Below are 57,671 nucleotides of genomic sequence, written 5' to 3'. Positions count from 1 at the left end.
TAAAAAGTGTGTCGAGCTTTTGCTCATACTCGTGGTAGCCAAGCATTTCATATAGCTCATCGCGTGTTTGCATAGAATCTATGCTATTTTTCTGTGAGCCATTGTTGATAATATCTCTAAACACCGCTAAAGCCGCCTTATTCATCGCCCTTGCTGCTGATAGGGGGTAAAGCACCATAGAGATTCCTACATTTGCTAGCTCATCACGCGTGAAATAAGGCGTTTTGCCAAATTCTGTGATATTTGCTAGAACTGGCACTTTTATGACTTCAGTAAATTGCCTATACTCTTCTAGTGTGTGGATTGCTTCAGCAAAGATCATATCCGCCCCTGCTTCTACATAGGCTAATGCTCTTTCAATCGCTGCGTTTTGCCCCTCACTTGCGTGGGCATCAGTCCTTGCCATTACCACAAAGCTAGAATCTAGCTTTGCGTCCATTGCCGCTTTTATCCTATCACACATCTCTTCTTTGCTGACAAGCTCTTTGTTTGGGCGGTGTCCGCAGCGTTTTTGCGCGACTTGGTCTTCTATGTGGCAGCCTGCTGCTCCACTTCGCGTTAAGTCTTTAATCGTCCTAGCGATATTAAACGCCCCACCCCAGCCCGTGTCCGCATCTACAAGCAAGGGCAAATCACTCACTGCTGTAATGCGACGCACATCAATGCAGACATCTTCTAATGAGCTAATGCCAAGATCAGGCACACCTAAGCTCATCGCCGCTAATGCACCGCCACTTAGATACAAAGCCTTTGCACCGCTTTTTTGTGCTTGTATAGCAGAGTAGGCGTTAATCACGCCTATGATTTGCAGCGGATTGTTCGCTGCGACTGCCTCGCGAAATTTTTCACCTTGAGTTTTTACAACCATGTTTGCTCCTTTCTATATGTTGGGTTGTCATCTGGTCGCTTGTGGCGATCCTCTGTAAATGCTTTGCCTCCTTTACAAGTGATTTAGGATACTATCTTGAGCGCTTTAGCGGATTTTGTTGCTCGCGCGCCAGATTTTCATCTCTTGGGCTTTTTGGATAAGCTCTTCACGGAAATCCGGGTGAGCGATAGAGATAATCGCCTCACATTTCTCCCAGGTGGAGAGACCTTTGAGATTGACTTTGCCATATTCTGTAACAAGATAATGCACATTGGCTCGCGTGGCTGTTACAATACTGCCGGTATGGAGCGTGGGGAGAATTCGCGATTTTAGTGTGCCATCTTTAGCTTTCATAGTTGAGGAGCAGCAGATAAAGCTTTTGCCATTTTTGGCTAGATATGCACCTAGCACAAAATCTAGCTGACCGCCAGCGCCGCTGATATGCCTTGTGCCAGAAGACTCGGAATTCACCTGCCCGAAGAGATCGACATCTACGGCATTATTGATAGAGACGAAATTATCAAGCGCGGAGATTGTGCGTATATCATTTGTATAATCCACAGGCGCGCTCATGCACTCTGGATTATTGTCTAAAAAATCATAGAGCCTCTTACTCCCCATGGCAAACGAATATGTCTGGCGACCTTTATTAAGCTGCTTATATTTACCACTCACCTTGCCAGCAAGCGTCATCTCCACAAACGCATCGACATAGACCTCTGTATGCACGCCAAGATCTTTGAGATCAGATTTTGCTATGAAGCTTCCCACAGCATTTGGCATACCACCAATCCCAAGCTGCAAACACGCCCCATCACCAATCTCTTCTACAATAAGCTTCGCCACGGCTTCATCTTCTGGGCTAATCTGCGCAGATGGGATTTCCACAAGCGCTGGATTCTCGCCCTCGACAACCATATCCACCTGTGTAATATGCACATCTGCACCAAACCCACCAAGACAGCGCGGGATATTTTTATTTACCTCGACGATGACAATATCCGCCTGCTCGATACAAGCTGCCAAATGCGAAGCGCTTGGACCAAAGTTAAAATACCCATGTTTATCCATAGGGGTAACTTGCAGCATGACGACATTTGGCTTAGGCGCAGTCTCTCTGTAATGTCGAGGAAGCTCAGAGTAGCGCATAGGGATATAAAATCCCAGCCCTTGATCAATGAGCTTGCGCCCAATCCCGCTAGCATGCCAAGTGTGCCATGAAGCATGTTTGCCCTCTGTATCGACTTTAAAAACTTCTGGCATTTGCACTAGCACTCCGCCACGCAGCTTGATATCTTGTAGCTGTGTGATTCGCTCACTAAGCGCTTTATCCAATGCCACAGGCGTAGTTACCGCCCAGCCATAATCCACCCAATCGCCAGATTTTACGATACTCACTGCTTTTTGCGCGGTGGTTAGCTTTTGGCTATATAACGCATATACATTCATAGTCGCTCCTTTAGATTCTGGTGGATTTGGGTTGCCTATCCAAGCTAGTTTTGCTTGATTTATAGCAATCCCATTTGCTACTACGGAATCCATTCTACATAAGTTATGGCTATTTTCTTTGCACAATTTTTGCTCTTTTTTTGTAGAATCTGCACATATTTTGCGATCTTGTATAAAAATTGTGCAAAGGCGAGTTATGGCATTGAGTATTTTAGATCGCTTGCTCATCATTTATGAGCGCAGTGGGCTAAGCGTAAGTAAATTCGCCCAAATCATCGGCAAGGATAGACGCACGCTCACTTCGTGGATTGATAAAAGTGTCGCCAAAGCACCGCCCCTAGAAGTGTGCCAAGCTATTTCTACATTTTTCCGCTACCCTGGCAGGATTTGGGAGCAAGATTGTGAAAAAGATGAGTTTCTCTCCCTGCTAAACGCCCTGCCACAAAGCGAGATAACAATCATAGACAAAGGTTATGAAGGGAGCTTAGAATACATCTTGGAGCGAGAATCCAAACGCCGCTTCGTCATTCACCCGCGCTTCCCTTCCCCAGCCTATCGCGATAAAATTGTTACCTTTCCCTACAAGTTTGGCAACTCTATCCACGCGCAAGCTTTGCGCATAAAACGCTATGAGCTAATGCTAGAGCACGGCTTTGAAAGTGTGGAATGGTATAGCATAGAATCCTTACTGCGCTTTGCTTTTTCCCCTATTGGCAATTTTTACACAAAAGCCCAGCGCATAAGCGTGCTTGAGCTAATGCTGGAGAGCTTAGAAGACAACTACAACAAAAGCTTATATCTCTTTGATTCATATAGCACCAAAATCTTTGGCGTTGATAGCACATATATTTCGCTTCAGCCACAAGAAAATTTGATGTTTGTGAAAATGCCCATAGATTCTATGATTTTAGAAATCACAAACAAAACGCTTGTGCATAGAATCCACAAGCACTTCACCTCGCCAAGCCACGCTCCAAAACATATCCCAAAAGACCATGCCTCACAGATTCTAAAACTCTGCCTTGAGTGTATTGCACAGCAAAAAGATATGCTACACTTTTGCGCAGTAATAGCGGACAAAACACCATATAGCCCACTCTTTATGAGCGCACTCTCTAAAGATTTGCACCATCATTTTGATAATACTACACTTTAATCCAAAGGAGTTCGTATGCTAACACTACGCAAGGCAAATGAGCGAGGGCATTTTAATCACGGCTGGCTTGATACCTATCATAGCTTTTCGTTTGCAGGGTATTATGATGAGAGATTTATGGGATTTAGTGCGTTGCGCGTCATCAATGAAGACAGAGTAGAGCCAAGCCAAGGCTTTGGGACGCATTCGCATAAGGATATGGAGATTTTGACTTATGTGCTAAGTGGGAGCATCGCGCATAAAGATAGTATGGGCAATGAAGAGCGTGTGCCAAGCGGGGAGTTTCAAATAATGAGTGCAGGCAGTGGTATCACGCATTCAGAGTTTAATCTTTTAGATGAGCCGTTGCATTTTTATCAAATATGGATTCAGCCAAATGAGCTAGGTATTACCCCACGATATGAGCAAAAAGCGTTCGACAAAAGTCAAAATAAAACGCTTATTCTCTCCCCAAACGCCGAGCAAGATTCTCTAAAAGTCTATCAAGATATGCGGTTATGGCTGTATAGGGATATTGCGAGTGAGACTTTTAGCTTTGAAAGTGGCAAAGAAAATAGTAGGAGGGCGTATATCCAAGTGGTGCGTGGCAAACTAGAGATAGAATCTAGCCAAACCAAGCCCTTTGTCATAGAAACAAGCGATGGCGTGATGTGCTGCGCAGAATCTAGCTTCACTCTCAAAGGTTTAGATTCTAGCAATGAAGTGTTGATATTTGATCTGCCCTAAAACGCAAACCACCGCGCAAGCAAACATTCCATAACAATCCTATCTCTTACACTAAAGGATTCTCATGCAAGCTAGTCAAAAACAGATTCTAGTCCCTCTAGCCGATGGATTTGAAGAAATCGAGTGCATTAGCATTATTGATATCCTGTGTCGCTGTGGGGTGGAGGTGCTGCTAGCAGGAGTTGCTGGGAAACGCGCATATACAGGCGCACATGGGATAGAAATCATCGCGCCAAAAAGCCTAGCCGACTTACACGCCAAAGAGCTTGAAGCTTGCGATGGAATCGCGCTTCCAGGTGGTGCGCAAGGCATGGAAAATCTCCGCGCTTGCACACAGCTCAAAAAACTACTGCGTGAGTTTAGCGCGCAGGGCAAGCTGCTAGCTGCGATTTGTGCTTCACCTATTGTGCTAGATACTGCTGGGGTGCTTAGCGGAGAGTTCGCCTGCTACCCAAGCTGCCATAGCGCATGTAGCACTGCCAGCAACAATGGCGCGCACTACAATCAGCACGCAAGTGTGGTCGTGCAACATCGCCAAATCACTGGTGCTGGTCCCGCGAGTGCGCCATTTTTCGCGCTAGAGATTGCACGCTATTTGCTACAAGATTCTGCGCAAAAGGATTCTAAAGCGGTGGATTCCATGATAGCAGCCATGGAAAAAGAGCTGCTCATCGACAAGCTCCACGCCACACCGACGATCGTGCGCCACTAGAGCCATGAAGCACACTTGCGCGCAAGAGTCCTGCCCACCGCACATTTCGCCCCCAGCAAGCCATGTGCAAAGCCTACGCTCACTGCGGCGCTCACTTTGGCATGCGCGCTGGAGAGTATTCAAGGCAAATACACGCGCGAGAATCTCGCTCTATATTTTCTGCTTCCTACTCGCGCTATCGCTTGGAGCAAACCTCATCGCCAACCACAAACCCCTGCTTATCTATCATCAAGGCACGCTATTTTTCCCCATACTCAATTCCTACCCAGAGAGCGCATTTGGCGGGGATTTCTTCACCGAGCCAGACTACAACGACCCCTATATGAAATCCCTGCTAGCAGATTCATTTGTCCTGCGCGCACCTATCCCGTATAGCTATGACACAATCGTGCTTGATCTGCACTCGCCTGCGCCTACACCGCCAGATTCCGCGCACTGGCTAGGCACAGATGATCAAGCTCGCGATGTCGCTGCACGCCTACTCTATGGCATGCGCGTGAGCATTGTGTTTGGGATTGTGCTTAGTGTGTGTAGTGTGGTGCTTGGGATTCTCATCGGCGGAGTGCAAGGGTATTATGGTGGATTTATCGATCTGCTAGGTCAGCGGGGTGTGGAGATTTATGCGAGTATCCCGCTACTCTTTCTCCTTATCATTCTTTCAAGCTTTATCAACCCAAGCTTTTGGTGGATTCTAGGGATTGTGCTAGCATTTAGCTGGATCACACTTAGCACAATTGTGCGCGCAGAGTTTCTCAAGGTGCGCAATGCCACCTATGTCAAAGCCGCCAAAGCACTTGGCATGAGCGACTGGCGCGTGATGTTTGCACACATACTGCCAAATGCTTGTATCGCCACAATCGCGTATGTGCCATTTCTTATGGTAGGCTCGATTAGCACGCTTATCACGCTAGATTTCCTTGGGTTTGGCATGCCGGTGGGGAGTGCGAGTCTAGGCGAGCTACTTGAGCAGGGTAAAAACAATCTCGCCTCCCCGCACCTTGCTATAAGCGGCTTTATCTCCATAGCACTCCTACTCTCCGCACTCTGCTTCATCGGCGAGGGCGTGCGTGATGCCCTAGTGCCAAAGTCCTTGCCATGACGCACGATGTGGATTTGGCGCTGGATTCTAGTATGGCATACTTGCCAGAATCTAAGCCGCCACAACCTAGCCTGCCGAAGTCCCCAAACGCGCAGCTCCCACTGCTGCGCGCGCAAGGTATTTGCGCGCACTTTGGGGAGTTCGCCCTAGAGAATGTGGGCTTGGAGGTTTTTGCGCGCGATCGCGTGGCAATCATCGGCGAGAGCGGGAGCGGGAAAAGCCTGCTTGCCAAGCTGCTGCTAGGGCTCATTGCGCCAGAATCCACCACAGGCAAAATCACGCTCGCTGGCACACAAATCTGCCTAGAAAATATGAAAGTAGATTCTAGGATTTGGCGAAACCTTCGTGCTAAGACAATCGCCTATATCCCGCAGTCTCCCAAGCTCGCGCTTAACCCCCTACACCCTGTGCAAAAGCAGCTTGAAGAAATGCTTCTTCTCCACGCACCACATCTCAAACGCCAAGCACGCAGAGAGAAAGTCGATGAGGCGCTGCGTAGCGTGGGGCTAGAGCCAGCGATCAAATCTCGCCTGCCCCACAGGCTAAGCGGCGGAGAAGCACAGCGAGTGTGCATTGCGATGATGAGTATGCTACGCCCGCAGATTCTCATCTGCGATGAGCCTACTACTGCACTAGATGCGCATATCCAGCGCCAGATTTTAGAGCTTTTAGACTCTTTTGCCGATGTGGCGATTATCTTTATCAGCCATGATTTGGCACTTGTGGAACGATTTGCCAAGCGCGTGTATGTCATGAAAGATGGTCGCATAGTCGATACACAGACCAATGCGATTTTTAAGCAGTTTGGGCAACAATCTGTGGGTGAGCCCGACACACTCCACCCCTATACCAAAATGCTACTAAATGCCCTAGATCTCCCCAAAGCCCAGCTAGAATCAAACGCCCACACACCAGCTATGAGCGTGCGAGACTTTAGCGTCTATCACACGCATAATGGGCTTTTCACCAAGCGCACTGCCGCGATTAGTGGCGTAGATTTTGCGCTTTGTGCTAAAAGCTCGCTGGGGATTATCGGCGCAAGCGGTAGCGGGAAATCCAGCCTAGCGCTTGGTATCCTAGGGCTAGAATCTAGTAGCGGAGAGCTACGCATAGCTAGCACCAATAACGACAGCAAAATCTACACAAGCAGCAAGCGCGACAGAGAGTTTATCCGCTGCGTGCAAATTGTTTTCCAAGACCCCTTGCTCGCGCTCAATCCACGCATGTGCGTGCTAGAGATTTTGCAAGAGGCACTACATGCAGCACATAGGGCAAAAACATCTCGCCACAATCCTGCCCCAACAAGCCCAAGCACTCAAATCTCACAGAATCCCACATGCCCAAACCTCGCGCAAGATATTATCGCGCTGCTAGAGAGTGTGGGGCTTGGGGCGCGGTTTCTCTACCGCTATACGCAAGATCTTAGTGGTGGGGAGGCGCAGCGAGTGTGTATCGCCAGGGCGCTTGCAAGTGGCGCGAAAATCCTGCTTCTCGATGAGCCAACCAGCGCTCTAGATAAAACCACACAAAAGGAAATTATCACCCTTTTGCAGCAGCTCCAGCATAAACACTCTCTTAGCTATGTGATGATTAGCCATGATTTAGATGTGATTAGGGCGATGTGTGCGGAGGTGCTGGTGGTGGATTCTGGGCGGGTGATCGAGCAAGGCAGACTTGAAAAAGTGTTTAATACGCCAAAGCATGACTATACCAAGCGCTTACTTGCCACAAAAAGATAGATGAGAAAATAACAAGAGCTAGGCAAGAACATACACAAGAGAAGTGTGCGGGATTTTGCGATAAATCACGCCCCCCAGCTTTTCACAACAGCCAAATCCCCCTACGCCCAAAACAGCCTACAAGCTTTTATATAGCCTTAGTGCCTCTTCTATCGCCTTGTCCATATCGTAGTATTGGTAAGCCCCCAAACGCCCGATGAAAAAGACATTTTTAAGCTTTTTGGCTTCTTTAGCGTAGGCTTCATAGGCGGCTTTGGCGGCTTGGGTGGGCAGGGGGTAGTATCGCTCATCGCCGAGTCGCCACTTTTTGGGGTATTCATAGGTGATGATGGTGTGAGGGGCTTTGGTATCTAGGAAGTATTTATGCTCGATTATGCGCGTGAAGTCGTAGTTTTTAGGGTAGTTGATGACAGAGCTGCTGCCAAAATACTCTCTCTCTAAACGCAGTGTCTTTAGCTCTAGGCTGCGGTAGGACAGCTCGCCAAATTTATAGCCAAAATACTCATCAATCGCCCCGCTATAAAACACTCTATCAAAGCTATCTATATCCACTCCGCTAGATTCTAGCTCGGCAAACTCTATGCCAAGCCGCACTTCTATGCGCTTGCTTGTAATCATCTTGGCAAACGCCGCGCTATATCCCTCTAATGGTATGCCTTGATATGGGTCGGCTGGGAAGTAGCGATCATCTTTAGCGATGATGATTGGCACGCGCTCAAACACGCTAGGGTCTAGCTCTTCAGGGTTGCACTGCCACTGCTTCAAAGTGTAGTGATAAAAGATATTTTCATAGATAAACTCTGCGATTGTCTCTAAATCTTTATGCTTCCTTAGCTCTAAAATACTCACCCTAGAGCCAAAGCCAAAGGTGCGTAATAAAGTGGATTCTAGCTCTTGTGCTTGAGAGTGGGGGAAAATGGCGTTCAAGGCGTTGAGATTGAAAGGGATTGGGATTAGCTGCCCTTGCACTAGCCCAAAGACCTTGTGCATATAGGGGTAGAAAAGAGCAAAGCGCGTGATATACTCCCACACTTCAGGGCTTTTGGTATGGAAAATATGCGCCCCATAGCTATGCACCAAAATCCCACCCCAATCCTTATCCGCACAATTCCCGCCGATGTGATCGCGCCTATCGATGAGTAGAACTTCTTCGCCCCTATCATTTGCTAGCCGCTCTGCTAGCACAAGTCCGCTAAGCCCTGCGCCGATGATGAGATTTCTCACATTTGCTCCTTGTTATCTAGCGCAGGCTTAATGGGGGCTTTATACAAACGCAGCCCAAAAAAGTAAAATCGCTTGTATTTTTCGTTTATCTCCCAGCCGATTAGGGGCTTTTTGTGCATAAAAAGGATCATCGGTGCTTCTAGGATTCTAGGCTGCGTTGTTTGGCGTTGATACTCAAGCCAGATGTTAAAGATCCGCTCGGCTAGGAAGCCATAGATTCTGGCTTGGTAAGAATCATAGCTGCTTATATCAATTTCTGCTTCAAGCGCAAAAAGCAGTGGAAACAGCCACTCACAATACGCGAAATACAACTCTTTACGCATTATAAACATATTGGCGATATGCCACCTAGGAGGCTTGGTGAAAAGCACTTTTTCTAGCGCGGCTTGCATTTCTGGGTGGCGAGATTTGATAAGCTCGATGATCCTGTCTAAATCCTTTGCGTAGTGGTATTTGGCGTAAATGTCATAGAGTGTCATATCACTAAAGTCTAGGTTATCTGTGCGATCGATATATCTCTGGGGCAGGATAATGTCATAGTGAGCTAGTAGCTCATCTACGCGCTCTTTTGCATATCCAAACGCACTTGCCCTCCATTTTTTCTTGGCATTGACTTGGGTAGGCTCTAGGCTTGGCGGAGCTTTTAAGGCTTGCTCGCTTAAATCTAAAATCCTGCGGTAGTGAAACAGCCCATAATAGCTAGAATCCACATTTTTCCACGCCCAATACATCGCCGTAAGCTCGCAGAAGTGGGGGTTTAGGTGGGAGATATTATCGCCGCTAGAATCTAGCAAAATCTGCTTTCCCCCCTCTAATCGCAAATTTTTAGGCAGTTTAGATTCTAGCTTCTCTTGCAGGGCTTTTGCTCCCTCTCCCATATTTGCCGCGCCGACGATAATGGGGCGCAGGATCTCGCTAGCGATGATGGGTGTAGAGAATTTATGGTAGCACACAAGGATTAGGGGTGTGGATTCTTGGGGCTTGGCTGGGCTATGGGCGCTCTCTAGCATAATATGTCCTTAAAGTATCGCGTGTATGGGAATTTGGGGGGAATTATAGCGCGTTTTTTTTTTTTTTGATACTGCCGCGCCGCAATTGGCGCGAAATAGGCACTCTTAAGGTAGAGTATAGAGCTTGCAGAGCAAGCAGGGCTATTTAGGATAGAGATTTAGGGAGTTAAGCTTAGGGTTTGGTCTGTTTGGATAGCTGGGGGGATAGGCTTGGCTTGCTCCCATTTGTTTGGGCAGTAGTCGCAGGCTTTATAGTAGTCTTGCGCATAGAATCGCACAATGTCTTCTCTAAAATTTTTAGAATCCACACGGACAAAATCCCCTTCAAACTCATCGATATTATGGAGCTTTGTCAATGCAGAAGCGATAGGGCAGACGCTTATGGTCGCCTGACTTGGCTTGTCTTTGTCGTGGCAGAGCAGGCTTACGCAAGGCATTTTACACGCGAGATAGTTTTTTCTAATATCTTCTTGGGAGCGGTTGCGCTTGTAGATTTTGCCTATATCTTTCCACACAGCTGCAGAATCACGCACAATATAATTGACCCCATAGGATTGTAAAGATTTTATGATGTCTTGCTGGTGCAAAGTTTTTGCAAGGGCTTGATTGGAGCTATAATCACTCATAGCTACACGCACTTTAGGGTGCTGTAAGCATTGTAGCAGCTCGTCTTTAAAAGGGATTGTAGCATTGGTAATTAGCTCTACTGCTTTGATTTTTGGCTCTTTTGTGAGATAGTTTATAAGCTGTGGCAGCTCTTTGAAAAGTAGCGGCTCTCCGCCTAAGATACTAAAAAGCGATATAGAATCCACCTGTGCTAGGAGTCTATCGAGATCGGGCTTGATATGGGCAAAATCCGTAGCAAACTGCTGCTCGCTAGAAAAATACTGCATTAAGTTTGCGCAAGACTCACAGCGAAGCGTGCATTTAGTCGTTAGGACAATCTCTATCTGTGGGACATCTACTTTCCCTAGTAAAAATCGCAGGCGATACCACGAAGTGCCAAATGTGCGGAGAATCTCACGCTTGAATCGCGCCAGCATAGATGGGCAGCTACTTTGCTCCCCCCCCCCCCCCGTTAGAATCCCGTAGCTTTTGGGCATAAAGCGCCATATTTTTATTATGGCGGATATAGCGGTCTTTGAAAAGTGGGTTGCGAAGTAGGTGGAATCTCATCATTGCTCCTTTCTGTAATAAAATATCACGCGACCAAAGCAGACAAAAAGTGCTTCTCTATCCTTTGGCTTAATGCGTAGGCGGAAATACCGCCTAAATCCACGCGCAGAATCCAAGTAACGCTTGAGGAAAAAATCTTTGCTATCTTTTGCTTGCATAAATTGCTGCATTTTTTTGTCTTGCTTAATGATTTCTTCTGGTATATCGAGTCCTGCTACACAAGATTGCACCCGATGGATATAATCTGTAACATTACCAGCATGATTATCAAAGCTATAAAGCAGCTTGAATGGCAAGCCATACAACAAAAGGCAGTTATATTGCTTATACCATTTATAAATTTCTACAAAAGTATCAATCGGCTCGAGCGGAATCTGGCGACTTTGTCGTATTTTGCCTGTTGCTGTGGTTGGGCTTTGACGATAGTGGTATGCGCTACCATAAATCAAGCTAATATCTGGCGCAAAACAAACATAACGATATAGAAATGATGAATCCTCTGCATTGCTTCGATTTAGTGGGAATCTTATGCCCCATTTCTCAATAATCTCTCGCCTAAAAAGTGTGCTCACACCATAAAAAGAAAGGTATTGGATTGTTTGTGGTGCGAGTGTAAAATCTAGCTGCTTTTTTGAAAAAAAATCTGCTTCAATTTGGGAAAACTCTTCCCCAAACAATAAAAAATTTGTTTGGATAGTTGTGCGAGCAGTTTTGCAAGCATGATCAAAAAGCTCTTTGATAAAGTCCCTATCGATATAGTCATCACTATCGATAAAGGACACATACTCGCCCTGCGCGTGTTCTAGCCCAAGATTACGCGCGGCACTCTGCCCTGCATTTGCTTGGGTAAAAAGGTGGATTCTAGGGTCTTTGTCTGCATAGGCTTTGGCGATCGCTCCACTAGAATCCGTGCTGCCATCGTTGATAAGCAGAATTTCTAGGTTCTCATAGCTCTGTGCTAGCACAGAGTCTAGGCACTGCGGGAGATAGGATTCTACATTGTAGATAGGGATTATCACAGAGACTAGGGGGCTAGCGTTTGCCATAGCACACCCCAAGCAAAATACCAAGCAAGATAAAAGTCGCTAGATTCTCTTCTCGCCACAGCATAATGTCAAAGTTAAACATAAACATCAGCGCACCGACAAAGCACCCCAAGCTTAGAATGATTATGCTTGCTGTCGTGCTTGTAGAGCATATAAGAGCCTTTTGTGTTTGCGCGAGAAAATATATAAAAAATAGCGAGATAGCCACTAGCCCTATGATACTTGTCTCACAAAGGAAAGAAATCCACTGATGATGAATGTGAGACATAGGAGATCGCACGCCATTGATAGGTAAGTAGCGATAAGGCAGGAGCTTTTCCTCATAATTTGCACTAAGATTTTTCATAAGCTCACTAAGCGAGCCAAATCCGTGAGGGATAAAGGGGTTAAGCGAAGCGATTGTTAGCCCACTTTTCATAGCAGCAATTCTTGAAAGCGAGCTTTCTTCATAGCGGATATGCTTAGAATTTTCATCTTCTTGTTTGGAATACACCGAGCAATCTAAGTATGTATAACAATCTGGGCTAAATCGCCCCATTTCTGCGGGATAGTAGCTCCACACGATACGGAAATTATCAATCATATTTTTTACATTAAAGCGCGGATTGAGCTTATCGCTAAAGAAATATGCCCCAAAGCTAGCGATACACACCAACAAGCCCACACTTAGCAGGATTTTAGCTTTATGCTTATAGGAAAGCAGAATAAAAGGTAATAGCAAGCAAAAGCAACAAGTAAGGACTAAAAATCGGCTGCCATTTGCCAAAGAGCTAAAAAATATCACCACAAGCGCGATGAAAGCTAATATCCTGCCTAAGCCTCTAGCATATACCACGAAAGCAAGTGTGATACAAAACCCTAAAGCAAGCCAAAAGGCATAAAGCGTGGCATGCGGCGTGTGAAAAAGGTGGCTCATCGCACGATAATAGCCCATAATGGCAAAGCCATTTTCTTTAAATTGCGCAGAAGCAAAAAAATCCCATAGTGTAGCAATGGGGTGGTAGCTTAGTGCTAGGCAAAGCCCTATAAGCAGCAGTCTTAACCCCCTTTCATCAAGCCTTGTGGTGAGCAAAAAGCCAAGCACAAGAAACACGCTAGGCTCTAGCAGATACTGCCGAATCGCCTGCAAAGTCGCCCTAGAATCCACCGCCCAAAAGAGCGAGATATACGCCATAACAACCACCACAAGCAAGCACACAAGCGCGAACCATATCTTACGCACATCGCACGCAAGCTCCCTATACTCGCGCCAAAATCCAAGCGCAAGCACCCCAAGCGCGATAAAGAGCAAATTGACAGGGAGCTTGATAGAAATAACAGAGTAAGAAAAAGGCAAAATCGCAATACTAGTGATTACAAGTGCTAGGCTTATATACAGCGCGGTGGTCTTAAACGCGCTAGATTCTAGGGGCTTGATGGGCACAAATGCTCCTTGTTTGATTCTTGTTTGATAGCGTATAGATTGCGATTCTAGGTAGCTGCTAAAATCGCGCATTCTACACTTTTTAAGGTAAAACTACTATAATTTGCGCTTTATTTTAGGCTTGTGTGGGCTGCGGTTTGCGGCAGCTGTGTTAAGGAGTGTGTGTGCTGTATTATCTCTACTCGTATTTTGATATAAATATTTTCAAATACCTTACTTTCCGCGCAGGGGTGAGCTTTTTTGTCGCGTTTGTGTTGTGCGCGTGGTGTATGCCATTTTTTATCCTATGGGCTAAGGCACGCAAGGCAAATCAGCCTATCTCCAGCTATGTCCCAGCACATCAAGGCAAAACGAACACCCCCACAATGGGCGGGAGCGTGTTTATCATCTCTGCGACTATCGCCGCGCTTTTGTGTATCCAGCTTAGCAATCTCTTTGCCGTGCTAGGCGTGGTAACGATGGTAGTTTTTGGGCTTATTGGTGCGCGTGATGACTATATGAAAATCGCTAGAAAATCCAATGCCGGTATGAGTGCTAGGGCAAAAATGCTGCTACTGCTGCTAGCAGCATTTGGGATTAGTCTTGGGCTGCATTACGGGGCGCATTTAAGCGGTGATTTTTATCTCCCTTTTATGAAAAAGCCCCTTTTTTCCCTTAGTGCGTATCCTGCGCTTATGATTGCCTTTTGGATTCTCGTCTTTCTAGCGACAACAAACGCAGTCAATATCACCGATGGGCTTGATGGCTTGGCGTGTGTGCCTTCTATCTTCGCGCTTGGCACACTATGCGTGTTTGTGTATCTTGCTGGGAATGTGGAGTTTGGGCGGTATCTCTTCTTGCCCGTGGTGAATGCTGGGGAGCTTATGATCGTGGGCGTGGCGATGATAGGCGCGCTGCTAGGCTTCCTGTGGTATAACTGCCACCCTGCCCAAGTCTTTATGGGCGATAGTGGGAGCTTAAGCATTGGCGGCTTTATGGCGTATATGGCGATTGTGTCAAATAATGAAGTGCTGCTGCTACTCATTGGGCTAATTTTTGTGATTGAGACGCTCTCTGTGATGCTGCAAATTGGCAGCTACAAAATGCGCAAAAAGCGCGTGTTTCTTATGGCACCTATCCACCACCACTTCGAGCAAAAGGGCTGGGCGGAGAACAAAATCATCGTGCGCTTTTGGATTATCGCGCTGCTCTCAAACCTAATCGCGCTCCTAAGCCTGAAAGTGCGCTAGGAGCGAGTATGCTAGAGCCACTGCCTAAAGAGCTTCAAGCCGCTGCCATCGCTCACGCCCTAGAATCTAGCTCGCCCACTAGCCGCCCTTCTATTAGTATTTTGGGCTATGGCGTTACGACCAAGCCGATTGTGGCGTTTTTGAACGCATTGGGGAAGGCTTGCGCGATTTATGATGATAAGCCAGAGGGGAAAGGGCTGGAGATGAAAAATGCGGATTCTAGCGGTGGGGGCGATGTGGAGAATATCTTGCTAGATTCTAGGGAGTTTTGCGCAGAATCTAGTGCGCTAGAGATTCTAAGCCCGGGGATTCCGCCAGATCATAGGTATTTTGGGGGGGCGAGGAATGCGATAAGTGAATACGACTTCATCTGGTCGTTGTGTGGAGATTTAGCTTCTTTGGTGGATTCGGCTTTGCGCGATAAATCTTTGATTGCATCGCGCGCGCGGCGGTTACATACCTCAAGTATGCGCCCTTGCACGCGCTCGCAAAGCAAAGATTTCTCATCGCAAATCCTAGAATCCTGTGCCAAGATTGATAAACAAACAAGCATAACTCCTAGAATCCTAGAAGAAGAAAATCAAGCTTCTCTGTCATTGCGAGCTTTGGCGCAAGACAAAGCGTGGCAATCCACAAACCACACCAAAGAATCCACTTTTGAGCAAAACGCACAACAATCGCAAAAAGTGGATTCTAGCACCACCGCAACTCTAAGCGAATCCGCACAGGATTCTAGGATTTTTACCCAAAACGCCAAAAATCTAAGCGAGCCGCAGAACGCAGAGGCTGAAAATGTGTTTTCTCAAAACGCAACTAGGCGGCAGGATTTTGGAGATAAAAATGGGGCTTTGCAAGGCGAGTCAAAGGCGCGCACTTGGGCGTGCGTAACTGCAGACTCGCCGCAGCAATCGCCATTTTTAGCCCAAAACAAGCGAAGCGCAGTTTCTTTAGAAAAGCCAACGCCCCAAAAAAGCCCCAGCGATTCTAAGATTTTGGAGCTAGAATCGGGGCTTTTCAAGCCGCGCAAGGAGATAAGACTTGGAGGTCTATCGACGCAGTGCGGCGATGAAATCCACGATTCTAGCCCAAAAGCTGAATCGCCCCACACACAAATATGGGTAAGTGGAACTAATGGCAAGACTACCACCACCCAAATGCTAGAATCCATCCTCTCCCCCTTTGGCGCACGCGCTGGGGGTAACATCGGCACACCGCTTATCACACTCTATGAGCAAAACGCGCCCTTGTGGATCCTAGAGACTAGCTCCTTTGCCCTGCACTACACAAGGACCGCCACGCCTAGTATCTACGCGCTTTTGCCCCTAAGCCCTGATCACATCAGCTGGCACAATGGCTTTGAAAACTATGTATGCGATAAGCTCTCTCCGCTGGCGCGAATGGGGGTTGATAGCGTGGCGATTGTGCCTAGTGCTTTGCGCGATCATCGCTTGTGTAAGGAGTTTGCAGGGGAGATGATTTACTATGCGGATTCTAGCGATTTGCGTGCGTATTTGCTTAAAAATGGGCTAGGAGATGAAAAAGCCCTAGATTCTCTGCCCTTTTTTGAGCCATTTTTGCTTGATGCGTATATCGCGCTTTGCTGCGCGTTTGCTTTGTCGCGCCAATGTCCCCATATCACTACTGCTACTTTTCTCCCCACGCTTGCTAGCTTCACAATCGGCGCACATCGTATGGAGGAGTTTTATGTCCGCGCGTTTGGGGCGGAATGGCTCTTTGTCGATGACTCCAAAGGCACAAATACTGATGCGACTTTACAGGCGATTACGCGCTATAAGGATCGCACATTGTTTTTGATCCTAGGGGGTGATGATAAAGGGGCGGATTGCAGTGAGATTTTCACGCTGCTAGCAGGGCTTAAGCGCGTGGAGATCTTCACTATCGGTAGCAATGAGCCAAAGCTCCTAGATCTCGCCGCACGCCATAGTGTCAGAGCGCATAAATGCGGCACGCTGGATTGCGCTATGGAAAAGATTTGGGCGATAATCGCAGGATTTATGGATTGCCACGCAACCGCTAACGCGCTTGCTCGCAATGACGGAAAAAACGCGATTGGTGAAAAAGTGGATTCTAGTAATGCTCAAAATCTAAGCGAGCCGCAGAACGCAGAGGCTGAAAGTGTGTTTTCTAGCCAAGCAACTAGGCGGCAGGATTGTAAAAACCTAGAATCCACTTTTAAACACGCCCAAAATGGATCGCCACGCGGTGCAAGCACCGCTCGCAATGACGAAAAAAACGCGATTGGTGAAAAAGTGGATTCTAGTAATGAAGCCCAAACTCTAGCCAACTCCGCACAGGATTCTAGGAGTTTAAAGAGCAAAGACTCAAATGTGTTTTCTCAAAACGCCCCAATTCTCAACACGCCGCAAGCACGAGCAAACCTAGATTCTAGTAAAAACCCGAGCGATTCTAAGATTTTAGATGAAAAATGTGGGTTGCAAGGAAAATCACAAGGGAGTTACCTTAGCGGTAATGACCGCAGGGATTTTTCGCCGCTCCCGCATTTTTCGCTAAAAGCTGAATCGCCACAAGCGCAAAAGCCAACGCCCAAGCCAAGCCAAGACTTCGTCTGCCTCCTCTCCCCTGCCGCCGCCAGCCTCGATCAATTCTCCTCCTACAAAGAGCGCGGAGAGCGGTTTAAGTCCCTAGCACGCAGCCTTGCCCCAAGCACCACAATAAAGGATTCTAATGAGCTATGATCCCAAATCCATAGAGCAGCGCATTTATCGCATTTGTAAAGAGCGTGGGTATTTTGAAATAGAGGGCAACGCCAATATCGCTAAGAGCGATAAAACTTTTGCCCTAATGATGCCCCCACCCAATGTAACAGGCGTGCTACACATAGGGCACGCGCTTACTTTCACGCTGCAAGACATCATCACGCGATTTAAGCGGATGGATGGCTTTGCCACACTCTATCAGCCCGGACTCGATCACGCAGGCATTGCCACGCAAAATGTCGTAGAAAAGCAGCTTTTAGCGCAAGGACTAAGCAAGGAGACACTTGGGCGAGAGGAGTTTATCAAGCGCGTATGGCAGTGGAAGGAAGAATCCGGGGGCAAGATAGTTGAGCAAATGCAAGCCCTAGGCATTAGCCCAGCGTGGTCGCGCCTGCGCTTTACGATGGACTCTGGGCTGCAAAATGCCGTGAGAGAAGCCTTTGTGGCGTGGTATGAAAGGGGGCTAATTTATCAGGGGGATTATATGGTGAATTGGTGTGTCAAAGATGGCGCGCTCTCAGACATTGAAGTGGAGTATAAGGAGCAAGAGACGCATTTATACCACCTGCGCTATCCTGTGGTGGATTCTAATGAAGTGCTGATTGTGGCTACCACGCGCCCGGAGACATTTTTGGGCGATAGCGCGGTGATGATAAATCCACAAGATACGCGCTATACACATTTGCTTGGCAAGTGCGTGCGGCTGCCTTTGGTAGGCAGAGAGGTCCCCATAATCGCCGATAACGCAGTGGATATGGAGTTTGGCACAGGGGTGGTGAAAGTAACGCCCGCGCACGATATAAACGACTATGCCGTAGGCAAGGCACACGCGCTAGAATCCATTGTCATCTTTGATGAAAAAGGCGTGCTAAATGACTACGCGCTGGGCTTTGCTGGGCGAGATAGGTTAGAAGCTAGGGCGGATATTGTGGAGGCACTGCAGCAAGCAGGCGCGGTGGAGAAAATACAGCCTTATAGCAATCAAGTGGGCGTGTGCTATCGCTGTGGGAATGTGATAGAGCCTTATGTTTCTAGGCAGTGGTTTATTGGTGAGGGGATAGCCGCAAGCACGATAGAAAAAGTTAATTTACAAAAAAGGGATTCAGCTTTGGGGGATCGCGTTGGCTTTTTGGCTAAAAATGGCGATTGCGGCGGCGAGCCTGCGGTCATTACCGCTCAAGGTAACTCCCTTGACTTGCCTTGCAAAGCCCCATTTTTAGCTCAAAAATCCTGCCGCGCGGATACTGCCCCAGAATCCACAAAAAGCGCGGCAAAGCCAACGCCAAACGAGGATTCTAGCACCGCCACAACTCTAGCCAACTCCGCACAGGATTCTAGGATTTTTACCCAAAACGCCCCAATTCTCAACACGCCGCAAGCACGAGCAAACCTAGATTCTAGTAAAAGCCCAAGCGATTCTAAGATTTTGGAGCTAGAATCGGGGCTTTTCGAGCCGCGCAAGGAGATAAGACTTGGGGGTCTATCGACGCAGTGCGGCGATGAAATCCACGATTCTAGCCCAAAAGCTGAATCGCCCCACGCTCAAGCGCGTTTCCACCCGCCGCAGTGGTTGAATAATTTTAATGCTTGGATGCGCGACCTCCGCCCTTGGTGCATCTCACGCCAGCTATGGTGGGGGCATAGGATTCCGGTGTGGTATTGCCAAAATAGCGCGTGTGGGCATATATTTGCTAGCAAAAACGAGCGTGAATCCATCTGCCCCAAATGCCACTCTAGCGTGCTGCAAGACCCTGATGTGCTAGATACTTGGTTTAGCTCGGGGCTGTGGGCGTTTAGCACGCTTGGCTGGGGGAATGGCGGCGCGTGTAAGGAGCAGTATAACGCCACTGATCTTGCGCGCTTTTATCCAAACTCTTTGCTTATCACAGGCTTTGATATTCTCTTTTTCTGGGTGGCTAGAATGCTCTTTAGCGGGGAGAGTCTGCTAGGGGAGCTGCCCTTTAGAGATGTGTATTTGCACGCGCTTGTGCGTGATGAATTTGGGCAAAAGATGAGTAAATCTAGGGGCAATGTCATCGATCCTTTAGCGATGATAGAGGAGTTTGGGGCGGATTCCCTGCGCTTTGCCCTAGCATATTCCTGCGCACAGGGGCGAGATGTGCGCCTAGCTAAATCCCAGCTAGAGCTTGCCAAAAATTTTGCTAATAAACTCTATAACGCCGCGCAGTTTCTCCTACTCTATGCCAAGCAACAAGACGAGCATTTCAGCGGCTTTACAGAGCGCACAGGGCTAAACGCCTACCACACGCCGCTTGGTCGCTACGCCAAATCGCGCCTAAATAGCGCGACAAAAGATCTTAAAGCCGCGCTAGAATCCTACCGCTTTAATGATGGCGCGAGTGTGGCGTATCGCTTTTTGTGGGGGGAGTTTTGTGATTGGTGCATTGAGCTAGCAAAGGCGCAAAAGGAGTCCATTGCCGAGCTTGGAAGCGTGATGATAGAAGCGATGAAGCTGCTGCACCCATATATGCCATTTCTCACAGAATCGCTCTACCACACCTTGCGCGGCAGCGAGCTAGAATCCAGCGAGTCGATAATGATTACGCGCTACCCTAGCGAAGTGTCCCAAGATAGCGCGATAGAGCAGGATTACGCATATATCAAAGATGCTATTGTGTCCTTGCGCCGTGCGAAAGCCCTAATCGATCTAGCAAACAAGCCCATTGAGCTTGCCTATATCGCCACAGATATACCGCTAAATCCTGCCGCATTGCAGGCGATTTGCAAGCTTGCTAAAGTAGGCGCGATTGAATGCGTGGATACAAAGGCGCGAAATGGGCTAGATAAAGACTGCGTGGCAGATATTGGATCGCTAGTCAAAAGCTATCTACCATTGCAAGGCATTGACCTAGCTCCCATCATCACGCGCCTAAACAACCAGAATCTAAAACTTGAAAAAGAAATCACCAAGCTCCAAGCCCTAGAATCTAATGAGAAATTTAAAGCCAACGCGCCAAAAGAAGTCCTAGAGTCCAACGCCACCGCACTTGCAGAAGCCAAGGCAAAGCAAGCAGAGGTGCTAGCACAATTAGCCATATTTGCGCAAAAATAGCGGAGAAGCGGCTATGCGCATTTTGCTTGTGCTAGCGATGATGGGCTGGGGACTTGTGTGGCCTCTATCAAAAATGCTGCTAGCGTATGGCTCGCCTGCGCAAATTGCAAGCTTGCGCTATGTGCTGGTGAGCGTGTGTTTTATCCCGCTTATGCTTTGCTTTAAAATCCCTTTTTCTATCCCCAAACCTGCACGCATTCCCCTACTGCTCACAGGTGCGCTAAATGCGCTCTACTCCTATCTCATGTATGTAGGCATGCCTTATGGGGATTCTGGGCATGCGGGCGTCATCACCGAAGTCCTCTCCCCCATTATCGCCGCCCTACTTTGGAGCGCCTACACACGCCAAAGTCTTAGCGTTAGTGCGCACTTTGGGCTAGCGCTTGGTGTGCTAGCATGTGCGTTTTTGATTGACTTTTTCGGCAATATGCGCGCGATTTTTAGCGCATTTTACATGATCTATATGCTCGCAGCGCTAGATTGGGCGCTACTCATGCTCGCCTCGCGCAAAGCCACACATTCACTAAATGCAATCACGCTTAACTTCTACTCCAGCCTCATGACTTGTGCCCTACTCTCTCCTGCACTATTTTTGCCAGATTCTAGCATGCTGGGCGTTGGGGCAGAATCTAGCGTGATGTTTTTAGCTGCGCTTGTGGATAAGCCGCTGGCATTTTACGCATTTTTGGCGCTGGCGGCGGTGTTTTGCACGGTGTTTGCTACGACAATTTTCTATAAAGCCCTGTTTGTGCTAGGCGTGGTGGAGGGCGGGATCTACGCGCTACTTGTGCCGATATTTTCGCTAGGATTTGCGTATATGCTCCTGGGCGAGATCCCAAGCCTATCGACCATTATTGGCGGGATTCTAGCTATCATTAGCATTTATCTCATCAACTACTTTAAGCGCTAAACAAGCCCCACACTACCTAAAACACAAGCTACTAAAATACGCTAGAATCTCGCACTTCTTTCCGTATAGCTAGATAGTTTGTTGTGATAAATTGCTCATAGGTTTCTTTATAAGATGTTATCGGTAGCAGCTTGCCTCGCGGCAATATACGAAAAATTAGAAAGTTTTTCTCCGTAAAGAAATACCAAAAGTCTTGAAAAAATGTGCGAGTATCGATATTGCACCCACCAAACTCAAATGTTACCATATCGATTTTTTCTTGATCAAAAAGCTCTAATCCACCATGCAACACATCAAGCTCATGTCCCTCAACATCAAGCTTAAGCAAATGTATGTGCTCGATATTGTGCGTCATAGCATAGGTATCAAGCGTGGTGAGCGTGATGTTTTCTTGCTTATTGAAGTCTATTGCAAAATGATCAAGTCGCCTTTTTGTTAAACTAGCAAGCCCAGATCCATCGCCATCAGAATAGAGGATCGCCTCTTCTTCACGATTTGAAAGTGCGCAGTTATTAAGCCTAATCACTGGGTTGTTTGCATGAGTCTGTGAAAGTTTGGCAAAAGTGAAAGCAGAGGGTTCAAAGCAGTGAATTTCTAAACGATTTTTAGAATCTAGGAGAGTTCCCCCCCCCCCGCATATGCTAAACATGCGCTTGCATATGAACCAACATTCGCCCCCACATCAAACACACATAGCGGAGAATTTTGACGAAACAAAAACTCAAACGCAACTTCCTCCCCGCTTAATTGGAAATTCCAACCTGTGCCTATTCCTAGCTTATGCAACACATAGATGAGCATTCTCTCATAGATTTTATACCGCATAGGTTTGTGTTGTGACAACAAATTCATCTGCATTCCTTTACTACTTTGAATTCTAACTCGGGATTCTAGCACATGTCATCTTAAGCATTTACACATCACAAGTGCCAAACTCAACGAGATAGCAGAATCTATCTCATGCAATCAACCATGAAAAGATTGATCCCTAAAGCAGCTATCGCGCAACCAGATCCACACCAAAGACCACAAAGTCAAAAAGTCATGCGAAAAGCTTATTGCTGCTTTTACTACATTTAGCTACAATGCCTGGCTAAATCACATCTGGAGCGACCATGGCACAAGCAGAATCCAAGCAAGCCCATAAACCACTCACTAATCTCGAGCTCGAGATGCCAAAAATGGTGCAAGTCGTGCTACTCAATGACAACTACACAGACTGCGGGTTTGTAGTCGCAATCTTGCAGAGTATTTTTGGTAAATCACTCCAGCAAGCCCAAAGTATTACCGCCGAGATCCACAGCAACGGCAAGGGAATTGCTGGAATCTACCCATACGACATTGGCGAGACAAAAGCCCAAGAAACAATCCAAGCCGCCCAAAAAGCGCAATTCCCACTCAAAGTCTTCACAGAATCCCTATGACAAGCCCTATTTTTAAAGAAATCATTAACAATGCTTTCGAGATTGCTAGGGGATTTCGGCATGAGTATTTTACAATCGAGCATGTGTTTTTAAGCCTGCTTGAACACCCAGAGGGCAAGGAATTTCTCCAGCTCTGCTCTGATGTCAATGTCCAAGAGCTTGCCCAGCCCCTGCGATCTTATATCACAAGCCATATCCCCACCAATACCAACACCTCTGTGCCTAAAGAAACCCTAGCGCTTCATCGCGTGTTTGAAGCAATGATTGCACACATGAAGTCATCTGGCGATGATAGAATCGAGCTTTGGGACTTTTTGGCATTTGCTATCGAAGAGAAAGACAGCTACTGCGCGCGATTGCTTCGAGCGGCAAATATCACAAGATTTGATATTTTGCAGCATATCCCAAGCCAAGTGCGCGAGATCTCACCCAAACGCCAAAAAGCCCTAGAATCCTACGCTAAAGATTTAAACGCCCTAGCAAAAGAGGGGAAGATCGACCCACTCATCGAGCGCGATGATGAGCTTATAAGAATGTGTGAAATCCTCTGCCGCAGGAAGAAAAATAACCCCATCTTACTCGGTGAGCCCGGAGTTGGCAAAACTGCCATAGTAGAGGGGCTTGCCCTTGCTATCACGCAAAATCGCGTGCCTAAAAAGCTAGAAAACGCGCAAGTCTATGCGCTTGATTTAGGGGCTATGGTGGCTGGGAGCAAGTATAGGGGCGATTTTGAAAAGCGGCTAAAGAGTGTGCTAGCAGAGCTAGAGAGCTTGCCCAATGTGATTGTCTTTATCGATGAGATCCACACGCTTGTGGGAGCTGGGGGGACTATGGGCGGCACAATGGACGCGGCAAATTTGCTTAAGCCCGCACTTGCAAATGGCAGCTTGAAATGTATCGGGGCTAGCACCTTTAGCGAGTATAAAAGCTCCTTTGGCAAGGACAAGGCTCTCTCGCGCCGATTTTGCACCATCGATGTCAAAGAGCCAAGCCTAGAATCCTGTTTAGAGATTTTGCACGCACTAAAGCCCCTGTATGAGAGCTATCATAATGTGCGCTATGATGAGAGCGCGCTGCAAGCCTGCCTAGATTTATCGCACCGCTATATCAACGACAAATTTCTCCCAGACAAGGCGATCGATTTACTTGATGAAGTGGGAGCGAGTCTCACGCTTAGTGCCCCATTGAAGCGTGTCATCACAAAAAAAGAGGTCGAGCACACCATAGCCAGAACCTACCATATCCCCAAATCCCAGATAAATGCCAGCGAGCGATCGCAGATTAAAACACTAGAATCCAAACTCAAAAGACGCATTTTCGCCCAAGAGCAGGCAATAGAAAAGCTCGCGCGCGCAATCAAAATCGCCAAGGCAAACCTCACAGAATCTAATCGCCCCATTGGCAGCTTTCTTTTTAGCGGTCCTAGTGGTGTGGGCAAAACAGAGCTAGCAAAAGAGCTTGCCAAGCATTTAGGAATGCACTTTGAGCGGTTTGATATGAGTGAATATTCCCAAGCCCATAGTGTCGCCACGCTTATTGGCGCGCCTGCTGGCTATGTGGGCTATGAAAATGGCGGGATTTTGGTAGATAAAGTGCGTAAGAATCCCCACTGCGTGCTAGTGCTAGATGAGATAGAAAAGGCGCACAGCGATATTTATAATATCTTGCTGCAAGTGATGGACAATGCCACGCTTACTGACAATATGGGCAATGTCGCGCATTTTGAAAACGCTATTCTTATCCTTACTTCTAATGTCGGCAGCAAAGAGGGCAATGCCATAGGCTTTACCAAGGATAGCTCCCTGCGCCAAAATGCCGCGCTAAAGGACACATTTAGCCCAGAGTTTCGCGGCAGGCTTGATGGCATTATCCACTTCAGCCCACTCACCAAAGCCACATACAAAAAAATCGCCCAAAAGGTGCTTAGTGATCTAAATGCCACCCTTGCTACGCGCAATATCGTGCTAAAACTGGATTCTAGCGCGCTTAATGCTATCACCAATCAAAGCTTTGAGAGCGCGCTTGGGGCAAGGGAGATTAAAAAGCTTATAGACACGCATATCAAAGCCGCTTTAAGCGAGCTTATCATCGATGGCAAGCTAGATTCTGGGGGGCTTGTAACAATCGCGTATATAAAAGGGGCTTTCACCCTAACGCCAAAAACCCCAGCGCAAACAACGCCCAAGCACCCCAACGCCCCAAAATCCAAGGCTAGCAAACCACGCACAAAGGCTTAGTATGACAATCAACGGACAGACCTTTACCCTAGACTCCCTCCCCTTGCAGAGCTATCTTAGAGAGCATAAGCTTGCCATAGAGACCATAGCTATAGAGCTAAATGGCAAAATCGTGCCTAAAGATGAGCTTGCCACGCTTGTTTTCAAGCAAGGCGATGTAGTAGAAATCGTAAGCTTTGTAGGAGGGGGGTGATGCCAAGCCCCAAAAATCCAGCCCCACTTTTGCATATCACGCTAAATGGACAGCCCCTAGCCACGCACACAAGCACAAGCCTAGAGCTTTTCCAAAGTCTTGGGGGCAAGGAGAGTGATGTGTGGATTGTCAATGGATTTGCCACCAAAGAGCCTGTGGCACTGCAAAATGGCGATGAGCTCTTTTGCATACCAAGGGGCGAGCTACCGCCAAAAGACGCGCTAGATTCTATGATGAGAGCGCGCCACACGCCAAAGCTGCACGACAAACTAAAGCAAGCAAAGGTCGCTATCTGTGGGCTTGGAGGGCTTGGCTCTCATATCGCCATAATGCTTGCTAGAAGCGGAGTGGGCGAGCTACTGCTTATCGACTTTGATGTAATCGAGCCTAGCAATCTCAACCGCCAAGCCTATGAAATAAGCGATCTAGGCAAATACAAAACCCACGCGCTAAAGCAGCATATCGCCCACATCAATCCCTACACCACCACACATATCCACACGCTAAAGATTGATGAAGCTAACCTCCCCACGCTTTTTAAGGGCGTGGATATTGTGTGTGAAGCCTTTGACAACGCCCTAGCTAAAGCAATGCTAGCCCAAAACTTCCATAAGCACTACCCAAGCACCTTTCTCATCTGTGCTTCTGGGCTAGCAGGCTATGGTAATAGCAATGCGATCCAAACCAAGCAGTTCGCGCCCTATCTCTACATCTGCGGCGATGGAGTGAGTGCGGCGCAAGTGGGACAGGGGCTAATGGCACCAAGGGTGAATATCTGCGCAGCACATCAGGCAAACCTCGTGCTAGAGCTTATCGCCACTAAGGTAGAGCGCGGGGATTCTGTCTTGGGTAGTCATTCCTAGAATCCTTGAGAAGACAAAACCGCCGAGAGTAAAATCCTGCCGCTAGTCAAAAAGTGGATTCTAGGGTAAAGTAAGTTTTATAATAAACGATTCTAAGAATTGCGGTGGGGGAGCGTGTTATTTTGCGCGATTTTTGGGGTGGGAGTTACCTTGAGCGGTAATGACTATCCCAAAAATCACGCAATCGTTTCGCTTGCTCACCCAAAACCAGCGAAGCGGTGCAAGCACAGCGTAGCAGGTTTCTTTAGAAAGTTAAATCGCCACCAACAAAAAGGATTTCTATGCAAACCGACACCCTTCAACTCGGCAGCCACACCTTCACTAGTCGCTTTATCCTAGGCTCTGGTAAATACTCCCTAGAGCTTATCGACTCCGCTATCACGCAGGCAAAGGCACAGATCATCACGCTCGCCCTACGCCGCGCCAATCCGCAAGGGCTAGAAAATATCCTAGATTGTATCCCCAAGCATATCACCCTGCTGCCTAATACTTCTGGGGCGAGAAACGCGCAAGAAGCCCTGCGTATCGCGCGGCTTGCTAGAGAAATTTGCGGCGCAAAACTTATCAAAATCGAAGTGATCGCCGATAGCAAATATCTCCTGCCAAATAACTATGAAACCACAAAAGCTGTGGAGCTGCTGGCAAATGATGGCTTTACCCCCCTGCCCTATATGTCAGCCGATCTCTACGCCGCACGCGATATGTGGAATGCTGGGGCAGCCGCGATTATGCCCCTAGCCGCGCCCATTGGGAGCAATAAGGGGCTATGCGCCAAAGAATTTATCCAAATCTTGCTTGATGAAATCGCGCTACCAATTATCGTTGATGCAGGGCTTGGCTCGCCAGCTCAAGCCTGCGAGGCTATGCAAATGGGCGCAGCGGCAGTTATGGTAAATACCGCCATAGCAGAATCTAGCTCTATCCCAACAATGGCGCGCGCATTTGCGCTAGCTGTGGAAGCTGGCAGGGCTGCCTATCTCGCTGGGCTAGCCCCCATAAGCGCGCCCAAGCCTAGCTCGCCCACGGCTGATTATTTGGGCTTTTTGCGCGATTAGGGGGTAGGTATGAGGCGTGATTGTATGGCATATCTGCCCTTTATGGAGCAGCTTGATAGCGATTTGCTAGAGTGCGTGCTAGAGCAAGTGGCACGCTATGATGAGAGAAGCTTTAGCACAGATGATGTCAAGCGTGCTTTGCAGGCTACAAGCCTAAAAATCGAGCATTTGCAAGCCCTGCTCTCTCCAGCAGCAGAAGAGTTTATCGAAGAGCTAGCGATAAAAAGCGCGCAAGTAAAGCGCAAATATTTTGGCAGCAATATCGCCCTTTTTACCCCGCTCTACCTTAGCAACCACTGCTCGAGTAAGTGCGTGTATTGCGGATTTCAAAAGGGCAATCCAATCGCACGCGCCAAGCTTAGTGAGAGTGAAATCCACCAAGAAATGCACGCAATCGCACAAAGTGGCTTGCAAGAAGTGCTTATGCTAACAGGCGAGGGCAGGGAGTATGCGAGCGTAGAGTATATCGCTAGGGCGTGTGCCATAGCAAAGGAGTATTTCAAAGTCATAGGCGTGGAGATTTATCCAATGAATACCGATGAATACGCGCTTTTGCACGAAAATGGCTGCGATTATGTAACGATTTTTCAAGAGACTTACGACCCTGCTTGCTACACTAGAATCCACACTGCTGGGGAAAAATGTGTCTTCCCCTATCGATTTTATGGGCAAGAGAGAGCGTTACGCGCTGGGTTTAGGGGGGTGGGCTTTGGCGCGCTGCTAGGCATTGGGGACTTCCGCAAAGACGCGCTTGCTACGGCACTACACGCGCATTTCCTACAAGCACGCTACCCCCACGCAGAAATCGCCCTCTCAATCCCACGCCTACGCCCTATCATCAACAACCGCAAAATCTCCCCCAAAGATGTGGGCGAGAAGCGGCTGCTGCAAGTGCTGTGCGCGTATCGGCTGTTTTTGCCTTATGCGAGCATTACCATTTCTAGCCGCGAGCGCAAGGGATTGCGCGATGAGTTTGTCAAACTTGGGGCGAGCAAGATGAGTGCTGGGGTGTCTGTGGGCATTGGGGGGAAAAGCTTGGAGAAAAAGGGCGATGAGCAGTTTGACATAGCCGATTGCAGGGGGGTGGGCGAGATTGTGGCGAGTCTCAAGCACGCTGGCTTGCAGCCGGTGTTTAGCGATAGTGTGTATGTGGGCTAGGCTTGGCTAATGGATCGCACTGGTCCCCACCAAATCATCGCCATAACAGATTCTAGGATTTGCAAGGGCGATTTACTAGAGCGCATAGAGCTGCTAGCTCAAAGTGGGGTAAAGGCGATTATCCTGCGTGAAAAGCAGCTGGAAGCTAGCGAGTATCGCGCTCTAGCACAGAAGTCTCTAGCGATATGCGCTAGGGCAGGAGTGGCGTGTATTTTGCACTCTTTTATTGAAGTGGCTAGAGAGCTTAAAGCCTCTGCCCTACACTGCCAAAGCTCACAGATCGCGCATTTGCCGCACTTGCGGCAGGAGTTTGCCACGCTTGGAGTCTCTGTGCATAGTGTGGAGGAGTATAGGGCTGCTAGGGAGTGGGTGGATTATGTCATCGTGGGGCATATTTTTGCTAGCGCGTGTAAGGAGGGGGTGGAGCCAAAGGGGCTAAAGCTGCTAGAATCCATCATCGCTATTGCTAAGGATTCGGTCTTGGGTGAGCAATGCGGCAGTGTTGCAAAAATTGTGAAAGGCACGACCGCTAAGGTCGCTAACCTTCCCCAATTTTTGCAAAGCTCCCTCGTCCCCACCGCAATTCCTAGAATCCTAGAAGAATATAAAGAGGCTGGGCGTGAAAACTCCACAATCTTAGAATCCCAAAGCAGTTTTACAAAACAAACTGAAAACCTAGAATCCACTTTTGAAAAACAAGCCGAGTGTGAAAAAGTGGATTCTAGCCCTGCGCTACAAGGGCTCTACGCTATCGGCGGCATTAGCCTAGAGACGCTGCCAGCTTTAGCAAATATGCCAATCTCTGGGGTATGTATGCGCCAAGCTCTTATGCAAGCCACAAATCCACAAGACTATATCCACCGCTGCCGCCTTATCTCTCATTAGCCAGCCCAAGACTGCACCAACTTTAGAAAAATCTCAAGGATAGGGGCTAATGATTATAAGCCTACTTGCAAGCAAATCTAAGCACTATTCCTTGTAGAATCTCGCTTTATCTGCTTGCCATTGCTCCATAGATTCTTTGGTGAAATACTCTGCAAGGTATTGCTTGCAAAGCGACTTCTCTAGCAGCGTGAAGCGCGGACGCCCGATGAAAATCCCCATATCAATCCCGCTTGCCACGCAATAAATCTGCCCAGCCTTTGGCATGAAGCTAAAGCTCACCCTAGCTTCTGTTATCGCGCTTAGGTAGATGGGCGCGCTACCTGGGATAATATCCAGCACGAATGCCCCACCCGGTCGCGAGAATCCAAAAAACATACCCTCTCTAAACCCAGCTTGTGCCTGATCTGGCGTGTGTAGCGTGATATTGTAGCGGATAGCAGAGCCTACAAATGTATTTTCCCTAAGGCTATAGATTCTAGCGATATGTGCAGGCGGATTGGTAAAAACCCCTACATCACTAGAATCTGCTACAAACCCATACTCCCTACTAGGCTCATAGCCCCAAAATGCACCATCCAGCGCACTTTTTGGCACACAGCCACTAAACATAGCCGCACAAATGACGCAGAGTGCTAAAGCTAGCGCACCTGCTGTTTTAGTAATTATTTTCACTTGCATGCCCATATCCTATCGATACTCATACACATAGCGCACGCCAAGACTAAAATCACGATGAACATTTGTCGCGACAAGTGTGGGATCGATGATGATAGATGAGCCATTGTAGTGGTAGCCATCTTTTTTAAGCCGATAATTTGTAGTTGCAGGATTATATTTTAGTGCTATCTCTATTCCGTGCCGATTGTTTGCAAATATATAGCGAAAGCCAGCAACAATAGGCATAGAAAGCCCCCATTGCAAGGGTGCTACCCCACCTTCATACCCATCATACACCCCATCTTTAATAAAATTTATCTCCACTCCCACGCTCGCAAAAATCCGCAACGCTTTATCTTGCATACGCAGCACATCATAGAATCCACCTAAAGATGCATACGCTGAAATCATGTCATCTGTTTTAATTTTAGGCAAAGAATAGCCAAAGCTTTGCAATGGCTCTTGCCATTGCAAACGCAAATACTCTATTCCTGACCCTGTGGTTAGTCCGCCATTGCCGCCACGAAAATAGTAGTTGGTATTAAGAAGCAGCTCGATACCATGAGCAAATGCTTGTGTGGAGGGTGTTAGATTGACATTTGAGTTAATTGGCAGTCGCTGAGTTTGTTGGGCGTCAAAATGGCTAAAGATATAGCCTATACCAAATTCATGCCCCACAGAGCGAAGTTGTTTAACTTGCTTGGTTTGCTGTTGGGGGGGGGGGGGGTAGAAGTGTTTTGATTGGAGATAGCTTGATTTGAGTAGGGTGCGCTTTGATTTTGTGCTGGATATTGGGCGTTTTGTGGGGTTTTTGGAGCGTATTGGTGGGGCTGTGAAGCCTGACTTGAAGTGGCTGCTGGCGCAACAAACGCTGGCTGGGCTGCTGGCGCGCTATCTCGCATATCAATTACTTCCGCTTGTAATGCGGGGGCAAATAGCACAGCACTCGCGATAGCACCAATGCTTGATAAGATTCTCATTCTCTCTCCTTTATTTTTGGTTTTGATAATGTGCAAATGCGCAAGACTGGATTCTAGCAAGCAGCAGCTTTAAGCCGACTAAAGTCGCGGCAAAAGCAAGCTTGATAAAGCCGCGCTTCTGTGCTACAATCCCAGCTTCCAGCGCAAATCCAAGCGCACATACACGCAAGCAATCCACAGACACCACAGGGGCGAGCATGATTGATAGGCGGATTCTCATTCATTTTGACATCTTGCTGCCCTTGCTCATCATTCCCTTTGTGCTTGTTTCCTATCTCCTCATCGGCGAAACTAGCCCCGCCCAGAATCTAAAACAAACAATTTACATTTTCGTCGGGCTTGGGGCGTTTATCGTGGCATTTTTTATCCCTATCCGCCAGTTGGATAAATCAATTGTGATTTTTTACTGGATTTGTATCGTGCTGCTGGTGCTGGTGTATATTATCGGGACAAAGCAGCTTGGCGCGCAACGCTGGATAAGCTTTGGGTCGTTTTCACTTCAGCCAAGCGAGCCTGTGAAAATCGCCATTATCCTGCTGCTAGGTCTGCATATCCACAATAACCCACCTCCCCCAGAGGGCTATGGGCTTAAGCAGTTTGGAATCCTAAGCGCCTACATTCTAATCCCTTTCGTGCTAATTCTTAAGCAGCCCGATCTAGGCACAGCGCTGGTGGTGCTGTTTGTCGGGTTTGGGACATTGTTTCTCATCGGGGTAAATTACAAAATCTGGGTAGGACTGCTGGCAATCATTCTCATCGCTTCTCCGCTCATCTATGGCTCACTCAAGCCCTACCAGAAAAAGCGAATCCATGACTTCATCGCAGAAAAGCCAAGCTACCATGTCCAGCAAAGCATTATCACCATAGGGTCAGGCGGACTATTTGGCAAGAAAAAGGAGGACTCCACCCAGACCCAGCTCAAATTTCTCCCAATCGCCACGAGCGACTTTATCTTCGCGTATTTTTCCGAGCGCTATGGACTGCTAGGTGGTGTGGCACTCATCGCCCTCTATGCCTTTCTCACGATACATGTGCTTTCATTCTCGCTCATCGATCCCAAAGACTACCGCCTGCGGACAATGTCGTGCGCAATTGCGTTACTGATCTTTTTCTATGTGGTGGTCAATATCGCCATGACAATTGGGCTTGCCCCTGTGGTAGGGATACCACTGCCACTTTTTAGCTATGGGGGGAGTAGCTTTATCACCTTTATGATTCTCTTTGGACTGCTGGAAAACCTGCTTGCCTTTAGGTTTAATTTCAGCTATAATGCCAACCCTCTCAAGGTGCTTTTGCGCTCTCCTAGACATAGAAAAGCATGAAAGTTTTAGACAGAATCTAGCTCGAGTCTGGCGAAATTTGGCTCGATAGACACTAGATTCTACGATGATTTTGCTATTTGTATATCTTCTCTTTATGGATCTTTAGCTCAGCTGGTCAGAGCACTCGGCTCATAACCGATTGGTCGTAGGTTCAAGTCCTACAAGATCCACCATTCACCTATATGCTCTCACTTAAGAATCCAAAGCTTCTTAGTATAATGCAAAGAAATTTTCACCAAGGAATTATATGCGCACACTTCTACTCATGCGAGGGCTACCAGCCAGTGGGAAAAGCACATGGATACGCACACATGGCTTAGAGCCTTACACGCTTAGCCCAGATACGCTGCGACTCATGGCAAGCAGCCCTGTCATCTTGCCATACCCTAGCGTGGGAGATTCTGGTGCAAAATCTTGCGCCCCGCAGTGCTCACCCACCACCTATGACTCTCCTCTGTATGCCATTAGCCAAAAAAACGACAAGCACATCTGGAAAATGCTTTTCACGCTGCTAGAGCTGCGCTGCAAGCAAGGGGATTTCACGATTATTGATGCTACACACACTAGCCACCAAGCCTTGCGAGCGTATGAAAGCTTAGCTAGCACCTATCGGTATAGACTGGTGGTGCTAGACTTTAGCGGTGTGGGGTTTGATGAGATTCTCACGCGCAATGCCAAGCGTGGCTACAAAGCCGTGCCAGAGTCGATTTTGCGCTCCATGTATGAGCGCTTGCAAGACTCACTTGCCAATCCTCTCCCCTCACGCTACACGCTACTGCACCCAGAGGATTTGGCGGGGATAAATCTTGCCAAAGCAAATGAGAGCGAGAATCCACCTGCGCAACATCTCACCAGCCCCACTATCCGCACACTTCTCATGCAGCCCATAGATTTAAACACCTATGAGCAAATTCATCACATCGGCGATATTCATGGCTGCTTTGAAGTGCTGGTGGAATATCTCTTGCGCACGCTCGCGCTCACCAATGCCACCGCACCTTACGCCTGCGCGCGTGCAGCTATCCAAGCCATAGAGCAGAGCGGATTCTCGACGCAAGAGTGCAGTAAGCTTATCGATGAGCGTGCGTATTATATTTTTCTGGGCGATTATATTGATCGTGGCGTGGAGAATGCGCAAATCGTGCGATTTTTGCTTGCGATTATGGAGTGTAAAAACATCTGCTTGCTTGAGGGAAACCACGAGCGCTGGCTGCATAAATGGGGGAGAGAGGATCTCGGTAGTAGCGAGTTTGCGCTATTTACCGCGCGAGATCTTGCTAGCGCCAAAATCTCGCCCAAAGACACGCACCGCCTCCATGCTAAGCTCCGCCAGTGCGCCTACTATACATTTGACTCCAAACTCGTGCTCTGCACGCATGGTGGTCTAAGCACCTTACCGCACAATCTCCTACTAATCCCAACCCAGCTACTCATCTATGGCAGCGGAGGATATGAGGATATGGAATCTAGTGCCAAAAGCTTTGCGGCCACCACACAAAAGAATGTCTATCAAGTCTTTGGTCATCGTAATAGAGAAAAGCACGCCCCGCGCGTGCATGGGCGCAGCTTCGCTCTGGAGGGGGGCGTGGAGTTTGGAAAGGCACTGCGTGCATGTATCTTAAGCAAAACTCCCTTGCAGATGACACACGCTCCGCGCTCCACACCCATATATCCGGCAGAATCTACAAAATCATTGCCCCTGGAGTCATTGTCATGGCTCTCATACATGCAGCACGGCGATGGCTTTGCCGAAATCATGCTCCAAAGTGGGAAAACACACAACCATCAAGCCCTGCTTGCTCGCCACCAAGCGCGCAAAATTGCTGCATTGGTGGAGAAATTTCGCACAAGCTCGCTTATCAAAGAGCGCGCATTTGGCACGATTTCAAGCTTTAATTTCACCAAAGAAGCATTTCTCACCAAGCAGTGGAGCAGCATAACTTGCAAAGCACGCGGGCTTTTCATCGATACAAATGCTTACAAGATTTGTGCGCGTAGCTATGAGAAATTTTTCAACCTTGGCGAGCGCGAGGAAAGCAGTCTAAATGCTTTGCACGAGAATCTCGCCTACCCTGTGCGCGTATATGCGAAAGAAAATGGCTTCCTAGGAATCCTAAGCGCAAACCCCCACCATAAGAATCCAGAATCCAACATAGAAAATCCAGGCTCTACGCTAGATTCTAGCATGCCTTATGATAAAGACTCTAGCACAGATTCTGCGCTACGCAATCTCTATGCGCATAAGCTTTTCATCACCTCCAAATCCGATGCGCTAAGCCCCTACGCATCGATTGCGCGCGAGATTATTACCGCCTCGCTAGAAAAGCATGCTAAACATCTTGGCATACATTACAACGAGCTAGAATCTAGGCTTTTTGCAAGGCTGCGCCAGCTTGATGTGAGCCTTGTGTTTGAAATCATCGACCCAGTGCGAGATCCACATATCATAGCGTATGACACAACTAGAGCTATCCTACTTGATATGATTGAAAACTCGCAGCAGTTCAAAAAACACGATTATGGTGCGCTAGTGGAGTTTGGGCGGGAGTTTGGATTTGATGTGAAAGAGCGCCTAAAAGATCTTAACTGCTGGGAGGAGTTTATGGCGTTTGTTGATTTGCATAGCATGGATTTTGCCGCTCAAAAATTCTTATCCCTAGAATCCACACACCCCACAGATCTTATGCAACCATACAACCCAGAATCCATGCTCTATGGTAGCGGAGATAGGGCAGATGGATTTATCGAGGGGTTTGTCCTAGAGGATAGCAGTGGCTTCATGCTAAAAATCAAATCCCCATACTATCGCGCATGGAAAGCTGCACGCGCAATCATCGAGCGCACAATCCAGAGTCACAAAGTGCCTAAACCAAAGACTAGCAGCGCGTTTGAGCGGGAGTTTATCACATGGCTTAGTGCGCAAGATCTCCCAAGCGATTCTAGTCAGCTCATCGCCTTGCGATCGCAGTTTCTTGCCAAGAGAAAGCAAGGCTAAAACATAGTAAGATTTGCAGTAGGAAGCGCGTAGCGCAGGGATTTACAAACCCCAGCCTCAAACAATATTAGCCTGCCATTTATCTTGCCCAGCTAGGATTGAAGCCTATTTCTTCACTTGTCTTGCTTTATGGCACGCAACTTTTAGCATATATTGGATATTTGTGAGCAGCAAAGGAGTTTGTATGACGCGCAGAGATTTTATCAATGGTATGGCTGTGGCTGTCGTGGCAGGCATGACGCCCCTAGAGATTCTAGCAGCAGAATCTAGCCCTGCTAAGCCTAATGCCTCCAAGCCCCCATTTACCCCAACTTCCCCCCCCGCTATACCAAACCACCCACACACTTATCCTCCAATGTTTCAAGGACTTGTGGGGAGCGATGATGAGAGCTATGTTTTTGCTCATGCCTTGCGTGATGGCGCGCAGTATGATTTCTCTAGCTTGCCTGTGCAGGAGCATTATGATTTAGTCGTAGTAGGAGCTGGGCTTAGTGGGCTAAGCGCGGCTACACTTTTTCACAAGCGAGCAGGCGCTGGGGCAAAAAGCTTGATCCTTGATAGCCATAAGGACTTTGGCGGACATGCCAAACGCAATGAGTTCGCTACACCAAATGGACAGATTCTCACCTATGGCGGCAGCGAGTCGCTCCAATCGCCAAACGCACTTTATAGCAAGAGAGTCAAAGCATTTTTACAAGATCTTGGCGTGGATATCGATGCGCTTGCGCGCTGCTTTGATAGGGATTTTTACCCAGACTTGGGGCTCTCGCGCGGAGTATTTTTCAGCAAACAGCATTTTGGGACAGATAAGCTTGTAAGCGGTGATCCTCGCACGATAATCGATGACACAATCCCCGAGGGCAAACACAATGCGCGAAGTCTCGCAGAGTTTGTGGGGGATTTCCCTATGCCAGAGAGCGATAGAGCTATGCTGCTGGAATTGCTCACAGATTCCAAGGACTATCTAGCAGACTTGAAAGGCAAGCAAAAGCGCGCTTACCTTGCTTCCACGAGCTATAGGAAATTTCTCCAAGAGCGCGTAAAACTCTCTCCGCTTGCACTAAGCTTTTTTGATGGGATAAGCGATGATTTTACCGCACTTGGGATAGAAATGATCTCATGTGAGGAAGCCATAGAGTGCGCGCTTCCGGGGTTTGGTATGGGGGCAAAACCATCACATAACCCACTCCAAGAGCCCTATATCCACCACTTCCCAGATGGCAATGCCTCTCTCGCACGCCTCATGGTTAAGCGCCTGCTTCCGCATATTGCCCCTTGTGAGCCTACGCCTGAGAGTGTGCTGCTAGCGGAATTTGATTATAGTAAGCTCGATCTCCCTGATACGCCTTGTAGGATACGCTTACGCTCCACCGCACTCCGTGTGCAAAATGTCAATGGAGGCGCGGAGATTGTCTATGGTGATGCAGCGACAAAGCAGCTTCGCAAGGTATTTGCTCGCAAGGTCATCATGGCAAATTACAACGCCATGATCCCATACATTGTCCCAGAGCTAGGTAATGGACAGAAATCTGCGCTCGCACAATGTGTCAAAACCTCGCTCATCTATACTAAAGTCTTACTTTCAAATTGGGAGTGTTTCACTAAACTTGGCGTGCATGATATCTATGCGCCAAAATCTTTCTATGTCAATACCAAGCTCGACTACCCTGTGGATATGGGCGCTTACAAGCACCCACGCGACCCTAGAAAACCAATCTGTCTGCATATGATTGGCTCGCCCATACGCCTCAATGACCCCAGCATTGATCCTGCTACGCTCACTGCCAGAGACTATGCGCGCCTCACACGCCACACACTTCTAAACACGCCGTTTTCTGCGCTAGAATCCATGACGCTAGCGCATTTGGAAGCAATGCTTGGACATGCTGGATTTAGGAGAGAGCATGTGCAGGCTATTACGCTAAATCGCTGGGGGCATTGCTATGCGTATAGCTACAACTCACTCTATGATGACCCCAAGCAAAGCAAAGCCACCATAAAAGCGGCGCGAAAAGTCTGTGGCAATATCGCTATTGCTAATTCAGATGCAAGCTGGGAAGCATATTTACACACGGCTATCGAGCAAGCTATGCGTGCGCTTGATGAGTGCAAAATCTAGCTTGTGAAATCTGCCATGCCACGCCCTAGCATTGCAACAAGTGTTGTAGATTCTCACGCCACAAACTCCAGCGCTCCAGAATCTAGCGTGCTGGAGTTTGTCGATCTTAGCGATTTTGCACCCACCAAGCTACACACACAGATTTTGCCCTCATCGTTGTGCGAAAAGTTTGGCGCGGTGGTGTTTGATATAGATAAAGAATGTCTGCATATCGCCCTAGCGCATGGGCATTCACCGCAGGCTAGAGCACTGCTCGCTCATCACCTAGAATCCCACGCAAGTGTGTTAGGAGGCGCTAGGAAGCTGTGCTTTTACGAGGAGTGCTCGTATTACTTTTTTTGGATTCTCAAAGCCATGCGCTTCATCGAGCATTTTTATACACTCCATGAAGTAGAATCCCGCTTGCACTATATCCTGCAAGAAGCCATCGCCCTAGAATCTAGTGATATCCACATTGAAGGCAAGGCGCATTATGCGAGTATCCGCTTCCGTGTAGATGGGAGCTTGCGCGAGATTGGCAGGATAGAGAAAGAAGACTTCGCCAAGCTCACGACCAAAACCAAGCTTGATTCCAAGCTTGACATCACCGAAATACGCTTGCCCCAAGATGGGCGTATGCATAAGAGCTTTGATGGGAGGGAGTATGACTTTCGGGTGTCGTGCGTGCCACTTTTCTGGGGCGAGTCAATCGTATGCAGGATTCTCTATAAGCATGAGCGGAAAATAGTGCTTGATGGGCTTGGGCTGTGTGAGTCAAGCCTGCGGGATTTGCGAGAATCTATCAGGAAGAAAAGCGGCTTGATTCTGGTTGTAGGTCCCACAGGTAGTGGGAAATCTACCACTCTCTACGCCCTGCTCGAAGAGCTCAAAACCTCTGCTAAAAAGCTCATTACCATAGAAGATCCTATCGAGTATCAAATCCCAATCGCCACGCAAATCCAGCTAAACCCAGAAATAGGATTCTCATTCTATGAAGCGCTTAAAAGTGTCCTGCGCCAAGACCCAGATATTATCATGGTGGGCGAGATCCGCGATAAACAAACACTTGAACTAGCGCTTAATGCCTCGCTTACAGGGCATTTGGTGCTAGCAAGCCTACATAGCCATGACTGCCTAACAAGCTTGGAGCGGCTTTTTGAACTAGGTGCGCCCAGAAGCGTGCTTGCCACTAGTCTGCTCTGTGTAGTAGCCCAGCGGCTTGTAGGCAAGCTTTGTGAGCAATGTAAGCAAAAAATTACACACAATGAGCGTGAAGTCTATATGGCGCGTGGTTGTGAGCATTGCGATAGTAGCGGGATTAAAGGGCGTCTGGTGGTATCCCAGTCACTTTTCATTGATGAGACACTGCGATTGCTACTCTCTGGTGAGTCTAACAATCACACAGATTGGCGCACGCACCTACGCACCAAACTCGCAAGCGCCAATCTCCCCACACTTAAGGCAGATGCGCTAAGCAAGAAAGAGTTTATTGACTACCTTGAGCTAGACTCGCTAGAGCATTAGAGAGATTAGCTTTTGCGTGGAGGATTCCCGCTAGGTAGAAATTGCTTCAAAAGCCCAAAATGCTCGAGAGCTTGTTTTTTCAAGCTTGGATTGCGCAGGAGTGCTGCGACAGAGTGCGTAGCGATTGCGCGTTTGCCAAAGGCATTGAGCAATGCACCTTTATGGCTAGAATCTAGCCCTAGCAAGGATTCTAGCACCACTTCGCCAAAAAGCACGACACAAGAAGCCTGCAGGCTTTGGATTTGGCTAATGAGATAGGGCTTGCATAGCTCGATTTCTTGGGGGCTTGCTGGGTGTGCGGAGCATTTTAGCAAAGAGAAGATACTAAAATGCTCCACCCCAAACACCTTGTGCGCGATATTGCAAATCATCTGCGAGCCTTTGGAGTCTATCATTTGTGTCCCATGTCCCATGGGCATTTCGACTACAAACGCCACCAAAGCGCGCTCATCGATGTAGCCTATCTGTGCCTTAGCATGCGTGCTGCGCGTGCAGAGCTTACAATGCGCAATAGTGCTTGCGATAGAATTTTGATTAGAATCCACACATTTTGGCACCTCATGGTCAAGCTCCACGAAGCGCACCCCACAAGCGCGCGCGAGATAGAGCTCATAGAGCTGCCGCTGCTGTGTAGCGATAGTGTCCATAGATTCTAACTTTTTGTTTTCTTATACATATGTGGATTTAGCATATTCTCTAGGGTGAAGATTTCATCAAGCTTTTCCTTGCTTAAGAGCTTGCGCTCTAGGGCGATGTCATAGACTGACCTGCCTGTTTGCAACGCTTCTTTAGCAATGCTTGCAGAATTTTCATAGCCGATGTAAGGATTAAGTGCAGTAACAATGCCAATGGAGTTAAACACAAAATCCTTGCAAACTTGCTCATTTGCAGTAATGCCATCGATACATTTATGCGCTAGCGTAACAATCGCGCGAGAGAGCATTTTAATGGAGCTAAATAGCCCATAGGCGATCACTGGCTCAAAGACATTGAGCTGGAGCTGCCCGCCCTCTGCTGCCATAGTGATTGTCATATCATTGCCGATGACGCTAAAGCACACTTGATTGACTACTTCTGGGATTACGGGATTGACTTTGCCGGGCATTATGGAGCTTCCGGGCTGCATTTTGGGGAGGTTGATTTCATTAAGCCCTGCGCGAGGTCCAGAGCTTAAAAGCCGCAAGTCGTTGCAGATTTTAGAGAGCTTGACACTCACGCGCTTTAGCACGCCGCTGATTTGCACATAGCCGCCTGTGCCTTGCGTGGCTTCGATTAAGTCCGTGGCGGTGATAAATGGGCGTCCGGTAACTTCTTGGAGCTTTTTCTCTACGATATTGCGGTAGTCTGGGTGGGAGTTAATGCCTGTGCCAATGGCTGTGCCGCCTAGGTTTATCACGCGGATAAGGCTTCTGGCATCAAGGATTCGCTCAATATCAATACGCACCATAGAAGCATACGCGCTAAACTCCTGCCCAAGTGTCATAGGCACGGCATCTTGCAGCTGCGTGCGCCCCATTTTTAGCACATTTTTAAACTCCTCTCCCTTGCGCTTAAAGCTCTCTTCTAGCACCGCCATAGACTCACTAAGCATACTAAGCCGCTCATACAACGCCACGCGCAATGCTGTGGGATAGGCGTCATTGGTGGATTGAGAGAGATTGACATGGTCATTTGGGTGGCAGTATTGATACTCGCCCTTTTTATGCCCCAAAATCTCTAGCGCGACATTGGCGATGACTTCATTAGCATTCATATTGGTGCTAGTGCCAGCACCACCTTGGATCATATCCACGACAAATTGGTCGTGGAACTCCCCTGCGATGATTTTGTCGCACGCTTTGATAATGGCATCTTTGATACTAGAATCCAGCAAGCCTAGCTCGTGGTTTGCCAGCACGGCTGCCTTTTTGACTTGGGCAAGGGCTGTGATAAACACAGGAAAATCACTTAGCCGCTGCCCTGTGATGTTGAAGTTCTCTAACGCGCGGAAAGTTTGCACACCATAATACACACTCTCATCAATCTCAAGCTCACCGATGAAATCGTGCTCTACTCGCGTTGCTTTTTTCATGCAGACTCCTTTAGGCTTGTTGTGTAGCGGGTGGAATGGTGGCAGATTTTAGCTTAATATCTCATTGGCATTTAGCGTATAGATTGTAGGGTGGATTCTGGGCTATTTATGAGGCAGCTGGATTTAGCAAGATTTCCACACAAGTGCGGGGGAATTTATGGAGATTTATTTTATAATAGCGCCGGAATCTATCAATCAATGGTGGCAAGAGTGAAAAATACAATTGGTGTGTGTGGTGGTGGTGCTTGGGGTAGTGCGCTGGCGTTTGCGCTGGCACACGAGCAACCAGTGGAGATTTTCTCTCGCCGTGAGCTTCCAAGCAAATGGGGGACGCCTTTTCCCATTACGCAAGTAGGCATAGAGCGGGCATGCGGGCATGAGCATGTTGTCATCGCCATTAGTGTGGCGCATTTACGCACATGGCTCTCCAGCGCAGAAATCAAGCACGCATGCTGTCTTTTTGCCTCAAAAGGCGTGGAGGAGGAGAGCGGGGCATTTGTGCATGAGATCGCGCGGGAGTTTATGGATTCTAGTAGGATCTGCGCGCTTAGTGGTCCAAGCTTTGCCAAAGAAGTCCGCCAGTGCCTGCCCTGCGCAGTGGAAATCCATTCAAGCTCCCTAGAGCTTGCGCAGCGTTTCTGTGCGCTTTTTCCGCCGTTTATGAAAACCTACGCGGGCGATGATCTCATCGGCGCAGAAATCGCTGGTGCATATAAGAATGTCATTGCTATTGCTGGGGGGATTTGCGATGGGCTTTCGCTTGGTAACAATGCCAAAGCCGCCCTACTAGCACGCGGACTTATCGAAATGGAGCGCTTTGGGGGATATTTTGGTGCAAAAACACAGACATTTCTTGGGCTTTCTGGCTCGGGGGATCTTTTCCTAACAGCTGGCTCGACACTCTCGAGAAACTACCGCGTGGGACTAGGGCTGGCACAGGGCAAAGCGCTAGGAGAGATTCTGCAAGAGATTGGCGAGGTAGCAGAGGGTGTGCGCACCGCACGCGCAATCCACACAATCGCTAGCAAACGCGCAATCTATACACCAATTGTCAATGAAGTAGTAGCGATATTAGATGGAAAGAATTGTGAGCAGGGGATATACGCACTCATGGCACGCTAAGGAGCTAAAGAGATTCAATTTCTAGCGATAATTTGCGGAGTGATTTGTTTCACTCATTGCGACGCACGCCCATGTGGCTCATTCGCAAAATCCACAGCCCCAAACTCTCATCTAAAGCCCCAGAATCCTGCGCAAAATAAACTCGCTGCAAAAGCGCACAGAAACTAGTCTGGCAAACAATCTAGCCAAAGGGCTCAAGTCCTAAAGCTGGGATTTTGATGAAAATTGCTACTTGTCAAAAATGGGCACAGAGAGAAAAAACGCATCTCTTGAGCCAAAGATTTGGGATTGTAGCAAAAAGCTAAACCCCCTAGAATCTACTTTTCTCTATTTTGCAGCTCGGTAATATTTAGCACAATAAACTTGTAGCACAGAAATATCACAATTGGCCAAAGGGCGATGAGAAAAAGCGTATATACCATAGTTTGCTCCTTATTTAGATTCTAGTATGCGTGCTCGTCCATATCGCGCAAGCCTAGCTTTTTGCTATCCATGCAGCGCCACACATAGATGATATAGCCTAGCACAAATGGCACAAGCAAGCTCACATAGCCCATAACACTTAGCGTATAGTAGCTAGAACTTGCATTAGCTATGGTAAGCGAGCTTTGTAAATCTGTGCTTGATGGATAGAATGCGCTCTCTCCTAGCCCGACATTAAGAAACACCGCCATGACTGCGCACACCACACCAAAGCCAAGCGGAAAAATACCTTTGCGCCCGATGAAGCTCAAATAAATCCCACCAAGCACGCACACTACGCCAACAAGCAGGAGGATTAGGATATAAGGCTGGCTTAGAAATGTTTGCAGGTAAAGATAAGGGAGCATGCTCACAGCCCCACTCTCATCGACATGGAATCCATCTTTTAGACAAATCCACGCCAAAAAGCCCAAGAAAAATGGCAAAAACAGCGCGGTATTTAAAGCCAAGTCTTTTTTAGCTTTTTGTGCGATCGCAGCAGAATCTAGCGCATTTAGGAAATAACTATCAGCTAGGATTCTGCTCAAAAATACCAGCGCAAAACCCAGCAGGTAATTAAATGGATTGCCAAGCTGCTCAAGTCCATGTAGCCCATGCTCCCAGCGAACAAAGCGCATATCATCAAGCACAAAGGCACTCCCAGCAAAAAATGTGCTAACTGCCACGCCGATAAGAAACACCCCTAGAATCCCATTGATTTTAAGAAATGCCTCATAGGTTTTTGCGCCAAGTAGATTGCCCTGCTTTTTGCGATATTCATAGCTTACAGCTTGGATAATAAAGCAGAGCAAAATCGCTAGCCACACCCAATATGCCCCGCCAAAGCTCGTGCTATAAAAGAGCGGAAATGCCGCGAAGCACGCTCCGCCAAATAGCACCAAAGTCGTAAAACCAAGCTCCCATTTGCGCCCAAGTGAATTTATGATGAGTGTTTTTTCTTCCTCATTGCTTGAGAGCCTATCGATAAGACCCTGCCCGCCCTGGACAAAAAACATAAACACCAAAAGCCCGCCAAGCAAACTTATAATCACCCACCAATACGCCTGCAACTGCGCTAAATCAAGTCCAAAAAACATCGCCTACTCCTTCTCGCCTGTCGCGTGTGCGGCAAATCCCTTTTTGATCTGCTTTGCCATAATCCCAAGCTCTGCAAGCAGTAGCAGTGTAAAGAGTCCTAAGAAAATGAAAAACGAAATCTGCACATTAGTATGCGCAAGATTTGTCGCAGCAATATGCACAGGCATTAGATCTTGGATAGCCCAAGGCTGCCGCCCCACCTCTGCCACAATCCAGCCAGCTTCTGCGGCAATGTAGCCAAATGGCACAGCAATGATACAAAGCCAGAGAATCTTGCGAAATTTGTTAATATTATTTGCCATGCAAAGATAAAGCACCACGATAAACAAAATAAAAAACGCGCTTCCAAGTGCCACCATAAGGTGAAAACTATAGAATGTAATAGCAACTGGCGGCACAGCTTGCTCTTTAGAATCTAGGTAGCCATAGCCAAAATTTGACATATTTTCTTGCAAGATTTTTTGACTGCTCTCCATACGCGCAGTATCACCAGATTTTTTGGCACTTGTAAAATCGCTTAGAGCTTGCACCGCCTTTTTCCCACTCTCTATCCTAGAATCCATGCTTGGGATACCCTTTTCCTCATTGCCATAGAGTAGGTCATTGATCCCGGGGATAAAGCCTTGTGTGCTTCTCTGCCCTAGGATTGAGAGCGCGTAAGGGATAGTGAAGTCAAACAAAAATGTAGGCTCACTATCACCGGGCTTTTTAGCAGGGTTTAAAATCCCAAATGCCACCAGCCCAGCCCTATGCTCGCCATCATAGATTCCCTCCATTGCCGCTAGCTTCATCGGCTGCTTTTGTGTAACTTGGTAGGCACTCTCATCACCGCTAAAAAACAAAAACACCGAAGTAAGCAGCCCAAAGCTAGCCCCCACGACAAGGCTGCGCTTTGCCAAAACACTATGCCTGCCTTTTAGCAAATACCACGCACTAATCCCCATAACCACAAGCGCGGAGATCACATAGCCAGAGGCGATTGTGTGGAGGAACTTTGACACCGCCACAGGCGAGAGTGCGACTTCTAGGAAGCTTGTCATCTCATTTCTAGCCGTGGCGGGATTAAACATCGTGCCTATGGGATACTGCATCCAGCCATTTGCCACTAGAATCCAAAAGGCTGAAAGATTACTCCCAATCGCCACAAGCCAAGTGGAGAGCAGGTGGAAGCGTGTAGAGACCCTATCCCAGCCAAAGAACATCACCGCAAAAAATGTCGCCTCTAAGAAAAACGCCACAATCCCTTCCACCGCCAGTGGCGCGCCAAAAATATCGCCCACAAACCAGCTATAATTCGCCCAATTTGTGCCAAACTCAAACTCCATAATAATGCCCGTCGCCACGCCGATAGCAAAGTTTATCGCAAAGATTGTTAGCCAAAACTTGGTGATTTGCTTCCACTCTTCGTTTTTGGTTTTGACATAAATACTCTCCATGATTGCCACTATAAAGCTAAGCCCCAAAGTCAGCGGCACAAACAAAAAGTGATAAATCGCCGTTAGCCCAAACTGCGCCCTACTCCAATCAACATGTAAATCCACTTTCTACTCCTTTTGCTGTGGTGTGTGTGATGATATGTGTGCTTCTAGCACAGCAGAATCCACCACAGACTCTAAGCTAGATTCTGTGGTGGAAGAAAAGTCTGTGAGATTTTGCAGGACAAAAGCACTACGCCCCTCCCCCAAATCCGCAATAGATTCTCCATAGATAAAAAATTTCAGCAGGATAAAAATCACAAGCAGCTTTATGATGATGATTTTCCACAAGGTTTTGCCAAGTGTCATATTTGCAAAGCCCTGTTTATAAAAAGTAATGATACTTTTTAGCATTGCACTCTTGCCTCGCGAGATTTGGTTTAGATGGTTTATGGATTGGGTTTATGGCATGGTTTGCAGGGCTGAAGTGTAGGAGATTGTAGCTTATGTGAAGTTGAAAATATGCCCTTGCACGCATATCGCAGGCAAAATCGCCCACAAAGGTAAAAGATTCTTAAACCTTTAGATTCTACACGCTTGTGCCTTTGCATTCTACTAGAATCTAAAAGTGGCTTAGATTCTAGTAACGATTTGTTGCAAGATGTTGTGCATGAAGCTTTAGCTTTGCTTGGTGATTTGCTCTATTAGGCTAATTGCAGGCGCAATATCACCAAGCCCAAACCCTAGCCCTTGCGCGATTGCTGCATAGCTTGCGGTGTGGAGATTCTCAAAGCCTTGCGAAAACTCCACAGGCGCGAATGCCCCAGACCCCATACCAGAATCCAAGTCGCCAGACCTTGGGATAGATTCTAGCACACGCAAAGCGCGGGAATCCCCCATCAAATCGCACGCATCGATAGAGAGCAGCCAGCGCACCCGTGCATTAGCAAACTCCAGCACTCCGCTTGCGCGAGTGGGCGTAAGGCGCTCTACCCTGCTTGCAATCACCTCTCCAAAGACAAAAAGCAGCATATCAAACAAATGCACACCAATATTGCACACAATCCCGCCGCTTTTTTTCACATCGCCTTTCCATGATTTGGCATACCACTTCCCACGCGCACTGATATAGCGCAGCTCCAAATCATAAAAACTAGATTCTGTGTTTTTTGCGCGGAGGGTTTGCATTCTCTGGCGCAGGGCGATGATTTGCTCATGTAGTCGCAGCTGCAGTATCCCATACACACGCGGACAAGCTCTAGAATCTGGATTCTGCCTTGTGTGAGATTGTGCGCGAGATTCTAGGAGTGTGAGCTTGTGTATATGGCGTGCGTGCAAGACAAGTGGCTTCTCACATATCGCACTTGCTCCATGCTCAAGCGCTAAAGCGATGTGGCGCAGGTGCAGGTAGTTTGGCGAGCAAATCGCGATAAAATCCAGCCCTGTTCCAGCAGCATTGAGACGCGTGAGAAATGCACAAAACTCGCGCTCTTTTGTGAAAAACTCCGCCTCTGGAAAATAACTATCCATAATCCCCACGCAATCGCGCACATCATAGGCGCACACCAGCTCCCCACCGATGTCTTTAATCGCTTTAAGATGTCTGGGCGCGACATAGCCTCCCACGCCGATGATCCCAAAGCGCAAACCCTGAATGGAGACTTGGATTTTGGAGGATTTTGGAGCTTTAGATTCTGGTGTGTTTGGAGATATTGGTATAGAGTCTGGCGCCTGGGAGCCTAGCGCGCGTTTGCGAGCGTGGTGCATAGCGTATTATCTAGGCGTTGGATTCTGCTTTGGTTTCTTGGAGCTCACAGATAAGCTGGTTGTAGGATTTACCACTTTGGGCGATGAAATCTCGCAGTGCTTTCATACTCTCACCAAAGCCATTGGATTCTAGCGAGCGGAGATTGGCATAGAGACTCTCAATCGTTGGGATTACGGCAAGATTTGGCACGCGACGCACGGAATAGTAGCCAATGATATTGCCTTTCTCATCAAACGAGGGCGTAACATTGGTAAAAACCCAGTAAAAATCCCCGCTTTTTGCTTGGTTTTTCACAAATGCAAAAATCTCTTTGCCATCTTGAATGTATTCCCATAAGAGCTTGAATACACAGCGAGGCATATCAGCGTGGCGAATGATACTATGGGGCTTGCCGATAAGATCTTTTTCCATGTAGCCACTATATGTTAAAAAATCACGATTGCAGTAAGTGATAGCACCTTTCAAATCAGTTTTAGAAGTGATAAGCGTGCTAGAATCTACAATAAGCCCAAATCGTGGATCTTTGCGTGGAGTGGCTACTGGCATGAGATCTCCTTGTTGTATAAGTGTTCCATAGATTTTAGCGAGATTTTTTGTATTTGCCTAGATTTTGCGATTTTCTAGCAGGGCGAGTGCCTTTTTGGTGAGATTTGCGATAGGGGGCAGGGAGTCAAGCGCGAAAAACTCTGCGCCAGATTCTGCAAGGATTGAGGCGGCATTTGCTAGCTGGAGTTTATATACATGTGCGGTAATGGCGTATTTGGTATAAGAGTGAGCGAAAGAGCCTAGCAGATAATGTGTAGGCAAGGGGCTTTGTGGTATTTGGGCTTTGGCGATTATAGGGAGATTGTAGAGACCTTTGTAGAGATTCTCGCTTGATTTGCATAGTGCGATAGAATCCAGCTTTTGACAGATAGCTAGGTGGAGGGTTAGGGGGATTTTGGGAGCTTTTGGCTTAATGGTTATGGGCTTAAACGCACTAGCGCAGTGGCTTGCTATGGGGCAGCTCGCGCATTTAGGCGATTTGGTGCAAATAAGCGCGCCTAGATCGATTAGAGCTTGGTGGTAGTCAAAGACTTTGTCCGCTTGCGGGAGCAAGGACTCTGCTAGGGCTAGTAGCTGGCTTTGTGTGAGATCTTTGGCTATAAGCCGCTGCAACACGCGCGCAATATTGCTATCAGCAAAGTGCGCCACCCTCCCAAAGCCAAAGCACATAATCGCCCCTGCAGTATAAGCCCCAATGCCCGGCAACGCCTGCAAAGATTGCAAGTCATCAGGCAGCTTGGCATTATGCTGCTTTACACAAAGCTTGGCGCAGGCGTGGAGATTCCTAGCGCGCGAGTAGTAGCCAAGCCCCTGCCATAAATGCAGCACTTCTTGCTCGCTAGATTCTGCTAGCGCACTCAAGGCAGGGAAGCGCGTAAGAAATGGGAAATAGTAGGATTCTAGCACGCGTGAGAGCTGCGTTTGCTGGAGCATTATCTCGCTGATGTAGATTTCATACGCGCAGCTGCCATCGCGAGGTAAATTGCGCCAAGGGAGCGACTGGCGCCCATGCGAGGCATACCATGAGAGCAGTGCTTTGTGGAGCGTAGGCTTATTGGCTACAACATTTGCCACACTTGCACTCGTTGCTAGATTCTACACTCGCTGCTGCATACTCGATTTTCCAATACGCCATGATATAGAGTAAAAACGACAGACATAGCAGCACAAACCATACCAGCCACCAAACCCAATACACCCACATCAATCCAGACTCTTCAATGCCCTGCACAAAGCTCTGCGCATCGACCCCAGCCCCTATGCCAAACCCAACCACAAGGCAAAACCCAGCAAACAACGCCACTGCGCATACCCGAGCCACAAATCCAAGCCTAAAATACCGCACACCAGTCCGCGCACCAAGCTCTTTTGCTACCCCACGCTCTAACAGCAAAAATACTACGCTAAACCCAGCGCACAACAAATATATGATGATGACCCCAAACATATCATCAACAAAGGATTCTAGCACTAGCCAAAGCACAATGAGAAAGACTAGCAGTGTGAAAAATCGCACGCAATTTAGCACAAATACATTTGAGCCACAAAGCTTGGAGAAAAGATATGAGCCAATCATATAGCACACAAATGCCCCCACATACCCAGCACACGCAAGCATAAGCGTAAATTCTAAATCCAAAGTGCTGCTTACAAGCACCAGAGCCACACACATAAACATACCCAGCACACCCCAGCGCATGAGGATTTTGCTCCTGTGAAATGCAGGATTTTGCGTGGCAATTGGACTTTGCATGCTGGTGATACTCCTAAATATGCTTGGTTGTGATTTATTGACTAGGCTAGAAGCCCTAGAAATTCTGCCCTTGTGCGTGGATCGCTCCTAAAAAGTCCGCGCAAGGCACTTGTTTTGATAAGTGGATTCTGGTTGCTACCGCGCATACTCATACATAAATGCCGCGCTTGACATACGACCATAACGCCCTTTGGCTCAAGGAGATGGGAGAGCTCATCAGCGATTTGATTGGTGAGATTCTCTTGGATTTGTAGTCGCTTGGCAAAGGTTTGGACTAAGCGCACGACTCCGCTAAATCCAGCAAGCCTATCTTGTGGCACATAGCCGATATGGATAGCCCCAAAAAATGGCAGGAGATGATGCTCACACATCGAGTAAAACTCTATATCCTTTAGCAGCACCATTTGATCCATATTGTCGTTGTCAAAAAGTGTGCCTAGCGCGTCTTTTGGGCTTGTAGCATAGCCGCTGTATAAAGTGGATTCTAGCTCTTGGAGGCGTTTGGGGGTGTTGGATAAGCCTGCGCGATTGGGGTCCTCACCTATGCGCTCACAAAATGCGTGGAACTCCAGCTCCGCTTGGGCTAAGGATTTATCGCTCATCATCGTCCTTGCAAAGATTGTATGCGATTCTCTATGCTTGGGTGTGTGCTAAAGGCTTCACTAATGCTAAAGATATAGGCAGCTTGGCGGGTTGGATTGGTGTCAAGCTGGGAGAAGTCGTTGCGCTTGTAGCTTGCTTCAATTTTTTGCAGGGCGGAAATGAGCGGATTGGGATTATTCATAAGATACGCGCTTCCTGCATCTGCCATATACTCTCTACTGCGGCTTAGGAACATTTGTAGCCAAAGGGTAAGGATTGGCAGGATAAATTGCAAGATAAGCAAGATTGTGCGAGCTTTGTTTGCTCCATCAGCCCTATTGCCCCCTAGGAAGAGATACACCGCGCTATTGCACAGCAGCAGCAAAATATTGCTCAAAATCCCCACGCACATCGTCAGCCGCACATCGCCGTGGCGTATATGACTTAGCTCGTGGGCTAGCACGGCTTTTAGCTCTTGGTCATCTAGGCTAAGGGCTAGGGCTTTGGTAATGGCGATAAGCGAGTTGCTCTCACTCCAGCCACTAGCAAAGGCATTCATATAAGGGGCGTGGATAAGATAGAGCCTAGGAGAAGTCGCGCTAGAAGAGCGGCGCAGCACATCATCAAGCGCGTTGCGCACACGGGCTTGCAAGGGCTCTAGTGGCACACCTTGGGGGAGCTCTTCATACTCGTCGCCAGCAAGCATAATGGCATCAAAACGCGAAATGCTATACATAATAATCCCCACTGCCACAAGGCTTGTAAGCGCGGTGATAAGCGGAAATTCTCGCAGGCTTAGAAGCAGGTAGAATCCATACTCAAGGCTTGGGGCATTGATACGCACAATATCTACCAAAAGCCCTATAAGCAAGAAGATAACCACATAAGACGCTAGCACAGCATAAGTCTTTAGCGCGTTTTTTTGCAAGATCGCTTGAAAGTTCATTATGTCCTCCTTGGTTGTAGGGTTGATTGGGTGGTATTGTATCGTGTTATTGGGTGGTTTATCATTTGTTTTGGGTGGGGGCTTGGGGCTTTAGGTGCTGCTTTAGCACCTGCTCTAAAAAGCTTGTGGCATACGCGCCACTTGGTAGGCTGAAGTGTAGCTCTGCTTGGGCGACTTCTGGCTTGTAGCAAAACTCCACATCACTTGCCCATACCCACGCATATCGCCTAGAGCTGGGTGCTGGGATTGGAGCTAGGAAGCTCTGCTCTAGCTGCTTGGCAAGCGTGCTTGGGGCTTTTAGATTCTGCCCGCTTAGTGCGCCTGTGGGGGAGAAGCCCTGCTGGCTAAATCGCTCGCACTCCGCTCTTGTAGCAGAATCTAGGCTAAAAAGCTTGCCGTGGGGATAGTGGCAGCACAGATCGCCATCTAAAAGCGTGAGAGCTTGGGGCTGGGCGCATAAGGATTCTAGTGCGGCTGTGGGGAGAGATTGTAAAAACTGCGCACAAAGGGTGGCAGCGCAAGTATCTTGCGCACTTTGGAGGGAGTTTTCAAAAGTGGATTCTAACCCACAAGCTGAATCCCTTGAAAAAGTGGATTCTAGGGGGGGTTTGGATTCTAGGGCTTGGGCTGCATAGTGGCGCGTGATTTCTTGTAGCTCTTGTGGGCTAAACTCCCTAGCCCACGCACTTAGAAGCACCCTAGCTCTAAGCCAAGCATTAAACAAAAAGCTTTGATAGCTTGAGATAAAAAACTCCTGCATAGCGCGGTTATATCGCTTTGTGTGAAAAAGTGGATTCTGGTGGGTTTGTGCGTGCGTGCTAGCAAAGCTTGGGTGCAGCTGCGCTAGTAGGGAGAGATAGGGGCTTGTTTGGGCGTTTTTGCGTTTGCTAAGGGATAGCCCTAGCAGATAATTATCCCCATTTATGCCAAATCGCTGGAAGCCAAAAAAGTTGGGGAAGCCATTTTGGACGATGTGTGAAAAAGTGGATTCTAGCTTTTTGGCATTGGTGGGATTAAGCTTTTTTAGCCGCACGAAAAAGCGATTGCCTTTCAAATGTCCTAGGCGGAGCTTGTTGCTATGCAGCGTGCTATCAAGCAGCTTTATGTCGTGCTGCTTTGCTAAGGAGTCAAAGATAGCACAGAAGTGTTGCGTGCTTTTTGCTGGGAGCGAGAGATATTGCGTGGTGGTGGCGTGCTTGTCCTTTAAGCCGGCATAACCTATGGATTTTGTGGGGAGGTTAAAGGCTTGGGCGATGATGTTAAGTAGCTCAAAGGTGCTTAGATTTTTTTTCCTTACCCTTAGGATTCTATGCTCGCCACTGCCGCTAAAGGCATAGAGTGGGATCTCTTGCACGACAAAATCCCTGCTACTATGCGCGAAATAGCAAGAAATAGGCGCGTGTGAGTAGGCGAAATACATCACACCACCACGCGTTTTAGAGTGGGGGAGAGATGGGTTAAGATCACATAAGGGATCGTGTGAAACGCCCTAGCCCACGCACTCACATCATCAAAGACGCAAATTTCTTCCCTTTCACTTTGGCAGGAGAAGTTATCCATACTCATCACAGGCAGGATTTTTTCTCCGCTGGCGCAAGTGAGATTCTGCCTAGAATCTATGCGGAATAATCCATCACCATAGCCCACATCATAGGTGCTAAAGACTCCATCTTTTTCCACGACACTAACCCCTCCATAGCCGATCTTATCACCCTTTTTAAGAGCTAGGCTAGAGATTTTGCGCGCCCAAAGGCTAGCGATGGGCTTTAGCGCGATATGTAGCGGCAGCTCGCTTGTGTGGTAGCCATACGCGCCAATGCCTATACGCACCAAGTCCCCCAAATCTTGCGCACTATCTGTGCCTAAGCGCAATGCCCCGCTGGTGCTAAGAGAGTGGAATCTAGGCGTGGGATAATTGCGCGCTTTGCACCATTTTTGCACCCTTTCTCTCACATCGCTAAATGCTTGTATCGTGGTAAAAAAGCCTTCATCATCATTATCGCCATAGCCATTATGCCCAAACACCCCAGCAAGCGTGATATGCCGCGCCTTTTCAAGCAGCGATAATGCGCAATCTAGCTCATCGCTGGCAATGCCGTTTCTATTCATACCGATATTAACCTTTAGCTCGATATTGCGTGTTTTGTGGGCGTTTTTATGCGCCGTGGCGCAGGATTCTAGGGCTTGAAGTGAAGGGATAGAAGCCCAGATATTGCTAGGCGCATTTGGCGGGATCTCGCCATAGAGCGCGGTGATAGTGTCAAAAAGCTGGGCTATACTTAGGGCTTCTTCATAGTTTTTGACAAACACAGATTCTATGCCTGCTTGCTTGGCTAGGGGTGCGATTTGCCTAAGTCCGTGTCCATAGGCATTGTCTTTTAGCACTAGTGCGAGATTGGGGGTGGTGGGGCAGGCTTTGGAGAGTTCATTAGTGATTGCTGTAAGATTGTGGAAAAACGCTTGAGAGTCAAGGCGGATATATGCCATAGAGAGCCTTTTAGGGTAGATAGGAGATTATACCAAAGCCACGAGCAAACTCCTTAGATTCCAGCAGGCTGGGATCTAGCATATAGATTCTAAGGCAGAATCTATATGCTAAATGCGTGTAGCGGATAGGGCTTGCCTAAGCGCTTTAGCTCAAGGTAGGCGCGAATGCCTAGCATCTCATCTGGGCGGAAACTCTTAAGCTCCTGCTGGGCTTGCTCTATCATCTCAAGCTCGATGAGCACGAAGAGATACGCACTTTGTGCATTCTCATCATCGCTTGCAAGCTTTTCAAAATATGCCAGCCACTCATCTGGGCTAAGCAGATTCTGCAGAGATTTGGCAAGCGCGAGATAGTCATTTGAGCTAAAATGCACAACCTTACAAAGCCTAGCTGGAGAGCCTAGCGTGATACGCGCGCTGATACAATGCTCAAGCGCTCGTGCCACACTCTCTACATCAAGGCAGTCGCAACACTCGCTTTGCAAGGCTTTTAGCAGCTCTTTTTCTTTGGCATTGTGCATGATGACACTAAAGGCTAGCTGACGCAGCTCTGGGGCTAGACTCTTATCGCAAAATGCCTCAAGCGCATTTTTTACACTTGCTTGAATGTGGTTTTTTTGGTTTTGCAGGGCAAATGGATTGTCTTTACTTAGGGGCTGCTTGCGCAAATCCTCCGCTTGCCCATGCGCGATAGAATCATAGATCGCGAGCAGTTTGTCGATTTTGCCACAGCCAGAATCAGGCGAATCGAGCTTAGGCGTAAGCGCGAATCGAGCCAGAATCTTAGAAATCTCTGCCACACCCTTATGAGAAAATCTCGCATGCTTAGGCGACTCTGTGCTTTGGTGTGGATTCTGGGGCTGGCTTAACTGCGGTGGCGTGCTAGATTCTAGCAAAGCAAGAGGAGAGGGGCTAAGCGATAGAGCCTTGGTATAGATTTCATCTGCAAGTATAGTAAAATCTTTCTCCAGTCGCTTTGCTGCCATAATCTCGCGCAATTTCTTATAAAACAACATAAGCCCCGCGCACACAACAAACACTCCCACAGGCACACTCGTCCAAAATGCCACTTTAAGCGCCGTATCTGTGGCTAAATCATATCGCTGTATGCCAAGCGTAGCTGCCCCCACAAATACCACGAGTAGAAAAATAATCGAAAATAGCGCATAGTATGTGAATTTCATCATGGCTCCTTCTAGGGGTTATTGGCTTTTTGTAGCTGCTCTTTCTCGTAAATTTCTTTCTCATAAATCTCGCGACAAGTGATACAAAAGCGCGCGTGCGGCTTTATCACTAGGCGCTCTTGGCTGATTGGCTCATCACACATCTCACAAATCCCATAGCAGTTGTCCTGGATTTTTTGCAAAGAGAATTCTATCTCGGCAAGCTCGATTGTGTATTTTTCGATGATAAGCGCATCGAGATTGCCTTGGATTTTGGCAGAGACAAGATCGCTATCATCAGTGATATTGCTTGCGTGCAGGTCGCGGATATTAGCGTTTTTGATATCGAGAATCTCGACGAGATTTTGCTTGCGTGCGAGCAAGATATCTTCAAATTTTTGGAGTTTCTTGGTTTTTTTGCTGGCTTTTTTGGGTGTGGGCGATTTGGACGCTTTAAGGCTAGGCACTGATACTCCTTATTTGTGGTATGGGTGATTAGCAAGCAAGCTTAGCGCGCGATAAATCTGCTCTAGCACGATGACCCCTACAATCGTGTGGCTAAATGTCAATGGGCTTAGGCTAATTGGCAGCGTGCGCGATAAAAATTCCTCCTCAAATCCAAACGCCCCGCCAATAAACACTGCCACCTGCGCCTTACCCTCAAAAAGCCTAGCAAACTCCACAGAATCCACGCTCCGCCCAGCAGGGTGCAGCGCGATATTGGCAGCTCTCTGGGAGAGGAGAAATGGAGCAAGCGCTTTTGTGTAGGCTTTTTGCGCACCAGATTCTAGCTTTTGCGCGTTTGCAATGTCTTTTGAAAAAATTTGCTTCGATTCCACTTCTGCACCAAATCCTTTGCAAAGCTTTTGATAATGCCCTTCTAGTGGGGTTAGGGGTGCTGGCTTAGAGATGGTGTAGAGCTGGATTTTCATGGTTGTATGGATTTAGATAGAGACTTAGCTCGCTTAGGGTTTTGCGCAAATTGCTACGCGAAACCACCATATCGATAAGCCCATGCTCTAGGAGAAACTCCGCTGTCTGGAAGCCCTCTGGCAAATCCGCACCGATAGTCTGCTTGATCACCCTCGCCCCAGCAAACCCTATCATCGCACCTGGCTCTGCGATAATCACATCGCCCAAGAATGCGAAGCTTGCGCTCACGCCACCAAATGTCGGGTCTGTAAGCACAGAGAAAAAGGGGATTGCATGCTCGCTTAGGCGATTTAGCGCAGCAGAGGTCTTTGCCATTTGCATGAGCGAATAGGTAGATTCCTGCATTCTCGCCCCACCGCTTGTGGAGATGATGACTAGGGATTGGTGCTTTTGCACGGCACGATCGATTGCGCGCACGATCTTTTCGCCCTCCACCGAGCCAAGACTCCCGCCCATAAACGCGAAATCAAACACCACTATCTGCATAGGCACGCCCTCGATCAGCCCCTCACCCGCGATGACAGAGCTTGGGCGACCGGTTTTTTGCTCGTATTTTTTCACGCGCTGTTTATAGCTCTCTTTATCTACGAAGTTAAGCGGATCTACGGGAGCTAGTGTTTTGTCGTATTCTACAAAGCTATTGGTATCACAAAGGATAGTGATTCTGTCATTTGCCGAGATTCTAAAGTGATAGTTACATTTGGGGCAGACTTGCCCAGAAGCAGCGACTTCTTTGTTATACATGAGTGCGCCGCATTTTTGGCATTTGATCCAGTGGCTTGTTGTGTCTTTACTGCTGCGCGCTTCATCACGCTTGATGTTTTTTAAAAACTCCATAAAGCCCATGGTCGCTCCTAATGATTCTCTAATCTTTACTCAAGGATTTGTCCAATCATACCAAAAACTTGCTTATTTTGGCTTACAAGCAAGAAGTCGCCATGCTCTAGGATATGCAGATTTCGGCATAGAAATAGCCCTGCTAAGGCGTCATACCTGCGGATTTGCCCACCAAAGAGAAAAAACCCATGCTCGAGTGCATAGGCTAGCGAGAGCGCACTAGCGCCCAGCGAGCGGAACTTGCAGTGTCGATCACGGAGCTTGGCAGCAAGTGTGGGATTAGAATAGGCTTTTTCAAAGATTCCGCATTTGGGGCTAGTATGAGCGAGCGGAAGTGGGGCGAGTGTAGGGAAGTGGAGCTTAAGCGTAGTGAAATTTAGAGTGGCTTGTGGGCTAGATTTTGTATTAGGTGCTGAATTGGATTCTGGGGCAGAGTCCAGAATCTGCACGCAGTCATAAAACACCTCGCCACTGCAGTAGTTTATCACAGCAGCTTCTTGCACTTGCCCCGCACTATCACACAGAGCGAGACTCGCGCCATAGTAGGGGATCCCAGAGAGATAATTATCGCTGCCATCAAGCGGATCTAGCACGATTGTGGGGAGAGCTGGAGTGGCATGGACAAAAGGTGCGCAAGCAGAATCCACAGAGCTAGAATCCACTTTTGCGCCTGCTAGGATTAGCCCGCTTTCTTCGGAATCGATATGCGCGATATGTGATAAATGCTTGACAAAAATCGCTTCGCATAGCAAATCCGCACCTATGCTGATATCGCCCCCAGCCCCTTGCGTATGTCGCTCTAGCAGCGCATGCTCGCGTGCTAGAAGCTTTGGCGCGATCTCTCTGGCTGCCTCTAGCACGCCACATAGAAATGGGCTAAACTCACCAACTCGCACTTATGCTCCTTAAGACTAGATTCTAGAGCGCAATTGTAATGCCCCCTAGCGTAAAATTTGCTAAAGTCAAATTCCACTACAATACGCCAATCCCAACTGGAGCAAGCATGCAAGGCTACATCATCTGGATACAAAAGCAAAAAAGCGAAGATCTCATTATCCAGATTCTAACCCCCACAGAGCTTAAGACACTCTATCGATTCTACGGCGCTCGTCATAGTATCATTCACCTAGGACGCAAAATCGACTTCACCCAAGAGCACAACGGCATTTTCATGCCAAAGCTCCGCAACATCATGCACTTAGGATTCTCGTGGGAGCGGGAAGCAGAGCGGCTATATGTGTGGCAGCGCTTCACCCTGCTGCTGCATAGACATCTGCGCGATATCTCTGTCATCGATGAGGAGTATTTTAGGATTTTGGATTCTGGAGCGCATAGGCTTGGCTCGCAAAATCCCAAACGAGTCGCGCTTGAAATGTATGCGCAAATCCTCCAGCTAGAGGGGCGAAACCCACTCTCCCAGCGCTGTATTATTTGTGAGCGAGGGTTTGGCGAGGAGGGGGACTCTAGCGTGCGAGAATCTATCCAGCAAGGCTTTCTTGATATTGGGGCGGATTCTGGA

Annotated in this window: 52 protein-coding genes, 1 tRNA gene and 2 pseudogenes (2 of these 55 cut by a window edge); 23 read left to right on the top strand and 32 right to left on the bottom strand. The window is 47.9% G+C overall.

What is annotated here, in order from left to right; translation table 11 throughout:
• Both prpB and Q0171_RS01935 read right to left on the bottom strand, forming a co-directional pair.
• Positions 1-868: the 5' portion of a methylisocitrate lyase gene (gene prpB, locus Q0171_RS01940; protein ID WP_299326084.1), read on the bottom strand. It extends 14 nt beyond the left edge of the window; 868 of the gene's 882 nt are visible here — the first part of the coding sequence; its start codon is at positions 866-868; its stop codon lies beyond the left edge, outside the window.
• Between the two features lie 105 nt (positions 869-973).
• Positions 974-2,317 carry a butyryl-CoA:acetate CoA-transferase gene (locus Q0171_RS01935; RefSeq protein WP_299326082.1) on the bottom strand — a complete coding sequence of 448 codons (1,344 nt, stop codon included), beginning with the start codon at positions 2,315-2,317 and terminating at the stop codon, positions 974-976.
• 196 nt (positions 2,318-2,513) lie between these two features.
• On the opposite strand from Q0171_RS01935, the gene Q0171_RS01930 reads away from it, so the two are divergent.
• The 5 genes from Q0171_RS01930 (at position 2,514) to Q0171_RS01910 (ending at position 7,749) form a co-directional block, all read left to right on the top strand.
• A complete protein-coding gene (locus Q0171_RS01930; protein WP_299326080.1) occupies positions 2,514-3,473 on the top strand; it encodes a hypothetical protein in 960 nt (319 codons plus the stop codon).
• A 15-nt stretch (positions 3,474-3,488) separates the two neighbouring features.
• Positions 3,489-4,199 (top strand): pirin family protein, encoded by a 711-nt coding sequence (locus Q0171_RS01925; RefSeq protein WP_299326079.1) that lies wholly within the window; start codon positions 3,489-3,491, stop codon positions 4,197-4,199.
• Between the two features lie 64 nt (positions 4,200-4,263).
• Positions 4,264-4,911 carry a DJ-1 family glyoxalase III gene (locus Q0171_RS01920; RefSeq protein ID WP_299326078.1) on the top strand — a complete coding sequence of 216 codons (648 nt, stop codon included), beginning with the start codon at positions 4,264-4,266 and terminating at the stop codon, positions 4,909-4,911.
• Between the two features lie 4 nt (positions 4,912-4,915).
• On the top strand, positions 4,916-6,010 hold the full coding sequence (locus tag Q0171_RS01915; protein WP_299326077.1) for an ABC transporter permease: 1,095 nt from the start codon (positions 4,916-4,918) through the stop codon (positions 6,008-6,010).
• Complete coding sequence (locus Q0171_RS01910) at positions 6,007-7,749, top strand: ABC transporter ATP-binding protein (RefSeq protein ID WP_299326076.1); 1,743 nt, start codon at positions 6,007-6,009, stop codon at positions 7,747-7,749. The genes Q0171_RS01915 and Q0171_RS01910 overlap by 4 nt, the downstream gene beginning before the upstream one ends.
• A gap of 117 nt (positions 7,750-7,866) precedes the next feature.
• Here the strand turns inward: Q0171_RS01910 and glf are convergent, their stop codons facing one another.
• The 6 genes from glf to Q0171_RS01880 form a co-directional block, all read right to left on the bottom strand.
• Positions 7,867-8,973: a UDP-galactopyranose mutase gene (glf, locus tag Q0171_RS01905; RefSeq protein WP_299326074.1), complete on the bottom strand. Its 1,107-nt coding sequence runs from the start codon at positions 8,971-8,973 to the stop codon at positions 7,867-7,869.
• The gene (locus Q0171_RS01900) at positions 8,970-9,983 is read right to left on the bottom strand and encodes a DUF4422 domain-containing protein (protein WP_299326072.1); all 1,014 of its coding nucleotides are present in this window, start codon (positions 9,981-9,983) and stop codon (positions 8,970-8,972) included. The genes glf and Q0171_RS01900 overlap by 4 nt, the downstream gene beginning before the upstream one ends.
• 158 nt (positions 9,984-10,141) lie before the next feature.
• On the bottom strand, positions 10,142-11,086 hold the full coding sequence (locus Q0171_RS01895; RefSeq protein WP_299326070.1) for a radical SAM protein: 945 nt from the start codon (positions 11,084-11,086) through the stop codon (positions 10,142-10,144).
• A complete protein-coding gene (locus Q0171_RS01890) occupies positions 11,037-11,159 on the bottom strand; it encodes a hypothetical protein (RefSeq protein WP_299326068.1) in 123 nt (40 codons plus the stop codon). The genes Q0171_RS01895 and Q0171_RS01890 overlap by 50 nt, the downstream gene beginning before the upstream one ends.
• Positions 11,159-12,205: a glycosyltransferase family 2 protein gene (locus tag Q0171_RS01885; protein WP_299326066.1), complete on the bottom strand. Its 1,047-nt coding sequence runs from the start codon at positions 12,203-12,205 to the stop codon at positions 11,159-11,161. Before Q0171_RS01885 ends, Q0171_RS01890 begins: the two co-directional genes overlap by 1 nt.
• Positions 12,192-13,700 (bottom strand): O-antigen ligase family protein, encoded by a 1,509-nt coding sequence (locus tag Q0171_RS01880; protein WP_299326065.1) that lies wholly within the window; start codon positions 13,698-13,700, stop codon positions 12,192-12,194. The genes Q0171_RS01885 and Q0171_RS01880 overlap by 14 nt, the downstream gene beginning before the upstream one ends.
• A 92-nt stretch (positions 13,701-13,792) precedes the next feature.
• Between Q0171_RS01880 and mraY the strand changes: the two genes are divergently transcribed.
• From mraY to Q0171_RS01860, 4 genes and pseudogenes are all read left to right on the top strand, one after another.
• Positions 13,793-14,857, top strand: a complete 1,065-nt coding sequence (gene mraY / locus Q0171_RS01875; protein ID WP_299326063.1) for a phospho-N-acetylmuramoyl-pentapeptide-transferase — start codon at positions 13,793-13,795, stop codon at positions 14,855-14,857.
• 8 nt (positions 14,858-14,865) lie between these two features.
• A pseudogene (locus tag Q0171_RS01870) lies at positions 14,866-16,275 on the top strand (Mur ligase family protein); the annotation flags it as partial.
• Positions 16,276-17,563: 1,288 nt separating this feature from the next.
• Positions 17,564-20,668: a valine--tRNA ligase gene (locus Q0171_RS01865; RefSeq protein ID WP_299326061.1), complete on the top strand. Its 3,105-nt coding sequence runs from the start codon at positions 17,564-17,566 to the stop codon at positions 20,666-20,668.
• Positions 20,669-20,681: 13 nt separating this feature from the next.
• Positions 20,682-21,578 carry a DMT family transporter gene (locus tag Q0171_RS01860; protein WP_299326059.1) on the top strand — a complete coding sequence of 299 codons (897 nt, stop codon included), beginning with the start codon at positions 20,682-20,684 and terminating at the stop codon, positions 21,576-21,578.
• Between the two features lie 31 nt (positions 21,579-21,609).
• Here Q0171_RS01860 and Q0171_RS01855 read toward each other — a convergent pair whose 3' ends face one another.
• Positions 21,610-22,227 carry an FkbM family methyltransferase gene (locus Q0171_RS01855; protein ID WP_299326058.1) on the bottom strand — a complete coding sequence of 206 codons (618 nt, stop codon included), beginning with the start codon at positions 22,225-22,227 and terminating at the stop codon, positions 21,610-21,612.
• Positions 22,191-22,430 (bottom strand): hypothetical protein, encoded by a 240-nt coding sequence (locus Q0171_RS01850; RefSeq protein ID WP_299326057.1) that lies wholly within the window; start codon positions 22,428-22,430, stop codon positions 22,191-22,193. Before Q0171_RS01850 ends, Q0171_RS01855 begins: the two co-directional genes overlap by 37 nt.
• Positions 22,431-22,693: 263 nt before the next feature.
• Here Q0171_RS01850 and Q0171_RS01845 point away from each other — a divergent pair, with 263 nt between their 5' ends.
• The 7 genes from Q0171_RS01845 (at position 22,694) to Q0171_RS01815 (ending at position 29,393) form a co-directional block, all read left to right on the top strand.
• A complete protein-coding gene (locus Q0171_RS01845) occupies positions 22,694-23,002 on the top strand; it encodes an ATP-dependent Clp protease adaptor ClpS (RefSeq protein ID WP_299326055.1) in 309 nt (102 codons plus the stop codon).
• Positions 22,999-25,239: an AAA family ATPase gene (locus tag Q0171_RS01840; protein ID WP_299326053.1), complete on the top strand. Its 2,241-nt coding sequence runs from the start codon at positions 22,999-23,001 to the stop codon at positions 25,237-25,239. The genes Q0171_RS01845 and Q0171_RS01840 overlap by 4 nt, the downstream gene beginning before the upstream one ends.
• Before the next feature lies 1 nt (position 25,240).
• Positions 25,241-25,432 carry a sulfur carrier protein ThiS gene (gene thiS, locus Q0171_RS01835; protein ID WP_299326051.1) on the top strand — a complete coding sequence of 64 codons (192 nt, stop codon included), beginning with the start codon at positions 25,241-25,243 and terminating at the stop codon, positions 25,430-25,432.
• A 29-nt stretch (positions 25,433-25,461) separates the two neighbouring features.
• Complete coding sequence (gene thiF / locus Q0171_RS01830) at positions 25,462-26,295, top strand: thiamine biosynthesis protein ThiF (protein WP_299326106.1); 834 nt, start codon at positions 25,462-25,464, stop codon at positions 26,293-26,295.
• Between the two features lie 281 nt (positions 26,296-26,576).
• The gene (locus tag Q0171_RS01825) at positions 26,577-27,350 is read left to right on the top strand and encodes a thiazole synthase (protein ID WP_299326049.1); all 774 of its coding nucleotides are present in this window, start codon (positions 26,577-26,579) and stop codon (positions 27,348-27,350) included.
• A 9-nt stretch (positions 27,351-27,359) separates the two neighbouring features.
• Complete coding sequence (gene thiH, locus Q0171_RS01820; RefSeq protein WP_299326047.1) at positions 27,360-28,508, top strand: 2-iminoacetate synthase ThiH; 1,149 nt, start codon at positions 27,360-27,362, stop codon at positions 28,506-28,508.
• Positions 28,509-28,517: 9 nt separating this feature from the next.
• Positions 28,518-29,393, top strand: a complete 876-nt coding sequence (locus Q0171_RS01815; protein ID WP_299326045.1) for a thiamine phosphate synthase — start codon at positions 28,518-28,520, stop codon at positions 29,391-29,393.
• 84 nt (positions 29,394-29,477) lie between these two features.
• On the opposite strand, the gene Q0171_RS01810 is transcribed toward Q0171_RS01815, so the two are convergent.
• Genes Q0171_RS01810 through Q0171_RS01795 form a run of 4 tightly spaced genes read right to left on the bottom strand, consistent with a single transcriptional unit; the run spans position 29,478 to position 31,250 of the window.
• Positions 29,478-30,071, bottom strand: a complete 594-nt coding sequence (locus tag Q0171_RS01810) for a hypothetical protein (protein WP_299326044.1) — start codon at positions 30,069-30,071, stop codon at positions 29,478-29,480.
• Between the two features lie 9 nt (positions 30,072-30,080).
• On the bottom strand, positions 30,081-30,728 hold the full coding sequence (locus Q0171_RS01805) for a hypothetical protein (protein ID WP_299326042.1): 648 nt from the start codon (positions 30,726-30,728) through the stop codon (positions 30,081-30,083).
• Complete coding sequence (locus Q0171_RS01800) at positions 30,707-31,030, bottom strand: hypothetical protein (RefSeq protein WP_299326040.1); 324 nt, start codon at positions 31,028-31,030, stop codon at positions 30,707-30,709. Before Q0171_RS01800 ends, Q0171_RS01805 begins: the two co-directional genes overlap by 22 nt.
• 10 nt (positions 31,031-31,040) lie before the next feature.
• Positions 31,041-31,250 carry a hypothetical protein gene (locus Q0171_RS01795; RefSeq protein ID WP_299326038.1) on the bottom strand — a complete coding sequence of 70 codons (210 nt, stop codon included), beginning with the start codon at positions 31,248-31,250 and terminating at the stop codon, positions 31,041-31,043.
• Between Q0171_RS01795 and Q0171_RS01790 the strand changes: the two genes are divergently transcribed.
• The 5 genes from Q0171_RS01790 (at position 31,228) to Q0171_RS01770 (ending at position 38,969) form a co-directional block, all read left to right on the top strand.
• The gene (locus tag Q0171_RS01790) at positions 31,228-32,352 is read left to right on the top strand and encodes an FtsW/RodA/SpoVE family cell cycle protein (protein ID WP_299326036.1); all 1,125 of its coding nucleotides are present in this window, start codon (positions 31,228-31,230) and stop codon (positions 32,350-32,352) included. The two genes, Q0171_RS01795 and Q0171_RS01790, sit on opposite strands and share 23 nt — an antisense overlap.
• Before the next feature lie 96 nt (positions 32,353-32,448).
• A tRNA-Ile gene (locus Q0171_RS01785) sits at positions 32,449-32,525 on the top strand.
• A gap of 74 nt (positions 32,526-32,599) precedes the next feature.
• Positions 32,600-35,347: an RNA ligase gene (locus Q0171_RS01780; protein ID WP_299326034.1), complete on the top strand. Its 2,748-nt coding sequence runs from the start codon at positions 32,600-32,602 to the stop codon at positions 35,345-35,347.
• Positions 35,348-35,531: 184 nt separating this feature from the next.
• Positions 35,532-37,466, top strand: a complete 1,935-nt coding sequence (locus tag Q0171_RS01775; RefSeq protein WP_299326032.1) for an FAD/NAD(P)-binding protein — start codon at positions 35,532-35,534, stop codon at positions 37,464-37,466.
• A gap of 15 nt (positions 37,467-37,481) precedes the next feature.
• Positions 37,482-38,969 (top strand): GspE/PulE family protein, encoded by a 1,488-nt coding sequence (locus Q0171_RS01770; protein WP_299326030.1) that lies wholly within the window; start codon positions 37,482-37,484, stop codon positions 38,967-38,969.
• Between the two features lie 5 nt (positions 38,970-38,974).
• Here the strand turns inward: Q0171_RS01770 and Q0171_RS01765 are convergent, their stop codons facing one another.
• A complete protein-coding gene (locus Q0171_RS01765) occupies positions 38,975-39,616 on the bottom strand; it encodes a uracil-DNA glycosylase family protein (protein WP_299326028.1) in 642 nt (213 codons plus the stop codon).
• Between the two features lie 5 nt (positions 39,617-39,621).
• A complete protein-coding gene (gene aspA / locus Q0171_RS01760; protein ID WP_299326026.1) occupies positions 39,622-41,040 on the bottom strand; it encodes an aspartate ammonia-lyase in 1,419 nt (472 codons plus the stop codon).
• Positions 41,041-41,250: 210 nt separating this feature from the next.
• On the opposite strand from aspA, the gene Q0171_RS01755 reads away from it, so the two are divergent.
• A complete protein-coding gene (locus tag Q0171_RS01755; protein ID WP_299326024.1) occupies positions 41,251-42,162 on the top strand; it encodes an NAD(P)H-dependent glycerol-3-phosphate dehydrogenase in 912 nt (303 codons plus the stop codon).
• Between the two features lie 443 nt (positions 42,163-42,605).
• Here the strand turns inward: Q0171_RS01755 and cydB are convergent, their stop codons facing one another.
• From cydB to Q0171_RS01675, 16 genes and pseudogenes are all read right to left on the bottom strand, one after another.
• A complete protein-coding gene (cydB, locus tag Q0171_RS01750) occupies positions 42,606-43,721 on the bottom strand; it encodes a cytochrome d ubiquinol oxidase subunit II (protein ID WP_299326022.1) in 1,116 nt (371 codons plus the stop codon).
• 3 nt (positions 43,722-43,724) lie between these two features.
• Positions 43,725-45,263, bottom strand: coding sequence for a cytochrome ubiquinol oxidase subunit I (locus tag Q0171_RS01745; protein ID WP_299326020.1), 1,539 nt, complete (start codon positions 45,261-45,263; stop codon positions 43,725-43,727).
• Between the two features lie 102 nt (positions 45,264-45,365).
• Positions 45,366-45,551 (bottom strand): annotated as a pseudogene (locus tag Q0171_RS01740) (DUF4492 domain-containing protein); the annotation flags it as partial.
• Between the two features lie 264 nt (positions 45,552-45,815).
• A complete protein-coding gene (locus Q0171_RS01735) occupies positions 45,816-46,904 on the bottom strand; it encodes a Gfo/Idh/MocA family oxidoreductase (RefSeq protein ID WP_299326018.1) in 1,089 nt (362 codons plus the stop codon).
• 10 nt (positions 46,905-46,914) lie between these two features.
• Positions 46,915-47,451 (bottom strand): PAS domain-containing protein, encoded by a 537-nt coding sequence (locus Q0171_RS01730; RefSeq protein ID WP_299326016.1) that lies wholly within the window; start codon positions 47,449-47,451, stop codon positions 46,915-46,917.
• A 57-nt stretch (positions 47,452-47,508) separates the two neighbouring features.
• Positions 47,509-48,525, bottom strand: coding sequence for an A/G-specific adenine glycosylase (locus tag Q0171_RS01725; protein WP_299326014.1), 1,017 nt, complete (start codon positions 48,523-48,525; stop codon positions 47,509-47,511).
• Positions 48,503-49,204, bottom strand: coding sequence for a hypothetical protein (locus tag Q0171_RS01720; protein WP_299326012.1), 702 nt, complete (start codon positions 49,202-49,204; stop codon positions 48,503-48,505). Before Q0171_RS01720 ends, Q0171_RS01725 begins: the two co-directional genes overlap by 23 nt.
• 41 nt (positions 49,205-49,245) lie before the next feature.
• Positions 49,246-49,806, bottom strand: a complete 561-nt coding sequence (gene folE / locus Q0171_RS01715) for a GTP cyclohydrolase I FolE (protein WP_299326010.1) — start codon at positions 49,804-49,806, stop codon at positions 49,246-49,248.
• A complete protein-coding gene (gene htpX / locus Q0171_RS01710) occupies positions 49,806-50,732 on the bottom strand; it encodes a zinc metalloprotease HtpX (RefSeq protein WP_299326008.1) in 927 nt (308 codons plus the stop codon). Before htpX ends, folE begins: the two co-directional genes overlap by 1 nt.
• A 61-nt stretch (positions 50,733-50,793) precedes the next feature.
• Complete coding sequence (locus Q0171_RS01705; RefSeq protein ID WP_299326104.1) at positions 50,794-52,152, bottom strand: tRNA pseudouridine(13) synthase TruD; 1,359 nt, start codon at positions 52,150-52,152, stop codon at positions 50,794-50,796.
• Positions 52,152-53,219 carry an alanine racemase gene (locus tag Q0171_RS01700; protein ID WP_299326006.1) on the bottom strand — a complete coding sequence of 356 codons (1,068 nt, stop codon included), beginning with the start codon at positions 53,217-53,219 and terminating at the stop codon, positions 52,152-52,154. Before Q0171_RS01700 ends, Q0171_RS01705 begins: the two co-directional genes overlap by 1 nt.
• A 101-nt stretch (positions 53,220-53,320) precedes the next feature.
• The gene (locus tag Q0171_RS01695; protein WP_299326004.1) at positions 53,321-54,403 is read right to left on the bottom strand and encodes a hypothetical protein; all 1,083 of its coding nucleotides are present in this window, start codon (positions 54,401-54,403) and stop codon (positions 53,321-53,323) included.
• Between the two features lie 11 nt (positions 54,404-54,414).
• Positions 54,415-54,849: an RNA polymerase-binding protein DksA gene (gene dksA / locus Q0171_RS01690; RefSeq protein ID WP_299326002.1), complete on the bottom strand. Its 435-nt coding sequence runs from the start codon at positions 54,847-54,849 to the stop codon at positions 54,415-54,417.
• Between the two features lie 9 nt (positions 54,850-54,858).
• Complete coding sequence (locus Q0171_RS01685) at positions 54,859-55,314, bottom strand: 23S rRNA (pseudouridine(1915)-N(3))-methyltransferase RlmH (RefSeq protein ID WP_299326000.1); 456 nt, start codon at positions 55,312-55,314, stop codon at positions 54,859-54,861.
• A complete protein-coding gene (accD, locus tag Q0171_RS01680; RefSeq protein ID WP_299325998.1) occupies positions 55,286-56,161 on the bottom strand; it encodes an acetyl-CoA carboxylase, carboxyltransferase subunit beta in 876 nt (291 codons plus the stop codon). The genes Q0171_RS01685 and accD overlap by 29 nt, the downstream gene beginning before the upstream one ends.
• 26 nt (positions 56,162-56,187) lie before the next feature.
• On the bottom strand, positions 56,188-57,048 hold the full coding sequence (locus tag Q0171_RS01675) for an inositol monophosphatase family protein (RefSeq protein ID WP_299325996.1): 861 nt from the start codon (positions 57,046-57,048) through the stop codon (positions 56,188-56,190).
• A gap of 38 nt (positions 57,049-57,086) precedes the next feature.
• On the opposite strand from Q0171_RS01675, the gene recO reads away from it, so the two are divergent.
• A protein-coding gene (gene recO, locus Q0171_RS01670; protein ID WP_299325994.1) for a recombination protein RecO crosses the window boundary here: on the top strand, positions 57,087-57,671 show its 5' portion. The gene runs 216 nt beyond the window's last position; only the first 585 of its 801 coding nucleotides appear in the window; the start codon lies at positions 57,087-57,089; the stop codon falls past the right edge of the window.

The sequence above is a fragment of the uncultured Helicobacter sp. genome (assembly GCF_937906905.1).
GTDB lineage: Bacteria > Campylobacterota > Campylobacteria > Campylobacterales > Helicobacteraceae > Helicobacter_B.
Note: the sequence above shows the minus strand (reverse complement) of the source record. Positions and strands in the feature narration are given on the sequence as shown.

Bases quoted from the DNA above. Each gene is read 5' to 3' on its own strand.
- Q0171_RS01935 (WP_299326082.1), bottom strand. From the start codon at position 2,317: ATGAATGTATATGCGTTATATAGCCAAAAGCTAACCACCGCGCAAAAA.
- Q0171_RS01930 (WP_299326080.1), top strand. From the start codon at position 2,514: ATGGCATTGAGTATTTTAGATCGCTTGCTCATCATTTATGAGCGCAGT.
- Q0171_RS01925 (WP_299326079.1), top strand. From the start codon at position 3,489: ATGCTAACACTACGCAAGGCAAATGAGCGAGGGCATTTTAATCACGGC.
- Q0171_RS01920 (WP_299326078.1), top strand. From the start codon at position 4,264: ATGCAAGCTAGTCAAAAACAGATTCTAGTCCCTCTAGCCGATGGATTT.
- Q0171_RS01915 (WP_299326077.1), top strand. From the start codon at position 4,916: ATGAAGCACACTTGCGCGCAAGAGTCCTGCCCACCGCACATTTCGCCC.
- Q0171_RS01910 (WP_299326076.1), top strand. From the start codon at position 6,007: ATGACGCACGATGTGGATTTGGCGCTGGATTCTAGTATGGCATACTTG.
- Q0171_RS01900 (WP_299326072.1), bottom strand. From the start codon at position 9,983: ATGCTAGAGAGCGCCCATAGCCCAGCCAAGCCCCAAGAATCCACACCC.
- Q0171_RS01895 (WP_299326070.1), bottom strand. From the start codon at position 11,086: ATGCCCAAAAGCTACGGGATTCTAACGGGGGGGGGGGGGGAGCAAAGT.
- Q0171_RS01890 (WP_299326068.1), bottom strand. From the start codon at position 11,159: ATGAGATTCCACCTACTTCGCAACCCACTTTTCAAAGACCGCTATATC.
- Q0171_RS01885 (WP_299326066.1), bottom strand. From the start codon at position 12,205: ATGGCAAACGCTAGCCCCCTAGTCTCTGTGATAATCCCTATCTACAAT.
- Q0171_RS01880 (WP_299326065.1), bottom strand. From the start codon at position 13,700: ATGCGCGATTTTAGCAGCTACCTAGAATCGCAATCTATACGCTATCAA.
- Q0171_RS01865 (WP_299326061.1), top strand. From the start codon at position 17,564: ATGAGCTATGATCCCAAATCCATAGAGCAGCGCATTTATCGCATTTGT.
- Q0171_RS01860 (WP_299326059.1), top strand. From the start codon at position 20,682: ATGCGCATTTTGCTTGTGCTAGCGATGATGGGCTGGGGACTTGTGTGG.
- Q0171_RS01855 (WP_299326058.1), bottom strand. From the start codon at position 22,227: ATGTTTAGCATATGCGGGGGGGGGGGAACTCTCCTAGATTCTAAAAAT.
- Q0171_RS01850 (WP_299326057.1), bottom strand. From the start codon at position 22,430: ATGAATTTGTTGTCACAACACAAACCTATGCGGTATAAAATCTATGAG.
- Q0171_RS01845 (WP_299326055.1), top strand. From the start codon at position 22,694: ATGGCACAAGCAGAATCCAAGCAAGCCCATAAACCACTCACTAATCTC.
- Q0171_RS01840 (WP_299326053.1), top strand. From the start codon at position 22,999: ATGACAAGCCCTATTTTTAAAGAAATCATTAACAATGCTTTCGAGATT.
- thiS (WP_299326051.1), top strand. From the start codon at position 25,241: ATGACAATCAACGGACAGACCTTTACCCTAGACTCCCTCCCCTTGCAG.
- Q0171_RS01825 (WP_299326049.1), top strand. From the start codon at position 26,577: ATGCAAACCGACACCCTTCAACTCGGCAGCCACACCTTCACTAGTCGC.
- thiH (WP_299326047.1), top strand. From the start codon at position 27,360: ATGAGGCGTGATTGTATGGCATATCTGCCCTTTATGGAGCAGCTTGAT.
- Q0171_RS01815 (WP_299326045.1), top strand. From the start codon at position 28,518: ATGGATCGCACTGGTCCCCACCAAATCATCGCCATAACAGATTCTAGG.
- Q0171_RS01810 (WP_299326044.1), bottom strand. From the start codon at position 30,071: ATGCAAGTGAAAATAATTACTAAAACAGCAGGTGCGCTAGCTTTAGCA.
- Q0171_RS01800 (WP_299326040.1), bottom strand. From the start codon at position 31,030: ATGAGAATCTTATCAAGCATTGGTGCTATCGCGAGTGCTGTGCTATTT.
- Q0171_RS01790 (WP_299326036.1), top strand. From the start codon at position 31,228: ATGATTGATAGGCGGATTCTCATTCATTTTGACATCTTGCTGCCCTTG.
- Q0171_RS01795 (WP_299326038.1), bottom strand. From the start codon at position 31,250: ATGAGAATCCGCCTATCAATCATGCTCGCCCCTGTGGTGTCTGTGGAT.
- Q0171_RS01780 (WP_299326034.1), top strand. From the start codon at position 32,600: ATGCGCACACTTCTACTCATGCGAGGGCTACCAGCCAGTGGGAAAAGC.
- Q0171_RS01775 (WP_299326032.1), top strand. From the start codon at position 35,532: ATGACGCGCAGAGATTTTATCAATGGTATGGCTGTGGCTGTCGTGGCA.
- Q0171_RS01770 (WP_299326030.1), top strand. From the start codon at position 37,482: ATGCCACGCCCTAGCATTGCAACAAGTGTTGTAGATTCTCACGCCACA.
- Q0171_RS01765 (WP_299326028.1), bottom strand. From the start codon at position 39,616: ATGGACACTATCGCTACACAGCAGCGGCAGCTCTATGAGCTCTATCTC.
- aspA (WP_299326026.1), bottom strand. From the start codon at position 41,040: ATGAAAAAAGCAACGCGAGTAGAGCACGATTTCATCGGTGAGCTTGAG.
- cydB (WP_299326022.1), bottom strand. From the start codon at position 43,721: ATGTTTTTTGGACTTGATTTAGCGCAGTTGCAGGCGTATTGGTGGGTG.
- Q0171_RS01735 (WP_299326018.1), bottom strand. From the start codon at position 46,904: ATGCACCACGCTCGCAAACGCGCGCTAGGCTCCCAGGCGCCAGACTCT.
- Q0171_RS01730 (WP_299326016.1), bottom strand. From the start codon at position 47,451: ATGCCAGTAGCCACTCCACGCAAAGATCCACGATTTGGGCTTATTGTA.
- Q0171_RS01720 (WP_299326012.1), bottom strand. From the start codon at position 49,204: ATGCAAAGTCCAATTGCCACGCAAAATCCTGCATTTCACAGGAGCAAA.
- folE (WP_299326010.1), bottom strand. From the start codon at position 49,806: ATGAGCGATAAATCCTTAGCCCAAGCGGAGCTGGAGTTCCACGCATTT.
- htpX (WP_299326008.1), bottom strand. From the start codon at position 50,732: ATGAACTTTCAAGCGATCTTGCAAAAAAACGCGCTAAAGACTTATGCT.
- Q0171_RS01705 (WP_299326104.1), bottom strand. From the start codon at position 52,152: ATGTATTTCGCCTACTCACACGCGCCTATTTCTTGCTATTTCGCGCAT.
- Q0171_RS01700 (WP_299326006.1), bottom strand. From the start codon at position 53,219: ATGGCATATATCCGCCTTGACTCTCAAGCGTTTTTCCACAATCTTACA.
- Q0171_RS01695 (WP_299326004.1), bottom strand. From the start codon at position 54,403: ATGAAATTCACATACTATGCGCTATTTTCGATTATTTTTCTACTCGTG.
- Q0171_RS01685 (WP_299326000.1), bottom strand. From the start codon at position 55,314: ATGAAAATCCAGCTCTACACCATCTCTAAGCCAGCACCCCTAACCCCA.
- accD (WP_299325998.1), bottom strand. From the start codon at position 56,161: ATGGGCTTTATGGAGTTTTTAAAAAACATCAAGCGTGATGAAGCGCGC.